A 57671-nucleotide genomic window follows, 5' to 3' on the forward strand; every position below is an offset into this window, starting at 1 on the left:
GTCACGTCCGCAGGACGGGCCGCGGCCGAGGCCTCGCTCTCGACCCGCGCTTGGGTGCCGCTCGATGAGGTGCCCGGTCTCGCGATCGAGACCGAGGGTCTCGTCGTTCCTGCGGGAGGCCGCGTCTACCTGGTGCGCGGCGTGATGCTCGAAGGCACCGACGGCACCGGCCGATTCTCCATCGAGCAGGCCGACGACGGCACTACGGCCGTGAACTGGGGCTGCCTCGGCGCCGGCGCGGCGCGGCAGGTGCGACGACCACTGATCGTCGCGCTGCCTCGAGCGCCACGAGACCTGGTCGTCGCCGTCTCGATGGCGCGCTGACGCCCGAGTCCCTCGTCGTGCACGGCACCGCCTCGATCAGCGCGGCTCGAGGATGTCGCGGTGCTCGGCGCTCATGCTGCCGAAGTGCACGTTGCCCCTGATCTCGGCCACGCTGGGGAACACCTCGGTCTGCATGCAGTGCACCGCCTTGCCCCACCGGCTCCACCCATTGCCGGGCGGCTCGTCGACGATCGGCGTGAGCCCGTGGTGACGCACGAACTGGGTCAGCATCTCGCCCCAGACCTGCTTCACGACGGCAGGGATGCTGCCCATTGCGATCTCGGAGCCGGCGACCACCTGGCTGGAGAAGCGCTCGATGGCGACGGTCTCGAACACACAGCGATCGTCGCGGTAGCCGAACGAGCTGCCCACGTCGAAGCGAAACGCGCGACGACCGGCGAGGAAATGACACTGGTTGTAGTAGACCGCGATGTCGGCCAGCTTGCGAGCGATGACCGCGACCAGCAGGCCACCGCCGGGCACCAGCGCCGCGAGGATGCTCGCGAGCGCACCAGCGGCCTGGCGGATCTGCTTGTCGTTGTCGTCTTCGAACTCGCGCTTGAGCGTCTGCACGGTGAAGCCGGTGCCATGCTTGGTCACGAGCCCGACGCAGTCGGTGTGCAGGTCGGGCATCATCCAGTCGCGCACGCGTTCGGGCACTGGCACCGGGATCGGAATGCCAGCGACCGGGATCGTCACATAGACGTTGAACGGCCTGATGCGCGCGACGCCGCGGAATCGCAGCGTACCGCTGCCGTTCCAGGTTCGATCGCTCCACTGCACCGAGGCGGTGTTGGCCGCCATGTAGCGCGGCATGTTGGCCATCAGGGAACCGCCGATGGCTGCGATTTGGCTCCGGTCACGCGGCGGCCTCACGCAGATGCGGAACCGGTTCATGTGTACATTGCCGTAGCCGTTGTGGATGGAGATGGATGTGAAGTCGCTCATGGTCGTCGGGGAGGGGGACCCGATCCCAGCGACTGCGAATCGCCGGACTCGAGAGAGCTACGCCCGAGCGCGCGCCGTGCTTCACGTGATCGGGTCGGCGCCGGCGGCGACACGATCACGTGAACCGAGCGGGGGTCGTGGGCATCACTGGAAAGCTGTCATGGCAGGCCAGGACTCGCGGTGAGCCGTCTCGGCGGCCTCGCGCGACTTCCCCTGCGACACGATGCGCCACCGCTCCCCCGCGATCCACCACGTCACCGTCGCGCTTGCCCTCGCCGCCTGCGGTCGCGACGACGCCCACGATGCCGACACGAGCACCGAGTCCTCCACCGGCTCGGCATCGACGGCTTCGACGAGCGTCTCCGCCACCGCAGATGCCACCGGCATCACGACCGACAGCTCGGCCGAAGCGAGCTCGGGCGTGACCGCCTCGACCACCGACGCGGGCGATGACACCACCACCACCGGCGAACCCGTCGGCCCTGGCGGCTGCGCTGGCGAGGGCGCGCCGCTCACCGATCTCGAGCGCGACATCGCGGAGCTCCCCGCCGACACCTGGTGGTCTGCGCCCGACACGAAGATGCGTGCGGTGTGCTCCGACGATCTGAGCGAGTACATGTGTGCATCCGTCATCGCGGCGTGGAGCGGCGGCGCGTGGGATCCCGTGCATCGGCAGATGCTGATCTTCGGCGGCGGCCACACCGACTCGGGGGACAACGCGCTCTACGCCTTCGACCTGGGCACGCTCGCGTGGTCGCGACTCACCGAGCACTCGTCGGTCGATCTGAAGGACGCGGATCCCCTGCCCGATGGGCAACCCGCGTCGCGCCACACCTACGACGGGCTGCAGTACCTCACGGGCGCGCAGCGCCTGTTCGCGTGGGGCGGATCGCAGTGGGAGAACGGCGGCATCACGAACATCACGTGGACGTTCGATCACGCCTCGGGCTGGCACGACACCGGCGTGCAACCGCCGATGCCGTTCACCTACGCCCACGGCACGGCCTACGACGCCGCCAGCGATCGCGTGATCATGCACCACGACTACGGCCTGCACGCCTTCGACCCCGCGAGCAACACATGGACCAAGCTCGAGGACTACGGCACGCCGCCCTACTGGCCGCGCTATTCGATCTCGGGTGACTACCGCGGCGTCGTCGACAGCTCGCGCGGGCTGGTGTGGTTCCTCGGTGCGCGGCTCTACCTGGTCTACGATCTCGCCACCGGTGAGCACGTCACTGACGACTGGATCACGCAGGGCGGCGGCGCGTTCACCAACGCCGATGCGGTCGCCGGTCACCCCGAGCAGGTGATCCAGACCGGCGGCGCCGTCGTGATCGAGGCCGCAGGGCCCGGCGTCGACTACGATCCCGCGGGCGACGCCCTGGTCGCGTGGGCCGGCGGTGCGCCGTGGCGCCTCGATCTCGCGAGTAAGACGTGGAGCGAGCTCTCGGCCGAGGGCGCCCCCGCAGCACCGCAATCATCGGGCGGCACGTACGGTCGCTGGCGCTACGTCCCCCGCGTCAACGCGTTCATCCTCGTCAACGACGTCGACCAGGACGTGGTGTTCTACAAGCACACCGCCGGCTGCGGTCCGTGATCCCGCGGGCGACCACCAACCGGTGCCGCGCAGGTCGTGGGTGTGGTGGAACCGCTGCGCGCGCGGGTAACCTGGGCGTCGCGGTCGGCGTCCGATCGCCTGCACCGTCATGTCGTCGCTCGCCATCCCGCTGTCCATCCTCGATCTCGCGCCGATCCGCGAGGGCGGCACCGTCGCCGATGCGCTGCACGAGAGCCTCGCGCTCGCCCGCGCCGCCGAGCGCCTGGGCTACCGGCGCCACTGGGTCGCGGAGCACCACGGCATGCCTGGCATCGCGAGCGCGGCGACGGCGGTCGTGATGGCCCACCTCGCGGCGGGCACGTCGACGATTCGCATCGGGGCCGGCGGCATCATGCTGCCGAATCACGCGCCGCTGGTGATCGCCGAGCAGTTCGGCACGCTCGCGGCGCTGCACCCTGGCCGCATCGACCTCGGCCTGGGGCGTGCGCCGGGCAGCGACGGGCGCACCGCTCGCGCGCTGCGTCGCGACCCCGCGCGCGCCGACGCGTTCGCCGATGACGTGCGCGAGCTGCAGCAGCTACTGGCGCGACCGAGCCCCACGCAAGCGATCGTCGCGACCCCGGGCGCCGGCAGCGACGTGCCGCTGTGGATCCTCGGCTCGAGTTTGTTCGGGGCCCAGCTCGCGGCCGCCTACGGGCTGCCGTTCGCGTTCGCCTCGCACTTCGCACCCGACGCCTTGATGGATGCGCTCGCGATCTACCGCCGTCGCTTCGTGCCCTCGGCGCAGCTCGAGCAGCCCTACGCCATGCTCGGCCTCAACGTCCTCGCCGCCGAGACCGACGCGGCCGCGCGCCGCTCGTTCACGACCGTGCAGCAGGCCTTCGCCAACCTCGTGCGCGGCCAACCCGGCAAGTTCCGACCGCCCGTCGCCGACATCGAGGGCCACTGGTCCGCGGCCGAGAAGCAGCATGCCGAGCACATGCTGCGTCACGCCGTCGTCGGCTCACCCAGCACCGTGCGCGATGGCCTCGCACGCTTCGTCGAGCAGACCCGCGCCAACGAGCTGATCATCACGACCACGACCTGGGATCCCGCGCAGCGTCTCGCGTCGTACGCGATCGTGGCGGAGCTCGCCGGACTCGAGGGCGCCGCCGCACTGCCGCCCGCATCGTGAGCGACCCCACCCAGGCGCGAGCTCGCCCCCGTCCTACTGCTCGAGCACGGCGGCCGCGAGCTCGATCTGCTCGTCGGTGAGGTGCCGGAAGCGGGCCGGCGGCATGAGCAGCGCCGAGTCCTTCGGGGCCCGGAGCCGATCGGCCGCGAGCTGCTTCTCGGCCGCCGACATCTGATCGAGGGTCTCGACGTTGAAGCGCGCGCGCGTGAGCGACTGATCGAGCCGCGAGTTGTGGCACTGGATGCACATCTGCGTGAGGATCTCCTCGCCGGTCGCGTCGGGCCGCGGCGTGATCGTCATGTCGGGCAGCGCTGCGTCGAGGAACACGTCGCTGATGTCGGGCAGCTGATCGGGCGAGGTGACGCCGTTGCGCACGTCGAGGTACGCGTCGGTCATGTCGGCGACCTTCTGCGCATCGGTCACGCGGAAGTCGTGATACGGCGGCGGGATCGCGCTGCCGCCGAGGTAGGCGGCATAGAGACCATCCCAGGTGTTGCTCTGGCCCGGCGGCACGTTCACGCCCGGCTGCATCGGGTTCGAGGCGGTGACCTCGTTGTTGATCATGTCGGTGATGAACTGATTGGGCTGCGCGATGAAGCCGTTGTTCTCGACGAAGTTCTCGAGCGCCGGTGGGCCGGCGAAGGTGCCCTGCGGGGCGCGGCAGCCGCTGGCGTAGTTGAGCGCGGGGATGCCGGCGTAGTCCTCACCGGAGTGCGCAGCGCGGAAGTCCGCGCACAGGAAGACGTTGCCCTGGGGCTCGTCGAACAACCAGTGCGTCCACGGGAACTGCAGCTCCTGCATGCGCAGGATCGATGCCGTGCCGGGACCATCGGGCTCGTGGCATTGCTTGCAATCGAAGATGGTGTTGGCGATGTCGACGTCCTCGTAGAGCGTGTACTTGGTGTAGTCGCTCTCGATCGCGGGCGTGAAGAGATCACCGGGTGAGCAGCCGCCGGGCTGGTCGTTGCAGGCCTGCTCGAACTTGAAGAGGAAGAAGCGCAGCTGATCGTTCGCGGTGGTGTCCTTGGCGACCAGCTCGACGAACTGCTCGCCGCGCGTGAAGCCGAGCGCGGCGTAGTGATCGTTGGGCAGCAGGTTGCCCTGGCGCGGCTGGCCGCCGCGCGGTCGGGTGAACATGATGGCGCGGGGATTGATCGGCGAGACCAGCCGCATCACCAGCGACGACGAGTGCGAGCTGAGCGCGAACGACGTGGTCGTCGGATCGGTCATGTCGAGACCAATGAAGTTCTGCAGCTCCACGAGGCTCGCGATCGTCGGCTGATCGTCGGTGGCGCAGAACGCCTGCGAGATCGGGTCGCCGTGCCCGCGGGCACACAGCGCATCGTGCTGGTCCTCGCCGTCGGGCAGACCATCGAAGGGATCGGTCGGATAGTCGTCGCCGCCACCGCCGGTGCTCTCCTCGCCGCCACCGCCCGAGCTCGAGTCGCCGCCGCCCTGCGTGGTGCCGGGGCCTCCACCGCTGCCGCTGCTGCCGTCGCTGCCCATGCCCACCGTTGCCGAGGGCAAGGTATCGCCCTCGCTGCCGCTGCTGCCGTCGGCGCCCATCGGGCTCGCACCCGCGTAGCAACCCGCCAGACATGAACCAATCCACAACCACGCTGAGCGTCGCATCGTCGCATCCCCCACGCAGGTCTTCACCCGCGTTGCCGTCGGTAACTCGGCGCCCGCGCGGATTACAGCTGGGGTGCGCAGCGCGTCGGTCTACGCACCGAGGTGCAGCACCCCGCAAAGAAGTCAGAGGCGGGCAAGGGGTGCTGCTACGCTCGCGACCTTCATGCTCCGCACGCTGACGCTGTCCCTCGTCGCTCTCACGGCATGTGCGAAGACCTCGACGCCGGGCTCCGACGGCGATGCGCCGACGCCGCCCGCCAAGCCGACCGATCGCGACAGCCCCGAGCCCGAGCTGCCGGCACCGCTGCCGCGCGATGATCGAGCCGCCGTCGCGGAGGCGCTGCGGCCCCACGGCGTCACGCTCGACGACAGCGACTGCATCGCGTGGCCGCCGAGCTTCCCCCGCGTGGTCGTGATCGGCTCGTTCGCCAACGATCGCGGCTGCCAGCACAGCGGCACGCTGGTGGACCGGCAGTGGTCCACCGACGAGGCCTCGGTCGCGGGCCTCGCGACCCGTGGCTTCGCGTCGGCGAGTCTCGACGACAAGCACACCATCGCCCGCGCGTGGGTCGACGAGGTCAACCACGCCTTCGGCCACGACTTCGTCACGGCCAGCGAGCCGGCGTTCTCACAGCCTGGCAGCCCCGCGTTCACGCCCGTGCACGTGCGCGACGACAAGCTCGCGGGCGTCGTCATCGAGGGCTGGGTTCGCCTGCCGTCCGGCATGGTCGACGAGACCGCGTACGCGTTCGAGAAGCACCGGATCACACGCGACGGCGCGCACAGCCATGAGTCCGATCGGCGCTTCGCGGTCGACGGCGCGGTGCTGCGCGGCGAGACGACGAAGCCGTAGCGGCACTGCGCCGGTCGGCTTCAGAAGCGCGCCGAGATCACCGAGTTCCCGCCGTCGCGCACGACCTCGTCGGCGTGGATCGTGATCAACGCGGTCCCCGGTGCCAACCCGAGCTTGCTGCTCAGATCGATCTCCGGCAGGGTGCTCTGAGCGAAGCCGTCGGTCCCCAGCTGACCGAGCAGACCCACCACCAGCTGCGCCTCGAGCAGCTCGGTGAGCGACTCCTCCATGCCGATGTGCGCGTCGTCGGCGGTGAGCTCGGTCTGCACCAGCTCGACCTCGCCGAGATCGATCGAGACGCCGGTCTCACCCGCGTTCAGGCTCATCTCCACCACCAGTGTGGTGAATGCGGTGAACTCGACGGGGTTGCCGTTGCTGGTGAAGCTGGCATCGATGCGGATGTCGCCGATCGTCGCCAGCAGCTTTCCGCCGGGTCCACAGTCGGAGATCGTCGGCGCGAGCATGCCGCTGACGTCGACCTTCAGGTCCTCCAGCAGCCCGCCGCCGGCGCCATCGCCAAGCGGGAACTCGAGCAGGCCGCCGCGCCAGCCCGCGAACAGCAGCTGGTTGAGCGTGTCGTCGGCGAGCACGATCTCGAGCGGCGCGCTGCGAGGCATCGAGAGCGCCTGCGGGCCGGCCCCGCAGCCGTCGCGATTGGGCACGCCGTCGTTCTCGTAGGGCGTGACGGCGAGCGTCGGGTAGCCACCGGCACGCAACACCACCGCACCGCCCTGCGGTGGCGAGGGCTCGGGGGGCGCGACGCCGTCGTGGAAGTCGGTGCTGGCGAAGTCGGCCACCAGCTCGACCGGGATCGACTTGCGCGCGTTGCCGAGGTTGGGAAAGTCGAAGGTCGTCGCCAGCGAGAGGTCCGACAGGCCACCGGCGAGCGCGGGGCCGAGGTTCGACTCGATCTGGTCCTCGAGTGCGCCCTCGAGGCTCGAGACCAGCGAGTCGTGGATGAAGATCTCGACCACCGACAGCAGGAAGTTGGTCCAGCCGTTGTTGGACCAGATGTCGACGTCGTCGGGATCGACCGTCGCGTCGACACCCGAGAGCGTCGCGACCAGGTGGTGCTCGGCGTCGACGTCGATCGAGAGCAGGCCGTCGACCTGCACCGCGGATACGCTCACGCCGCCGGTGCCGTCGCCACCGGCGAGCTCGCAACCGAAGTTGGTGCAGTCGAAGACGAGGTCGCCGACGATGTCCTGGATCGCCGCGCCGATGTGGATGCCACCGTCGGCGCCCTGCAACGAGACCTCGGCGCTGCCGAGATCGAGCGAGCTGAGGTAGACGTCGAAGCCCGCACTGCTGGTGATCGGCGTGGTTGGATCGGCGAACTGGTTGGTGTCGAACGACGCCAACGCGAGCTCGAGCGCGGTCGCGAGATCGTCGAGCGGCAGCGCGTGGTCGCCGTCATCGAGCGACTCCTGACCGAGCCAGAAGCCGAGCCCCTCGGGTACGGGTTGGTCGCCCGCGGTCATCGGCTCGCGGAAGCCGGTCGACCACAGGAACGACTGCACGCGACGGCGCGCGTTGCCGGCGCTATCGGTGGCCTCGAACACCAGGAGGTTGCCGCCGACCACCGCATCGACGGTGTGGCTGAAGCTGCCATCGGGCGCGACCTCGACCGGCTCGCCACCGAGCGTCAGGGAGGTGATGTCACCCAGGCCGCTGTGGACGTTTCCGGTCACCGTGACGCTCGACGACCCGACCGCGCCGGTCACGGTCGCGGCGCGGGGCGGGTACTCGACGTCGATCGCGGGGCGGCAGGCGTTGTCGACCAGCGGTGCGTGGGTGCAGGTATCGCCGTCACACTGATCGATCGTGCACGGATCGCCGTCGTCGCAGGTGGCCATGCAATCGCCCGCGGTCCCGTCGGCCTCGGCCGCGGTCGCACTGACCGTATTGCCGCCGCCGCTGCTGTCGCCCGCACTGCCACCGCCGTCGGCATGGCTGGTGTCGTGGCGGCAGGCACCGCACACCAACGAGGCGACCAGCGCGCCCATGCTCGGAAACCAACCCGCCGCCCGTCCACGCATCGCGATCCACCGTAGCACGCTCGACGCGCGCCATCGACCGCCAGGATTTGGTCTCGGCGACATCGGCTGATGTACTCTGATCGCTATGCCTAGCCCTGGGACTCGTGTGCCTGCAGCCGTGTCGATCGTGGTGCCGAACCGTCGCCTCTTGCCCCGCGCCACACTCGCTGCCATGGCGATGGCGCTCGGTGCCTGCGCCGATCCGTGCCTCGACGATGGTCTGGGACAGTCGGCGTGTCCGGTGCAGCAGACCGATGGCGCCAGCGGCAGCAGCACCGGCGAGACCGACTCGAACAGCAACACGATCTCCGACTCCGACTCCGCCAGCGCGACGCTGACCGCGGGCTCGGCCTCGATGAGCGCTTCGGCCAGCGACACCGACACCGACTCGGCGACCGCATCGGCATCGGCCAGCGCGACCGACTCGGCCAGCGCAACCGACTCGGCGTCGGACTCGGGCAGCGCGAGTGACAGCGAAGGTGGCACGCAGTGGTGCCCCGACGCCGACATGGACGGCTTCGGCGACCCCGAGGGCTGCGTGAACGCGATGGACCCCCCGCCCGGCACCGTCGACAACGACGACGACTGCGACGACGGCGACGCGGACACCTTCCCCGGCGCGGCCCCCAACGACGACGCGACCGCGTGCATGCACGATGGTGACGGCGACGACTGGGGCGACGACAACCCCGGGCCCGGCGTCGACGCGGGCACCGACTGCGACGACGAGGACGCCGAGACCTTCCCGGGTGCGGCCGAGGCCGAGGCCGATCCGACCCAGTGCAGCACCGACGCCGACGGCGACGGCTGGGGCGACGCGAACCCCAGCGGCACCGCGGTGCCGGGCGCCGACTGCTTCGACGGCAACGATGCGCTCAACCCCTCGACGATGGCGCTCACGGCATTCGTCAACCAGGGCTTCCAGCCGGTGGTCGCGACCGCGAGCACGCTCGACGCCGCACTCTCGACGGTGGCCCCGCTCGACACGCCATTCCAGTGGAATCCGGTGTCGGCGACGATCGACGAGACCGGCCTCATCATCCTCAACAACGACTCGCAGAACCGGCTCTACTCCGTCGAGTACCTCGGGGTCTGCGACGGCAGCGAGGCCGAGGGCACGACGACTGCGCTGCCGCAGTCCCACGGCATCGACGTCTTCTGCGGCCTCGGCTTCGGCGTCGACGGTCTGCTCTACGGCGTGCAGAACGCGACCGACGAGGTCGCCGAGTTCGATCCCACCACCGGTGCGGTGCTCAGCTCGGTGCCGCTGACGCTGGGCGGCACGCCGTTCGACGCCGGCTCGTGTGGCATGACCTTCGACTGCCACACCCAGCGCCTGCTCTACGCCCACGGCCCCAGCGGTGACATCTTCGCGCTCGACCCCGTCGCCGGCACGCTCGAGCTGGTCGCCGACACCGCCTTCACGTGGTCACCGACCGGCCTCGCCTACGATCCCGTCGATCGCGTGGTGTGGGTCGCCGGTGACACGACGATGTATCGCGTCGCGATCGACGGCAGCAACACCGTCGAAGAGATCGGCAACTTCGACTTCGGACCCGGCGGCGACGTGTCGGTCTCGAACATCGAGACGCTGCCGGTCTGCGTACCGTAGCGGCGGGTTGCGCCGAAGCTGGCGCCTCAGCGTCGATGCGCTACGGCGTCGTGCAGTGAGAGGCGCTGCAGTGATGGCAGCGCCCGCTGCTCGTCGCGTCGTCGACGAGCCGCATCGCTCGTCCATCGAACGCGTAGTGACGGGTGCGTTCGTGGTGATCGGGCACCATCGACGCACCCCCGCGCGTCGCCCACGACGCGGCGGTGTGCAGTTCGCGGATGCCATGATCGAAGCCGGCGACGTGGGAGCTGACGTCGACGAACCCGATGAACGTGCCGATGCGGTGGCCGCAGCTCCCGCGCATGACGTAGGCATCGTGGGGCACCTCCCACGGGCAAGTGCCGCCCTCGGCGTGCGGTACGACCACGTCGAGCTGGCCATCGCCGTCGAGGTCGATGAGCGGCGTCGTCGACAGCAGCCAGCGAACCGAAGATTCGCGGAACTCGCCTTGCTGATCGATGCCCGACGAGGTCACCAGGATCTCACGGGCCTGCGTAGGCGGCTTCACACAGGGTCCGGGGAGCGACGAGACGGGCTGGTGCCCGACCGGGAGCCACTGCACCGTGGCCTCGACCTCGCCGTTGCCGCGCGCGCCGATGTCGACGCCGACGCGGCGATCGTGGCCGATCCACGCGCAGGTGTGACGCGGCGCTTCGACACACGGGGTCACGCGCGTGAAGCCACCGGTCTCGAGGACCTCGCCCCACGTCGCCGCGACCTCGGTGTACGACGCATCCGCGACGTGATGGCGCAGGCGCAGATCGCCGCCCTCGCCGATCGACACCGACGCATCTGCGGGGTCGTAGATGGACGGGAACAGCAGTGCCGGTGGCCACTCGGCGGGACGAGCGAAGGTGTGCGTGCGATCCGGCGCGACCGCGCGCGATGCCGTGCCGGCTGTCTCGGCGACGGTGGGCACAGGACTCGCGTCCGGTGAGGCGTGGGCGGTCGTCGCGTCTGGCGGGCGCGCCGACGAGTTGGATGCGGCACAGGCGAATGAGGCGACCCACAACGCACCCGCCGCCATTGCCCGAGGACGTCTGTGCTCGGCAACCACGCCAGCGATTCTGCCACGACCGCGTCGGTCTCGCGGCTCGTACCGTCGTTGGCACAGCATGCTGCGCCCCGAATACGGGTGGCGGCGCCGAGGCCGATCCGTGGCCGGCGCTCGTGGCATGCTCGCCGCATCCGCGTGGACGACTCGGTTCCGACCAAGGTCTCCGGCCACCTGCGCAAGCGCTTCGGCCACAACGAAGGCGTGCAGTACTGGTTCCGCACCCCCGACGGGCAGACACGCACCTCGTCGGCGGGCTTCGCCAGTCGTCGGCCGCCACGCCGCGTCACGCCGGCGACGACGTTCCACTGCTTCTCGACCACCAAGCCGATCACCGCGCTCGCGCTGCTGCAGCTGGCGGCCGACGGCAAGGTCGATCTCGACGCGCCGGTGCGCGAGTCGTTGCCGGAGATTCCCTACGACAACGGCATGACCGCCCGTCAGCTGCTGTCGCACCAGGGCGGCCTGCCGAACCCGCTGCCGCTGGCGTGGGTGCACCGCGCCGAGGACCACGCGGGCTTCGACCGGCAGGCCTTCCTCGAGCGCGTGCTGAAAGAGAACCCGCGCGCCGAGCCGCCGGGCAAGAAGGCCCGCTACTCCAACATCGGGTACCTGCTGCTCGGTGCGATGATCGAGCGCGTCTCGGGCCAGCCCTACCCCGTGTTCGTGCGCCAGCGGATCCTCGACGTGGTGCGATCGCGCGACGTCACGGCCTTCCTCGACTTCGGGGCGCCGGTCGAGCGACACGCGGTGGGCTACACGCGCGTGGTCTCGGGCATCGGCCTCGCGCTGGCGTTCATGCGAGATCCCGCCAAGCTGCGCACACGCGAAGGCGGCTGGATCCGCTACCACCCCTTCCACCTCGACGGCGCCGCGTACGGTGGCCTCGAGGGCAACGTACGGGGCTGGGCGCCGCTACTCACCGCGATCGTCGATCGTGATCCCCGGCTGCTGCCACCCGAGTGGTACGCGACATGGTTCGCGCCGCAGTCGCTCGCCTCGGGTGCGCCGTCGGGCCACGCGTTGTCGTGGTTCACCGGCGACACCGCCGGCCATGCGCACCTGCGCCACGCCGGCGGTGGCTCGGGCTACGGCGCCGAGATCCGCATCTACCCCGAACTCGGGGCCGCCAGCGCGATCCTCTGCAACACCACGGTCGTCAGCGACACGCGCATGCTCGACGAGCTCGACGCGCTGTGGCTGCCGTGATCCACACCCACGACGATGGAAAAAGACCGCGGCCGCTCGATGCGACCGCGGTCCATGCCGTCGTGCACGAAGACGTGCACGCATGCGCATCAGTGACGACGGCGACGCAGCAGCGCGAGGCCGAACGCACCGAACGCAGCCCACAGCGGGCTACCACCGCCGGAGCTGTTGCAGACGCAGCCACCGCTGCCGTCGTCCTCGCCGCCGGTGCCCTCGTCGCTGCCACCGCCGGAGTCGTCGCTTCCGGCGGTCGCGCTCGCGGTCGCGGTCGCGCTCGCCGAGGCGTCGCCACCGCTGGTGTCCGCACCCGACGCGCTGGCGCTGGCGCTGCCGCTGTCGGCCGCGGTGGTGCCACCGTCGGAGCCGCTGCTCGTGCCGGGGTCGACCTCGACCGTGCAATCCGCCGCGCAACCGTCACCGGGATCGGTGTTCATGTCGTCGCACTCTTCGACGCCCTCTTGCACGAGGCCATCGCCACACACCGCCGTGGTGCACGTGCTGGTGCAGGCCGCGGTGTCGGCGTTCATCAGGCCGTCGTCGCACTCCTCGCCCTTGTCCATCAGGCCATTGCCGCAGACGTCGAGCAGACGGAACGTGATGCCCTCGATGCCGAGCTCGTCGCGCGCCGGGCCCGCGCCTCCGGCGTCGTCACCCGACCACGAGATGTAGTAGACGCCGCCGTCGGGGATCGGGGTCTCGGGCGTGATCACCTCGACCACGTCGGTCCCAACGAAGCCGTCGCGGTCGGCCGCCATCGGCGTGACGATGGGCTCGCCGATGGCGGTGTAGGCCATGTTGTCGGCCGAGTGCTCCAGCGACACGGTGCTGCTGCGACCGACGTCGTTGTTGACCCACAGGGTGTACTCGACCTGCACGTCGGTGATGTCGGCGCCGGTGTTGTTGACGAGGCGCAGCACCACGCGGCCGGGGGTGAAGGCGAGATCGGTGGGCTGGATGCCGAAGGCGATCGTGCCGGCGCCGTCGATGTCGAAGGCCCACACACCGGGATCGTCGACGTTGCCGGTGCTGATGCCGCGCGCGTAGTCGCTGCCTGCGCCGCCGGCCGTGCCGCCGAAGTCGAGCACGCTGCTACCGCTGAGCCGCACCGACCAGTCGTCGGAGTCGAGCTGTCCCGCGGCCGGCTCGGGATCGAAGCCGCTGCCGTCGAAGGCCGAGAGGTCGATCTGGACCACCGGCGCGAGATCGACATCGGCGAGTGCCGGCTGCGTCGCCAATGCGACACCGACACCAGCGAAGAGCGACAGACCACGGATACGACCCGAAGTAAGAACTGAAGTACGCATCCCCCGAGGGTAGACCGCTTCCAAGGTCACCGCAACGGCAGAAGACCGCGCGGGTCGACGCGGCGGGGCATGGGTCACGCCCGCCAGCGAGAACGTCAATCGCCAGGAGCGCGATCGATCGCACACCATCGACGGGAGGTTCGGAGGCCCCGCGCTCCGTACGACCCGCGCCGACAGCTCGCGCGCGCACCATAGGGACGAGCGATCTCGGCACGAACGTGCCGTCGAGCCCGCGCCGCGATCGCTGCGCCGTGCGTCCTCGCTACAGGGCGACCGCCAGCCCCCGCCAGGGGTGGAACACCGTGTGAATGCGCGTGCGTTAGAGTTCGGCATGCGCCTGCGCTTCGCCGTCACCGCCTTGGTCCTGCTCGGCTGCGATCCCACGCCCGCTGCACCGACCCCAGCTGCCGACAGCCGGGCGGGCGCTGCGAAGGCAGAGCCCACTGCGGACGCGCCGACGGACGCGAAGCAAGACGAGACCGCCGCGAACACCAAGCCCAAGGCCGCACCCACGCCGCTCACGAGGGAGGCGCGCGCCGAGTACCACCAACACCTCGAGCAGGGCCGCAAGCTCGCGAAGGCGCAGGATTGGGCCAAGGCGATCGTCGAGCTCGAAGCTGCGCTCGCGGTGATTCCCGGCGACGATCGTGCGCTGGGTGAGCTGTCGTGGGCGGCGTTCTCCTCGGGTGACCACGCCAAGGCGCGCTCCTCGGCGAAGGCGGCGGTGCTCGCCGCCAGCAACCCGAAGATCAAAGGCGCGTCGCTCTACAACCTCGGCCGTGCCGAGGAGGCACTCGGCGAGCTGGCCGCGGCGAAGTCCGCGTACGAGCAGTCGATCGCGGCGCGCCCGAACGAGGTCGTGCGCAAGCGACTCGCCGACCTCGCCACCCGCGTGCCCGCGATCGCCGAGCCGCTGCCGTGCACCAAGCCCAGCGACGCGACGAAGGTCTGCGAGTGTCTGCGAGCGACGCTGCCAGCGGACACCTTCGCACCCGAGAACCAGCCCGCGGCGTGCGAGCTCACGGCCACCGGCGTCGACGGCTTCTCGTTCGCGAGGTTCGCGACCTCGCCCATCGGTGAAGAGAACGTGGTGTTGATTGCGCGCGGGCCAGAGGGATGGGCCGTGGTCGCGCAGCTCGACTACGTCTACAACCCCGGCGCCTTCGGGATCTACGAGGAGTGGGAGCTCGCGGCTGCCAAAGAGCGCACGATTGGCACCCACGCCGTCGTCGAGTTCACCAGCCACAAGACGCGCTCCGACAGCGACATGGGCGTCGATGAAGCGGAATCGGAGACCACCGACAGGCTGATCGTGTGCGACCGCGGGGTCGGCAGGTCACTGCCGCGCTGTCCGCTCCAGATCGTGACCTCGTACGAGTACGAGCGCGACCGCATGGGCCTCGCCGAGGATGGCGACCTCGCGAAGGACATTCAGACGCCGGGGCTGCCCATCCACAAGACCAGCAAGATCGCCGTCACGATCGGCGAGGATGGCATCGCGAAGCTCCGGGCCGAGACCGGCAGCGTCGAACCAGAGCAGCTGGGCGATCGCAAGCTGTGGTGACGACGACGATGTGGCGGGGTCGTGGCGCCGCCGGCTCGCGCGCGGCTCACGGCGCGGGCAGCTCGGCGATCCGCCGATCGAGGCGCTCGAGACGGGCCGGGTCCGGCTCGGGCGCGGCGGCAGCGATCGCCCGCGCGCGCACGAGCAGGCGCCGACGCTCGTCCTGCTGCGACGCGAGCACGAGCACGTCGGACAGCGCCACCAGCGTACCGACCAGCTCGGGATACTCGAGTCCGTAGGCGCGCTCCTGCACCGCGATCGCACGCCGGAGCGCACGCTCGGCCGCCACGGGCTCGTGCAGCTCTGTCAGCGCCAGGCCGAGGTCGTGCAGCGGCATGATGAGCTCGGGGTGCTCGGGCCCGAAGTGGCGCTCGAAGATCGCGACCGCGCGCTCGAGCTGCGGCCGCGCGAGCTCGGGGTGGCCCTCCTGCGCGTGGGTCAGCGCGATGTGGGCCAGCACGCTGGCGACCTCGGGATGATCGGGGCCGTAGGCCGCCTCGAGGTTGGCCATGGCGCGCTCGTACCACAGCCGCGCGGTCGCGGGCTCGTCGCGGGCCCACCACACGTTGCCGATGTTGGACTGTAGATCGCCGACCGTCGGATGGTGCGGCCCGTACAGTCGCTCGAAGCTGGCGGCGGCCTCTTCGTAGAGCGGCATCGCAGCGTCGACATCGTCGCGCAGGAACGTGAGGTTGGCGAGCGCGGTCGTCACCAACGCCCGCTCGCGATCATCGGGCTGCAGCTGCGCGGCGGCCTCGCGGGCGCGCTCGAACGACGACGCCGCGCCGTCGAAGTCGCGCTGCTCCAGACGCATCGCGCCATGCGCGACGAACAGCTTCACGGTGAGCGCCGGCGCGGCGCCGTGGCGATCGAGCAACGCCGACGCCAGCGCGAACCACCGCTCACCCTCGGGAACCCGCGCATCGACGTAGCCGACCTGTCGCAGCAGATCGATCGCGATGGTCGCCGCCAGCCGATCGTCACCCCCGCGCAGCGCCGTCCACAGCGCCTCCTCGAGCGCGGCCTCGCCGTCGTCGCCACCATCCTTGGTCGCGAGCTGACCGTGGATGTGCAGCGTCTCGGCCAGCAGCGGCGGATAGCCGAGCGTGCGCGCCTGCGGGAGCATCGTCGCGAGCTGCTCGGCGGCGTCGCGGGGGTGACCCGAGATGTCGGCGGCGTGGACCTGCGCGAGCTGGGCCTGCAGCGACTCGATCGCCTGGCGTCGCTCGGGCTCGGTGGGCAGCGGCGTGCGCTGGCCGAGGGTGGCGGTCTCGCTGCAGGCGTCGAGCGCAGGCAATCGTCCGACCGCCGTCACCGACTCGCGCACGGTGATGACGTCCGCCGCGGCCATGCGCGCGACCAGGGCGTCGAACGACTGCTGCGCGCGCGCGAGGCACTGCATGCGCTCGTCGAGCACCTGCTCGGACTGCACGCCATCGATCGACGTGGCGCGGCACGCCTGGCCGTGCGCCTCGACCCACGCACCGGCGTAGCCTTCGAGCAGCGAAGTCGTGTGGCGCAGGGCGTCCGCGGCATACGGCGCGTCGACACCCTCGAACGCGTGACGCAACGCGTCGCGCGTGGCGTCGTTCCAGCTGGGGGCGAATGCCGCTGCGGCGCCCCTGCACGGTGTTGGCGATGCGGTCGCGCGCGCGGTGAACCACGCCGCGCCGCCGGTCGCACCGAGGGCGACGGCCGCGATCGCGAAGCGACGCCGCCGTGCTCTCGGATCGCGCGAGAGGCGGTCGAGCAGCGCCGACAGCGACGGGTGACGCTCGTCGACGCGCTTGGCGAGCCCCCGACGCAGCAGCGGCCACACCCACCGCGGCACGCGACCATCGGCCGGCGGGGGCTCGGGCTCGCGCTCGCACACCGCGATGACCAGGGCCGTCAGCGAGGCCGCGCGGAACGGACGCACGCCATAGAGCGCCTCGTAGAGCGCGACGCAGAACGCAAACTGGTCGGCGGCCGGGCCCGGCTCTCCACCGAGATGTTGCTCCGGCGCCATGTAGGCCGGCGTGCCCGCGCGTCCATCATGCACGCTGGTCTCGCCGCTGCCTCGAGCACCGGCGTCGGTGGGCGGGACCTCGTCGGTCGGCTCCATTCCCGACGAGCGATCGAGCACGCGGGCGAGCCCGAAGTCACCGACCCGCGCCCGTCCATCGCGCCCGATGAGCACGTTGTCGGGCTTGAAGTCGCCGTGCACGATGCCGGCGTCGTGGGCTGCGACCAGACCGCGCCCGGCGTCGAGGTACATCGCGACGATCTCCGACCACGTGCGCTCCGGCGCGCGCTGCCACTGCGTCAGCGTGCCGCCGTCGATCTGTTCCATCGCCACGAAGACGCGGCCACCGATGGTGCCGACGTCGTGCACCGTCACGACGTTGGGCGAGGTGAGCCGCGCCATGGCCTGGGCCTCGCGCAGCAGTCGGCGGCCGCCGGCCGCTCCCGCACCCCCGCGCGCATGCAACAGCTTGAGCGCGACGGCGCGGTCGAGCTCGGGGTCGAACGCCGAGTACACCACGCCCATCGCGCCGACACCGAGCGTGCCGTGCACGACGTAGCGACCGAGCTGGCCGTGCAGCTCACCCGACGCGGCAGGCCCACGCTCGCCGCGCGCGGTCGCGTGCTCGTCGCTGGCGTGCGTCTCCTCGAGACTTCGCGGATCGGATCGCACGTCATCACGCGCGTCCCCGCCCTCGCCGTCCGTGCCGCCCACGCGCATAGCATGCTACGCGAAGACGCGGCCAGCCGGGCACGCGTCCGCGCACGTGCCCGCGCCCGCGCACGTGCACGTGCTAGCCTCCCGCGCCCGATGGACCTCGTCGCACCGCAGCCCCGCGCGATGTGTCTGCGCTGCCGCCGGCCGCAGGTGGTCTGCTGGTGCCGGTTCATCACGCCGATCCCCACGCGCACGCGCGTGGTGTTGGTGCAGCACTCGCGCGAGCGCGACGTCGCGATCGGCACCGCACGCATGGCGAGTCTCTCGCTGCCGAACTCCGAGCTGCACGTCGGTGTCGACTTCACCGACGACCCCGCGCTCGCGCGCGCGCTCGGCGATCCCACGCGACCACCGATCCTGCTCTACCCCGGCCGCGACAGCATCGACGTGGTACAGCAACCGCCGACGGGGCCGGTCACGCTGGTGGTGGTCGACGGCACCTGGTCGCAGGCCAAGACGCTAATCCGCGACAACCCGCAGCTGGCGTCCCTGCCCCGCTACGGCTTCGTGCCGCCCAAGCCCAGCGAGTACCGCATCCGTCGCGAGCCGCAGGACGAGTTCGTCTCGACCATCGAAGCACTCGTGCACGTGCTCGGTGCGCTCGAGGGCGCACCGGCGCGGTTCGAGGCCTTGATGACGCCGTTTCGCGCGATGGTCGACATGCAGCTCGAGCACATCGGTCGGGTCCATGCTGGCCGTCGCAAGCTGCGGCGTCGACCCACGCGGCCGTCGCCGCGCGGCCCCGCGATCCTGCGCGAGCGCGCGACGGATCTACTGTGCATCGTCGGGGAGTCGAACGCGTGGCCCCACGGTCACGCGCTGCGCCCCCGCGGCAGCATCGGCGAGCTGGTGCACTGGGTCGCGTGGCGCCCCGCGACCGACGAGCGCTTCGAGGCGGTGCTCGCCCCCCGCGGACCGCTGGCGCCCAACACCCCCAGCTACCTCGAGCTGTCGCAAGCCGCGATCGAGGGCGGCGAGTCGGTCGAGTCCTTCGTCGCACGCTGGCGGGACTTCGTACGCGAGCACGACGTCGTGTGCAGCTGGGGCAGCCACGGCATGCGATTGCTGCGACCGACCGGCGGCATCTGGCCCGACCCCCACGTCGATCTTCGTCGCGTGCACGGCACCCTCACGCAGCGACGCGCGGGCAGCCTCGAACGCGACGCGACCGCGCTCGCACTGCCGGAGATCGCGTCGCCCGCCCACGGTCGCGCGGGGCGACGCCTCGCGCTACTGGCCGCGGTGGTGCGCCACTACGCCGAACGCTGCTGACGAGCTGGGGCGAACACGCTGCCGCGCGCGGCAACCGAATCGTGGCGGCGGGCGTCGCGTCCGCGAGCGCCCATCCCGAACGCCTTGACGCAACCGCCACGCCGTGGCTCGCTACGAAGCGAAGGCGCGCCAGGAGGTCTCCCGTCATGCACGAACCGTCGGACGGCCGGGAGCATCGATCGCGAATGAGACGGACGACGAAACTGCGGGCGAGCCCATGGCTCATGCGGATCCCGCTGCTGGCCGCGTGCGCCGGTCACCGCGAAGTCCCTTCCTCCGCACCACCCGAGGTCGTGCGGGTCGAACTGCCCGCGACCGTGTCGCTGCCCGACGAGCCTCATGCCTCTGCGACGACGGGCGCGGAGGCCGGAGCGACACCGGAACCATTCGTCGCTGTCCGCGATCCGCAGTGCAAGGTCGACGCGGACTGCATTCCGGTGGGCGAGGTCCATCCCTACATCTGCGGGGTCGAGCGCGAGCCCGAGATGATGTGGCCGGTCGACATGCTCGTTCGAGGGACGCTCGACTACAATGTCCCGGGTACCGGCTGCCTGTGCATCCAACGGCAGTGTGCGATTCGGGTGAACACTTGCGAGCTACTCATCGGCAGGAAGACCCCGAACTGGGACCTGCCGGTGCGTCGCTGGTGTAACGGCGACAAGCCGGGGCCGCGTCTCAATCGAGGCCTGGACCCACCGCAGGAGGCCCACCCGAAGGGCACTGGTCAAAGCGATGCGGGCTCCAAACGCTGAGATTCCCGCCATTCGGCCCCACGCGACCGCGACCGGCTCACATCAACACGCCGTCGTCGTCGGGCGTCGGCGGCTCGGGGGCATCGGAGTCGCCGAGTCGATTGCACAGCTCGATCTCGATGTTGGTCGCGATCGCGTTCAGCGGAAGGGCGGCGGGGGCCATCGAGAACGGGTCCTCGAGCATGGTCCCGACCTGGTCGATCACGCGGAACGCGAAGCAGACGAGCACCGCGATCGGGACTGCGAACCATCCAGCTTCCTCGACGATGCCCATCGGCAGTAGCACCGCGAACGCGGCGATGAGCAGCGACGCGACGAACTCGTAGGTCTGCGGGAACGGGGTCTTCTTGATGCGCTCGCAGCCGCCCTGGACGTCGAGCAGCGTGGCGATCGAGCTGTCGAGGGACTGCAGCGCGCGGGCGTCGAGGTGGCCGGCGCGGCACAGGCGTGCGAGGTCGCGGAGCTGGCGGTTCAGCAGCGCAGCGTTGACGTTGGGTTCGTCGGTCATTCGCCCGAGCTCGCTCGGCTCGACGTAGCTCGCGACCTCGGGGTCACGCGTGGCGTCCTGCTCGCGCAGGGAGCAGCGCAGCGCGTGCACGTAGGCGATGTGGCGACGCACGATGCGTTGCAGGATCGGTCGCAGTCGATCGGCGGGTCCCACCGGGTAGCCCAGCACCTGAATCCCGAACATGCGCGAGGTGTTGACCAGCTGACCCCACAACTTCCGGCCTTCCCACCAGCGGTCGTAACAGGAGTTGGTGCGGAAGCTGACGAAGATCCCGATCGCTGCACCGATGACCGTGAGCGGCACCGCCGGCAGATCGACCCATGTCGCGGTGAGCACATCCTCGAGGAACACCACGATGCCGGCGCACGCGGCATACAGCGCCAGGGCGCGCCACTGCCACACGACGAGCGTGGACACGGATCGGTGGTAGTCGACGAACATCGAAGGCGGCGGCGGGGATCCACGGCTGCACGCGTGGTGCCATGGCTGGCGTCGTGCAGGCGTGGGCAAGGACCCGCACCGACCGCGCGCATCAGCGCCCTGCATCCCATGGGCACGTGCGCCAGCGCCCGCACGGGCGCCGGTGGTGCCCGCGTTCGGCCGCCAGCTCGTCGGGCGCGTCAGCATCCGCGCCGCCGCATCGTCGAAGCCGCTGCAGTCCACCGTCGGTGGGCCGAGGTTCCGGCGGCTGGCATCCGCGGCGCGTGTGGGCCGAGGTGCACCGGGGCGCTCGGGCGGCAGCGTCTTCGATCGCGTCAGCGTCTTGTCGAATCCGTCGCGCGGGCCGCAGTTCGGGCGTCAACGTCCCGACATGGTCCATGCGGCCGAATTGCCACCGCGTCGAGATCGCATCGCTTTGTCACGCGGCACCACGGTTGCTCCTTCTACGGGGCAACCCGCCATGACCGCCGCCGACGTCACCGTTTCCACGCCTGTCTTCTTCGACCTCGAGGCGAACCTGTTCGGCCATGACCCGGATCGGGCCACCGACGTCGCCCATGCCTTCGTGCGACAGGCGGTGCGCCCCGGACGTCCGCTGCGGCGCGTCACCAGCTCGGACGTGCCGTGCCTGCCCGACGTCGGCGTCGGCGGCTACGCGCGCCACAGCGGCGAGACCACGGTGGTGCGCAGCAGTGGGCTCGCGCTGGTGCTGGCGCAGCGTGCCCGCGCGGCATGAAGGTCACATTCGATCGATGCCGCCCTTGGCGATGATCGCCCCGGCGACATCGAAGAACGACGCGACGCTGTCGCTGTGATCGCCGCGGATGTGCTTGCCGGCCTTGGTCAACGGGAACGCGGTGATGTCGGCCGCCGGCAGGTGCACGCCGGGTCCACGCTCGGCATCCTCGCGCCACTGGCCGCCGTAGACCGCGACCATGCACTCGCCGACGAATGCACCGATCGCCAGCGCCATGCGATCGCAATCATCGGCGGACCACAGCGCCCGGTTGGCTTCGATGTAGCGATCGACCGCGGCGACCCCGGCGTGATCGTACTCGAGTTCGATGCCGACCCGCGCCAGCGTGCGCACGAGACCGTCGGCGTGATCGCGGAGCTGTCGACGCACGGCATCCATCGAGGGTGACGGTACCGCGACGGCGTGCGCGAGGGGGCGCATCCGTCGATGCCGCCCTCGGTGCTCGGTGCCGAGGGGCGACGTGGCGTTGCGGCGGCGAGCAGCCCACGTTTCGGACGCGGCCCGCGAGGCCGCCCGCGGACCGCCGCGATTGCGCACGTTCGCGCGAGCGCGTGTAATCCCGGCGCAGCCGCGACGATGTCTCGTCGGTGGCCCCGACGATCTGAGCATGCTGCCCCTCGCCCTCGCACTCGCGACCCTCGCAGGCCCCAGCCCCGAGCTGCCTGCGCCGGAGGAGCCCGTGACCACGGCGACGAGCCTGCGATGGTCGGCGCCACCCTCGTGCCCCGATCGCGACGCGGTGCTCGGTCAGCTCGCGCCACGGGTGGACCTGGACACCCTCGCCGTCACGGTCGAGATCCACACCACCGACGCCGCGATGCTGCACGCCGAGGTCGCGATCACCGGCCCGCACGGCAGCACCACGCGCACGCTCGAGAGCCCGGCATGCCAGAGCATCGTCGATGCCGTGGTGCTGTTGGCAGAGGTGACCGCCGAGTCGCTGCCGAGTCGCAGCGCGCTGGCAGACACGCCGGCGACGGTACCCGAGCCAGTTCCGACGACCGAACCCGCGACGCAGACCGAGCCGCCACCGCACGACGTGCGCGACGATGCACCGCCCGCGGGGCAGCCGGGCCCCCGTAGGCCCGAGCCCGCGCGCGGGCGTCGGACGCAGGCGCGATTCGCCGCCGCCGCGGTGGTCGGGGGCAACCTCGTGCCCAATGTCGATGCGGGCGCGCGGCTGTCGATCGGCATCGCGCGTCGGCGCGTCCTCGCGGATGTCGGCGGGGCCTTCGTCGGGCGGGGACGCCTGCGCCCGAACGACGACGTGCGCCTGCAGTTCGATGCCTGGGCCGCGATCGCGCGGGTGTGCCCGGTCGTACCGCTGCCGACGCCCCGCCTCGCGCTGGCGATCTGCGGCGTTGCGGCGGCCGGCACCATGGTCGCGAGCGCACAGGGCCCCGGCCTGCTGTTCCCGCGAACCCGCGCCCAGCCGTGGCTGCGCCTCGCCGCCGGTCCCGAGCTCGGCGTGGTGCTCGGCCCACGCGTGCGGCTGGTCGCCGGCCTCGAGCTCGGCGGCCACGTCCTGCGCCCGGGCTTCACGCTCGGCGGCCTGGGCCGCATCTGGGCGCCCAGCGGCCTCTCCGCCCATGGCCTGCTCGGCATCGAGGTCCGCGTCCCGTGACGGGGCCACCGATTGCGAGATCGTTCGACGGATTCGCGGGTCATACCGCAAGAGCGAAGGAGAGCTTGCGCGCCGCCCCCCACGACGCGGACCCGACCCCGGGCCCGACGACCGCCTTCGAGGCGGCCTACGCCGAACACTTCGGGTTCGTGTGGCGGAGCCTGCGTGGGCTCGGCGTGCCGACGGCGTCGCTCGACGACGCGGCGCAGGATGTCTTCGTCGTGGTCCACGATCGACTGCACACGTTCGACTCCACGCGCCCGATGCGGGCGTGGCTGTTCGGCATCGTGCGCAACGTGGCGCGCCGTCATCACGAGCGCGGCGCGAGGCAGTCGCCGCTGCAGCTGGTGCAGTCGCCCGCGCCGCTCGAGGAGACCATGCAGTGGCGCGAGCGGGCGGCAGTGGTGGCCGCGATGCTCGAGCAGCTCGACGAGGGCCATCGCGCGGTGTTCTTGCTCGCGCAGCTCGAGGGCGCCACCGCGCCGGAGATCGCCGACGCGCTCGGCATCAATCTCAACACGGTCTACTCGCGACTGCGAACCGCACGCGCACGCTTCGAGCGCGCGGTCGCACGGCACGAACGACGGGATACGGAGTCGACACGATGACGCGGGAACACGACGCAGCCCGGCAGCAAGAGGTGTACTGGGAGGCCTTCGCCCGCTCGCTCACGCCCACCGCGGCCGATGCCGAGCGCGTGCGCGCGGGTCTGCTGCGTCGCCTCGCCCAGGTGCGCCCGGTCGCCCAGGAGCCGGCTGCTGCGTCGCCGCGCGAGGCTCCGCGCGCGGCCGCAGCGGTGGTGTTGTTCGCGAAGTCGGCGGCGATCTCCGTCGGTCTCGCGGTCACGGCCTTGGGTGGGCTGCACCTGGGCGCTCGCGCCTTGTCGCCGACGCCCGCCGAGCTGCCGACGCGCGTGGCGACGGCGACCGAAGTGCCTCGCGGTGACGCGCCGATACCGTCGCGTCGCGTCGTCGAGCCGCCGGCACCCGCGACCTCGCCCTCGCTCGCACCGGTGACACCGACGCTGGCCCCGCAGGCGACACCGACCACGCGAACGACCGCGCGCGCCCCCGGCAGTACGTCGGCGCCGTCGCGCGGCGGCGAGGCCGTTGCGGTAGCGATGGCACCGGCCGACGCACTGCAGCAAGAGCTCGCGCTCGTGCGCAGCGCTCGCGAGGCGATCGCCGCCGGGCGCCACGCCGACGCCGACGCGCCGCTGGCCCGTCACGCGCAGCAGTTTCCCGACGGTGCACTCGCGCCCGAGCGCGAGGCCTATCGAGCGATCGTCGCGTGTCGGCTCGGGCGTGGCGACGCCGGCAAGCGGGCACGCGCCTTCGCACAGGCACACCCGACGGCATCGCTGCTGGGCGAAGTGAACGCAGCGTGCGAGTGACCGACGCCCGTCACTTCGGATGACGGAAACGACGACGACGACCGAACCCACCATTGATGACGACGAAGCGAATGCTCCTGATCCCTGGCCTTCGGATGCCGAGCATCACCGTGCTGTGCGTGCTCGCGTGCGGCCTGCCCGACAAGAACCTCGGCCAACTCGCCGACGACGGGTCGACGGCGGGCGAGCCCACCGCGTCGGGCACCGACCCGACGACCACGACCACGGACACCGGCCCTGGCGACGACACCGGTGGCGACTTCGCCTGCGGCGATCCGGCCGCCCCGCCGCCGCGCTGCGTCGAGGATGCCGACCTCGACCAGGTGCGCCTCGCCTGCGACAACGCGCCGGACATCACGAATCCGGGCCAAGAGGACCTCGACGCCGACGGCATCGGCGACGTCGCCGATCTGTGCCAGACCATCACCAGCGACCCCAGTGCCGACAGCGACCGCGACGGCATCGGCAACGCGTGCGACAGCTGCCCGTCGACCGTCGACCACTACGAGGGTGCGGTCGACGTCACGCTGCCGGACGGGCTGCGATTTCGCAACGTGCCCGACCTCGGCGATCTCGACGGCGATGGCGTCGGTGATGCCTGCGACAACTGCGTGGCGGTGCCCAACTGCGGCGACTACGACGGCGCCGCACCCTGGCAGGTCGGCGATCCGATCGATCGCGACGACACCACGCAGTGCCAGGCCGACGCCGATCGCGATGGCGTCGGCGATGCCTGTCAGGGCCTGGTGGTCGGCGCACTCGCGGTCGCAGCGGTGGGGCTCGGGCCCGACGACGACTTCGATCAAGACGGCCTCGCCAACGGCGTCGACGCCTGTGCTCGCCTGCCGCTCGTCGTCGACGACGACACGCTCTGCGACGGCGACGGTGACTGCCCCTCGGGCTCGCAGTGCGAGCCACGCGTGGGCGAGAGTCAGGGTGTCTGCAATCATCCCGATCACGACGGCGATGGCATCGGCGACGCGTGCGACACCTGTGCGACCGCGAGCAACCCCGAACAGCTCGTCGACGGTGGGCTCCAGCAGGACGACCAAGACGGTGACTTCGTCGGCAACGCTTGCGAGGCCACGGCCGAGTGCGGCGTCCACCCCGACTCGCCGCCGAGCGGGTTCTATGCGCTCGCGGCCGAGGGCCTGTGCTGCGCTGCCCAGCTGCAGGCGCTCGGAGACGGCACGCTGGCGTTGGTCGCGACCGGCCGTCCGTTGAGCGATCCCGACGGTCGACCGATCAAGCTGGAGTGCAGCGACGCCGACGTGGCGGCGGGCCTGTGCCGTCGACTGCCGGCAAGCGTCGCGGCGCGACCCGGCGTGCTCGAGGCCCCGCCGGGGTGCGAAGCGCTGTTGGACGGCCAGCCGGCCTGGTCGGTCGCCCCGCTCTCGCTCGCCGAGGTCGCCAGCGTCGACGACTTCTGGGGCTTTCGCTGCGAGCTACCGCAGCTCGACCAGGACTTCGACGGCATCGGCGACGCATGCGACTTCTGCATGTTCGCGTTCGACCCCGACAACACGCCCTATGTCGACGCGCAGGGGGAGCTGTGGCCCCTCAACGGCAAGTACTGCAACGGCGCCTACTCGATCGAGAACACCTGCGGCGAGTGAGCTCGCCGCGGCGTCATGTCGTGGGCGCGCCGTTCTTGCCGGCGCCGGCCGATGACGCCGGGCACCACGTTCGTCGTCGCGATCAGCCCTTGCGGGTGGTGCGGATGAGCATCCATGCCATCAGCGCGAAGCAACCCACGCCGAGCAGATCGTAGCCGCCGGGTCCGAGCACACCGACCAGCGTCTCGTGCAGCGACAGGCTGCCGAGCGTGTCGCCCATGCGCGCGGCCGCGATCGCGTACAGCACCCCGGCGAGCGCACCGCCGGCGACCAGGCCGGTGGAGTAGAGATTGCCGGGGCCGAATTCCTCCTCGGCCTCGGCCAGCTTCTCGTCCTTGTCCTCGGCCGCGGCCGGCTTGGGCTTGCCGCGATCGGCGACGTAGCGCACCACGCCACCGGCGAAGATCGGCAGCGTGGTCGCCAGCGGCAGGTAGGCCCCGACCGCGAACGCCAGCGCCGAGACCCCGCACAGCTCGACGGTGATCGCCAGGAAGACGCCGACCAGCACGAACTGCCAGTCGAGGTTGAACGACAGCAGGCCCTTGATGAGCGTGGCCATCAGCGTGCCCTGCGGGGCGCTGAAGGTCTCACCGATCGCGTGCACGACCTTGCCGGTCTCGGGATCGACATGGGCATTGTCGAGCAGCTGCACGGTGGCGCCGATGACGAATGCGGCCGCGACCACGCCGATGAGGAGGCCGATCTGCTGTGCGCGCGGGGTGGCGCCGACGAGGTAGCCGGTCTTCAGGTCCTGTGACGTGGCCCCCGCGTTCGCGGCGGCGATGCAGACCATGCCGCCCACGCAGAGGGCCATCGGCTGGTAGACGTCGCCCGTCCAGCCCAGGCCCGCGAAGATGAGACACGTCGCCATCAACGTGGCGATGGTCATGCCGCTGATGGGGTTGTTCGAGCTGCCGATGAGGCCGACGATGCGGCTCGACACCGTCACGAAGAAGAAGCCGAACACCACCATCAAGACGCCCAGCAGCAGCTTGCTGCCGATGCCGTCGCCGGGGATGAACGGCAACAGCGCGACGATCACCGCCAGTCCGACGCTGCCGCCGACGACCACCGACATCGGTAGGTCGCGCTCGGTGCGACGGGCCGCCGGCGGCAGCTCGCCCTTGGCCTTCACCGAGCCGAGGCTGCCCCGCACCGCGCCGACGATGGTCGGCAGGGTCTTGAGCAGGGTGATGAAGCCGCCGGCCGCGACCGCGCCAGCGCCGATCTGGCGGATGTACGCGAAGTAGATCGCGACGTTGAGCTGCGCAAAGTCGTGGGTCGCCGGGTCATAGCCGAAGCGACCCGGCTCGTAGCCGATCTTCACGAGCTGCGTGGCGATGGTCTCGCCAGGCACCAGCGTGGCCAACAGCGGGATCATGCCGAGCCACGCGAGCACGCCGCCGGCGACCAGCATGCCGGTGCTGCGGGCGCCGAGGATGAAGCCCACGCCCATGTACTCGGGCGTGATGTCGCCGGCCACCGTCGCCGCCGGGAACACCTTGCTCTTCATCGAGCTGACCCACGTCGGGGTCTCGGCGATGACGCCCAGCACCTTCTGCGCGATCGCATAGACGAAGGCAAAGCCGAGGCCCTGATAGGCGATCGCGGCCAGGCGGCCGCCCTTCTCGCCCGCGATGAGCACGCCGGCGCAGGCGGTGCCCTCGGGGTACGGCAGCGTCTCGTGCTCGTTGACGATGAGCGCGCGCCGCAGCGGGATCATCATCAACACGCCCAGCACGCCGCCCAGCAGCGCGAGGGTGAAGATGGTCCAGTAGCTGAAGAACGGCTCGCCGATCGAGTTGCCGGTCTCGTCGCGGCTGAGGAACAGGAAGCCCGGCAGCGTGAACACCACGCCGGCCGCGACCGACTCGCCCGCGGAGCCGATGGTCTGCACGACGTTGTTCTCGAGGATGGTCGAGCCGCCCAGGCGCTTGAGCAGCGAGATCGAAAGCACCGCGATCGGGATCGACGCACTGACCGTGAGGCCGGCCTTGAGCGCCAGGTACACCGTCGAGGCGCCAAAGATGATGCCGAACAGCGCACCGATCACGATGGCCTTGGGCGTGAACTCGGCGACGTTGCTCTCGTCGGCGACGTAGGGCTGGAACTTGGGCATGCGCGGGCGCGATGGTAGCGGACCTCAGGCGGGCCGTGTCGCTGCTATGCCGGCCGCGCGGCTGCTACGATGCACGGGCATGCCCACCAAGAAGCCCTCCGAGGCCGCCGATGTGATGCTCGCCGGCTTCACCGTCGAGCAGTGGAAGCAGCACATGGACCAGGACGAGGACTGGACCGAGCGCATCGAGGGCGCCGACGCAGCCGCCGTGCGGGGCATCGTCGAAGCGCTCGCGCACGCGAACGCGGACGTGCGGCTGCTGGCGTGCAATCTGATCTACGCGCTCGGGGCCGACGGCCTCGGGGTGCAGGGCGATGCCGCAGTCACGCGGCTCGCCGAACTCGCGGCGAACGAGCCGAAGGTCAAGCTGCGAACGCGGGCGCGGCTGGTGCACGAGGCGGTCGCGCAGGCGCAGCAGCGCGCCGCGATCCACCGCGAGTTCCCTTGGCTCGGCGACAGCTCGGGTGACGCCGCCGCGCAGGCGCTCGCTGCCCTCGACGATGCGCGCGCACGCGTGCGCCTGCACGTGTATCTGTGGTGGGTCAACGCCGCCAAGCCGGCGGCGGCGTCGCGCACCGCGGCGGCGCAGAAGCTGACGGCGCTGGTCGAGCGCGAGAGCGAGCCCGAGCTGCGCCAGGCCGCTTCGCTCGCGCTCGCGCGGGTGCGAGGCTGAGCGGCCGCGGACGGGCCGGCGGGGCCGACTGCGCGCCGATCCGAACGAACACCGCACACGCTGCGGGGTGGCGGGACTTGCGGAGCCCGCGTCGAGCTGACATGCTCTCCCGGTTCGTCGCGGTGGATGTCGTCTTGGGTCGTGTTCGACCCCGCGCGGCGAGCGTCGTCTTGGTGCCCATGTCGATGGGCCTGCCCTTTGGATGGATGGAAAGGTTGGATTTGATGAAGCGCGCAGCATTGTTTTCCAGTGTGATCGCAGCTGCTCTCCTCGCGATGCCCCGCGAGGCCGAGGCCTGTGGCGGCACGTTCTGCGACACCGGGCCGAACGCGATGCCCGTGCCGCAGACCGGCGAGAACATCCTGTTCGCGATGGGTGAGGGCTACACCGAGGCCCACATCCAGATCCAGTACGACCCCAACACCGAAGCCGCGAAGTTCGCGTGGGTGGTGCCCATGACGGCGCTGCCGGAGTTCTCGGTCGGCTCGCAGACCCTGTTCACGAACGTGCTCGCCAGCACCGTGCCGGCCTACGGCTTCAACTACACGTTCGACAGCTGCGGCGACCAGGGCAACTCCAGCGGTCTCACGGGTGGCGACGGCGGCGGCGATCCAGGTGGCACGAGCGCGGGTGATGAAACCGGCGGCGAGACCGGCCCCGAGGTGATCCTGCACGAGACCGTCGGCGCGTTCGAGATCACCGTGCTGCAGGGTGGTACCGCCGAGGAGGTCATGACCTGGCTGGGCGACAACGGCTATCAGCAGGATGCGGCAGCCGAGCCGATCCTCGCCGAGTACCTGGCGGAGAACTACATCTTCGCTGCGTTCAAGCTCACCAACGGCGCCGAGATCGGCGAGATCCACCCCATCACGCTGCGCTTCGCCAACGACGAGGCCTGCGTGCCACTGCGGCTGACGCGGATCGCCGCCGAGGAGGACATGGAGGTCCGCACCTTCTTCCTCGCCAACGACCGCGTGGTGCCGCAGAACTACAAGCACGTGCTCGTGAACCCGCTCGAGCTCGACTGGCCCAACTTCGCCAGCAACTACAAGGAGATCATCACGCTCGCGGTCGATGCGTTCGGGGCCGACGGCAAGGCCTTCGTGACCGAGTACGCCGGCCCGTCGTCGGTCGTGAACCCGAGCGGGATCTTCGACGCGAGCTGGTCGCCCGCGGCGTTCGAGGGCCTCGATCCCATCGCGGTGGTCGACACGCTGTCGTCGCAGAACCTGATGTTCTGCGACGAGTTCAACGGCTGCGTCTTCATCCATCCGCTCATCGAGGGCCTGCTCGCCCAGTTCCTGCCGGTGCCCGACGGCCTCGGCCGTGACGAGTTCTACGGCTGCCTCAGCTGCAACGAGGCGATGATCGACACGATGGCGTGGGGCGACGGCTCCGGCTTCTCGACCGCGATGCAGGAGCGCATCGTCGCGCCGGGGCAGCACGCCGCCGATCTGCTGGCGGAGTTCCCCACGCTCACGCGCATGTACACGACCATCTCGCCCGCCGAGATGACCGAAGATCCGTTCTTCTGGCAGAACCCGGACCTCCCGCCGGTCGACCTCACGGCCTCGCTCGCGACGCGTCGCATCTTCTGCAACGGCGATGCGCTGTGGACCCTGCCCGATGGCAAGGAGGTGCTGGTGCCCGACGACGGCGCATGGCCGGACTTCGGCGACGAGATGCCCTACGTCGAAGAGATCGCGACGACGCCGGCCAACGGCGCACCGATCGCGATCGTCGACAACCGCACCTCGATCCAAGGCCAGCTCGACACGTACAACTGCGCGCTCGGCTATCCCGCGACCACCTGCGGTGACAATGCCGACACCTCGGGCGGCTCGGCCTCGGGCGGCTCGGCCTCGGGTGGCGATTCGAGCGGCAGCGACACCGCGGGCGAGAACGACGACAGCGGCTCGGGCTGCGGCTGCAACAGCGGTGGATCCACCTCGGGCGTGCTGCTGCTGCTCGGCGCGATCGCGCTACGACGCCGTCGCCGCGATCGGTAGCCCAGGACCTGCCCAGGCGGGCGCGTGCGAGTCCTCGCTCGCGCGTAGGCTTGCCCCACACGAGGGCATGGGTGGACCATCCAGCCATGCCCTCGCTTCGTTGGTTGGTCCCCATCACCGCGCTCGTCACGGCGTGCTTCGATCCCACCAAGTCGACCAACGACGACACCAGCGGTGGCGATGGCACCAGCGGCAGCGCCACCGATGGCAGCATCGAGACCTCCGCCTCGGCGTCGGCCTCGACCACCGCGTCGAGTGCGACCGACGCGACGACCGCGAGCAGCACCGACCCCATGACCACCGCGGACACGACGACCGCGGCCGACACCACGCAGGGCGACTCGACCGGGCCCGCCGAGCCCTTCTGTGGCGACGGCAACCTCGACGACGGCGAAGCGTGCGACGACGGCGACGCCATCGATGGCAACGGCTGCAACGCCGACTGCCTGCCCTCGGGACGGCTGCTGTGGTGCATCACCGACGGCGACTTCGATGAAGACGTCGGCGAGGGCATCACCACCGACAACGTCGGCAACATCCTCGCGACCGGCACGCTCTTCCGCGACGGCGCCGACGAGGACGTGTGGGTCGGCGCCTGGGCGCAAGACGGCACCGAGCAGTTCGTGCAGCTGTACGATCTCTCCGGCGGCGGCTACGAGCGCGGCGTCGACATCGCGTATGACGGCTCCAACGACGCCGCCTACGTGCTCGCCTCCGACGGTGGCGTGCGACTGCTGCGGATCCTGTCCGACGGCACGCTGTCGACCAACCAGGTGTTGACGGTCTCGGGCGCCAGCTCGCTCGAGCCGCACGTGCTCACGGTCGCGCCCGGCGGGATGTACTGGGCCGGGTCGGGCTTCTTCATGGGCGTGTCGCGTTCGGTGGCGGCGCGGCTGTCGAGCTTCGGCGGTGAGCTGTGGACGACCTCGGTCGCGCAGGGCCCCGCCAACTTCTCGCTCTACGTCGGCGCGGCCGCCGATCCGCTCGACGACGTCTATCTCGCCGGCGTGAGCGGCTCGCAGGGCTTCATCCACCACCGCAGCGCCAGCGACGGCACCAACGCGCTCGACGCCACCGGGCTCACCCCGCTGGCCGGCATCGCCGTCGCAGGCAACGGCGATCTCGTCGTGGTCGGCACCCGCTTCGTGAACGGCCAGGGCGACAACCTCGCGGCCACGCGACTGGCCCCCGACGGCACCACCGTGCTGTGGAGCGTCGACTGGAACGGCGACGCGAACCTCGACGATTTCGCCGCCGGCGTCGCCGTCGACGCCGACGATCGCATCGTCGCGGCCGGCACCCTGCGCAACAGCAACACCAACTGGGTCGGCTTCGCCGCGCGCCTCGAGGGCGACGGCGACACGCTCTGGACCACGACATTCGAGGCCGCGGTCGGCGGCATCTCGCAGGTCAGCGACCTCGCGCTCGACTCCGAGGGCACGCCGAGCGTGGTGGGTACGCAGTTCGGCGACGCCGGCGACGGCGACATCTTCGTGTGTCACCTGGCGATCTGAATCGAGCCGTCGGGCCGCACCGGCTCGGGCGATGGTTAAACCGGAGGGCAGGTGGGGGAACGTACCGTCCGTGAGGCGTTCGTCGACTCCGTGGCTCTTGCTCGTTGCCTGCAATTCGACCGGGGTCGGCCCCGTGGCGCTGAAGGAGCAGCCCAGCGGCACGACGGTGCGCGCCGTGAAGGTGAGCGGCAGGATGTCGACGATCCTTGGCCTCACATCATCGACCGAGACCATCACGAGCGACATCCCGAAGGACAGCGCGTCGGGCGTGTTCGAGGTGCGCGTCGAAGAGACACCACCCGAGATCCTGCAGATCGCCACCACGGCGACATGCCGCGTCGGCGATTTCACCATCGCCCAACCCTTGACGTGGAACGGCAGCATCGGCCACACCCCCGTCGGCGAGAGTCGCGAGTTCTCGGCGCAGTACCTGCCCTCCGCCGCCGCACCGGGGTTGCCCAGCGCCTGCGAGTTCTCCGCGTTCGCCGGCAGCATGCGTCCGGGCCCGAGCGTCGACATCACGCCGGTTCGGCTCGCGACCGCGTGCTGGCAGCCCGATGCGATCGTCGAGGGCTCGTGTCCGGCCGAGCGACTGCCGCGCACCGCGATCGACGAGCGCCTGCCGGCGTCGATCCCCGCGCTCGTCTCGAGCGGCGCGCGCATTCACGGCAGCGGCTACGCGGTACCGTTCTACTTCGTCGTCACGGCCAACACGAACCAGCTCGAACGCGCGAGCGTGAACGCCAGGATCTCGTGCATCGTCGACGGCAAGGTGATCGAAGCCTCGGCGGACGCGCTCACACAGATCGATCACCTCGCCGCCGGCGAATCGGTCCACGGACACGGCATTTCGTTCGCCCGCGCGCCGCTGCCGGCCAGACCCGAGTGGTGCACCGTCGAGTTCGAGCACACGTCGGCCGACGCTCCACGCGTGTCCATCGCGAGCTGGTGCATCCGCGACGGACACGCGACGGCTGGCGCATGCGCGTAGCGACGTGGGACGACGATCCGTTCGGCGACGCCGGCGACGGCGACATGTTCGTCTCGTCACTTGGCGGTCTGAATCGAGCCGTCGGGACCGACCGCGAGGTTCGGATCATCGCAGGCACAGGGCGCCCGCGTGCACGCGAGCACGCAGGCCGCCTGGGCGTCCGTCATCTCGCTGCGTACGGGCGAGTCGCCGCCCGCCGGCGGGCTCCCATCGGGCTGCGAGGCGTTCTTCTGGTAGCCGGGCCAGTCGTACAGCGGCAGCTCCTCCTCGTGCTTCGGTCGCGCGTCGGGGTCGGCCACGCTCAGCTCGTACATCGGGCAGTGGGCCCACGACACGGTGACCAGCCCGACCGCGAGCGCGCCGAGCACCATCACGCGCAGCCACTGCCGCACGAACGGGCCGAACTCGCGGCGCGGTCGCCAGGTGCCCTGGTCGGCCTCGGCCTCGAGCCGCGCGAGGAAGCGGCGGTGGGCCCCGTCGACGTCGCTCGAGTGTCGATCGAGCGCCGACTTGGCGCGGGAGATCAGCTCGGCTCGTGATTCATCGGCGTTCACGGCTCACACTCTTCCTTCTCGCGCGCGCAGCTTGGCGACCGCAGCATCGAAGCGATCGCGACCCAGGCGGAGACGCGAATACACGGTGTTGACGGAGATCTCGAGCAGCGTCGCGACCTCGGGTGCCGACAACGCCTCGAACTCCATCAGCACGAAGACCTCGCGCAGCTTGCTCGACATCCCATCCATCGCCCGCAGCGCGAGCGCCAGGGCCTCGTTGTTGGCGACGTCACGCTCGGGATCGTCGGCGGCCGCCGGCAGGGCATCGACGAGCTCGGGCCGTCGCACGCGGCGGCGGTTGCGGGCGACGCCGCGGGCGATGCCATACAGCCACGCCCGCGCCGGCCGCGAGGGGTCGAAGTCGGCGCGGCGGCGGTGCGCGATCACGAACACCTCCTGCGTCACGTCGTCGGCGTCGATCGGCGGCACACCGAGCCCGACCAGGGCCCGCAGCACGAACGGGTAGTGCTCGCGGAACGCCGAGGCGACGTCCAGCTCGCCGCTGCCGACCACGACGAGCGCCGCCGGGGCCGGCGCGGCCGGCGGGTCGTAGGCGCTCATCAGGCACGATTCTGCCACGACCTGGATTTGTCGCGGCCGCGCCCGATCCGTCAGTGGCGTCGGCAGTGGCGTCGGCAGTGGCGTCGGCAGTGGCCCTGGTTTCAGGCCCCAGGCGCCGTCGCGGGCACGAAGGCCAGCGCCACCGAGTTGATGCAGAAGCGCAGGCCCGTCGGCCGCGGCCCATCGGGGAACACGTGCCCGAGGTGGCAGTCGCAGCGCTGGCAGCGGATCTCGGTGCGCACCATGCCGTGGCTGGTGTCGCGGATCGACTTCACGTGCTCGGGGTCGAAGGGCTGAAAGAAGCTGGGCCAGCCAGTGCCGGACTCGAACTTGTTCTGCGAGCGGAACAGCGGCAGTCCGCACAGGCGGCACACGTAGACGCCGTCCTGCTTGTTGTCGAGCAGGCCACCGCAGAACGGGCGCTCGGTACCGTGGTCGATCATCACGCGGCGCTCGTCGGGCGTCAGACCCGCCGCCAGCGTCTCGCGCTCGTCGGCCGAGAGGGGAGTGACATCGTGACCGGTGGAGGATCGCTGCGCCATCTTGCGGCGCCAAGCCTGACACGGCCCCGCGGGCGCGGCAAAGCTACGCGACGCGACGCGCGTAGACCTCGAACGAGGTGCCGAGTCCGACGCGGTCCATCCACGTCGCCGGCAAGGCCGCGGCGTGACCGAGCACCTGCGAGAGCGCGACCGCAGGAGCCGAGCCACCCAGTGCGTGGCGTCGCAGCGCACGGGCCAGCGTCTGCGGCCCGAGGTTGGAGAAGCTGGTCCACCGCACCGGCTCGAGGCCGACCCGCCGCAGCAGCGTACGCAGCCCCTCGCGCGTGAAGAGGGCGAGGTGATCGGGCGGCGTGATCATCGGGAAGCGGCGACCCATCAGTCGCGCCGGCATGCCCGACATGCTCGGAGTCGACAGCGCAACGATGCCCGCAGGTTCGAGCCACTGCACCATCGTGCGCAGCGCCGCGTGAGGATCGGGGAGGTGCTCGATCACCTCCCACAGCGCGAGCGCCTGCCATGGTCGCGGCGGCTCGTATTGCTCGAGCCAGGTGGTGTGCACGACGTGCCCGCGCGCACGCGCAGCCGCGGCGGTGCGGGCCGGATCGACGCCCTCGATCTCGAGCCCGATGGCCTTGGCCGCGTCGAGGAAGTGACCGGGCCCGCAGCCGACCTCGATCACGCGATGGGCTCCGAGCTCGGCGACCACACGGGCGCGCGCGTCGGCCTCCGCCCGCATGCGCACGGCGGCGTCCTGCGCGGTCTCGTGGTAGTCGGGCTGCAGGTACGTCGCCTGCACGATGTCACGGGGGGGCAGCGGCGCGACGAAGAGCGTCCCGCAGTCGCGGCAACGCACGAGCGGGTGCCCGGCGACCTCGAAGGCCCACTGCGATCGTGCGCACGCGCAGGCCGGACACGGACGCAAACCCTCTGCCACGCGCGCGCTCACCGTCGACGGCGACGATAGCAGAGCGCGCGCGCGGCCGTCAGCTCGTGGATCTCAGCAGTCGCACGGGCACGGGCAATCGTCGCAGTCGCAGAGGTCGCCGCACGGGCAAGGGCTCGCTGCATCGGCGCCGACGACGGGTGCCGTGGCGCCGGGTGCGACGGCGCAGCCGCAGCCGCAGCCCGCGAGGTTGGTGGTGGTGGGGGTGGTGTTGCTGTCGTTCATGTCCCTGCCGACGCGCGCACCGACCCGGCATTACGACGGTGGCAGTGGATGATCGCAGCTGCAGTCGCCACAGCCACCATCGGCACAGCTGCCGCAGCACTGCGCGAGCGCGCGGCGCAGGCGTTCGCGCGCACGGAACAGGCGCACGCCGGCCGCGTTCGGCGTGATGCCGACCTCGGCCGCGACGTCCTTCACCGCGGCGCCTTCGAGGTCGACGCGGCGCAGCACCGTGGCTTGATCGTGGGGCAGCGCATGCGCGAGCGTCAGCAGACAGCTGCAGATCTCGGCGCGCTCGTCGGGTGCTGGCTCGGGCGCGCGCTCGAGCGCCCGCGCCAGCTCGTCGAGCCTGCGCGCGAAGGTGTCGTCGCGCCGGCGGTGATCGATCACCGCGTTGCGCAGCATCCGGTAGAACCACGCCACCACCGACTCGTGATCCCGCAGCTGATCGATGCGCTCGAGCGAGCGCACGAACGCCGTCTGCAGGAGATCCTCGGCCAGCGCCGGGTCGTGCACGCGGCGCTGCACGAACCCGAGGAACGCGCGCCAGCTCGGCAGCAGCGCGTCGATCGGCGAGGACTCGGGTTGATCGTGCATCGTGGGGCGGATCTCGTGGTTCATCGTAGCCTCCCAGGTCGGCGGTGCCAGCACCGCGCACGCGCGGCGTAGCGCGCCCGGTCGTACGCCGACGTGCGGCGCTGCGGCGTATTACCGCGCCGGGCGGTCACGCCGCGCGCGGTGACCAGCGCCACCACGCACCGAGCTGCACCGCCTCGGCCAGCGCCAGCGCCAGCGGCGACGCCACCGGCCCCCACAACAGCGCGCCGCCGCCCAGCGCCGCGGCGCGCAGCCCCAGGCCCACGAGGTCCCAGGACACGAGGCCGCCGGGGTCGCGTGCGACGCGGAGCTGACGGCCGATGGTGTTGGCCAGTCGCAGCGCAGCGAAGGGGGCCGACGCGAGCACGAGCAGATCGATGCGGTCGGCGACCTGCCAGCCGGCCGCGCGATCGATGATCGCGGCGCTCGGCGGCCACGCCAGCACGCCGGCCATCGCGACCACGCCGACGCCGGCGACGACGCCCCCCAGCAGCGCCCAGCGACGCAGGCTCGCGACCTCGGCGAGCCCCGCCACACCACCGACGCGCAGCGCGAGGATGGTCGCGCCCGCGGTCGGCACCGCGAGGATCGCGTTGACGAAGAAGTAGCCGTAGCTGAGCAACGCGAAGTCACCATCGCCTAGCACGTACAGGGACATCATCGAGTCGACCAGGCCGAGGTTCACGTAGACCAGCGTGTCGAGATAGAGCGCGAAGCCAGGCGCACGCGCCTTCGGCATCGCGCTGCCCGGCGCATCGTCGCTGCCGCGTCGCAGCGCCGACGGCAGCAGCACCAGCGCGGCCAGCAACAGGCCGCCGGCGAGCCCACCGATCGCGCCGCGGGCCAACGAGCCGCCGCTGCCCGCGACCCACAGCGTGCCGACCACCGTGCCCAGCGGCGGCAGCCAGTCGACCATCACGCCCAGCCGCTCGTGACCGTGGCGCTCCGAGAGCGCCCGCACTGCGCCGCCGTACGCCGCGATCACGACGCACAGCGCGAACACCAGGCTCTCGATCGACCACCACGCCGGCCGCGGGATCACGATCGCGAGGCTCGCGGTCGCAGCAAAGGCGACCGCGCTGCAGCTGGCCAGGCCGGTGCGCGCCAGCGCGGCCCCCGAGGGCCCCGGCGGCAGCGGGATCCACCGCGCCCGCAGCAAGGCGAGCGTGAAGCTGCGGGTCGCGTTCACCACCACCACGCCGCGGAAGAACAGGTCGGCGCCCTCGGTGGCCTGCAGCTGCCGTGCAATCACCAGCTCGCGGACCATGCCGAGCAGCAGCGTCGCGGCCGACAGCGCGGCCATCCATGCGAAGGTCCGCCGCGCCGCGCTCACGTGCCCCACTCGGCCGGCACGTCGGGCGACGACAGCTTGCCCTTGATGTGCAGCAGCGTCGCGGTCACGCGGGCGAAGGCTTCGCGCACCGGCGCCGCGATCGCCTCGCCGTCGACCAGCGACAACACCCGCAGCGCGGCCTCGAAGGTCGACATGCCGCGGGGGTCGTGCTGCGTGCGCACGGTCCAGAACGACGGCGGCCCCGGCGGCAACGCCACACACGGCAGCTCGCGCACGAGCGGTGCACGTCGCGACATCCGCGAGCACTGATGCCAGGTGCCGTCGAGCAGCACGATGCCGCGGGGCCGGCTCGCGAGCTGGCCACCGCTTGGGGCAACGTCGAGCTCGGGTGCGCCTTCGCGGGGGAACAGCACCGACCAGTCGATGGCGTCGTCGGCGATGGGCCCGGGGTCGAACGCGGGCTCGCGCATGCCGTAGGGCACGATCGTGACGCCCTCGACCATGCGCTCGAAGAGTCGTGCGGTGTTGGTCGGCTTGGGCGCCTCGCGGGCGTGCTGCACGATCGCGAAGCGCACGCTCGAGCGCACCCGCGGGAACGTGGCGCACAGGCAGGTCTCGGGCGTCAGGCTGCACCCCCGGCAACGGGGCTTCATGCGGCTGCGAGCGCTCACGGGGCCCGCACGATAGCACCGACCGCCGCCGACGGTCGCAGGGCGCCGACGTGACCGGCAGGCTGCTTCAGAGCGCGTAGATCTCGACGTCGTCGACCCAGACGCTCTCGATGCCGGCCCAGTTGTACAGATCGACCGCGAAGCTGCCGGTTGCGTCCTGCAGCTCGGGGGTCGTGTCGAGGATGTCGATGAACCAGTCGGTGGGCTCGGGGTCGGTCGCGAGCCACACCTTGCCGCGCAGCTGCGTGCCGCCCGGCAGCTGCAGGACTTGGTAGCGCATGCGGTACACCGTGCCCGGCTGCAGGCCGCCGGGGATCGGATCGAAGCTCGCCGACGACAGCGTCTCGATGCCCGCGACCTCGTGCCAGATGCCGAGCGACTGCAGATAGAAGCCCTCGAGGAACAGCGCGTAGCCCTGCCCGGGCGGATCGGTTTGGTCGAGCGAGCCGCCGTTCTGCCGCGCGTAGAGCCCGAAGCCCTGCGAGTTCCAGTCGGTGAACTCGATCGACGCGTACATCTCGGCGTCGCGCAGATCGAAGCCCGGCAGCACGATGCGTGCGGTCCCACCGGTGATGCCCGACAGCTCGCCACGACCGTTCTGGATCGTCGCCGACAGCACGTTGTCGCCGACGATCATCCACGGCGACGGCCATGGATCGCCGTCGTTGCCGTCGAATGACTCGGTGAAGATCGGCAGCTCGCCCATCATGCCGCCGCTGGTGCCGCCGTCGCTCGAGCTGCCGCCGCCCTCGGTGAGCCCGACGGTGTCGATGCCTCCGCTCGTGGCCATGCCGCCGTCGCTGCCAGCGCTCGTGCCCGTGACGACGTCGCCGCTCGTGCCCGTGACGACATCGCCACTCGTGCCCGTGACGACGTCGCCGCTCGTGCCCGTGACGACATCGCCACTCGTGCCCGTGACGACGTCGCCACTCGTGCCCGTGACGACATCGCCACTCGTGCCCGTGACGACGTCGCCGCTCGTGCCCGTGACGACGTCGCCACTCGTGCCCGTGACGACGTCGCCACTCGTGCCCGTGACGACGTCGCCACTCGTGCCCGTGACGACGTCGCCACTCGTGCCCGTCGCGACGTCGCCGCTCGTGCCCGTCGCGGTGCCGTCACCGCGGGAGGTCGTGTCGCTGCCCGAGCCGGCGCTGGTGTTGCCCTCGGTCGTGCCGCTGCCCTCGCCCCCGGTGCTGCTGCCCTCGCTGGCGCTGGTCGTGCTCGCGCCGTGGGTCTCGGACCCGGTGGTGTCCGCGGCCGTGGTGCCAGGCCCGGTGGTGCCAGGCCCGGTGGTGCCAGGCCCGGTGGTGCCAGGCCCGGTGGTCGAACCGGTGCCACCCGAGCTGTCGACACTGCCGGTCGACGCGCTCGCGGAGCTCGCGTCACCACCGCTGCTCGAGCCGGTGATCGATGGATCCTCGGTGACGTCCCCCGTGCAGGCCCCAGTGACCCACAGGGACGCCACGGCGATCGCTCGATACCAAGGTGCGTTCATGACCATGTCGCGATGCGCCTCCCTGCGCACGTCATTGCGGCCAGGGTATCACGGTCGGCAGGCCATTCGGCCACTCGGCACCGCCGCACCCGCAAGCGTTTGGATTGCACGTCGATGTCACCGCGCGGTGTCGCGCGGGTCCTGACGGGGCGACGCGAATGCCGACATGGCGGCGCGTCGATCGAAGTGGACAGGAGTTCCCCGATACGACGCGAGGCGGAGCTCCACATCGCCGTCGATCGCCGCGTCATCGCCCAGCGACCGCTCCGCCCGATCGAGTCGATCGAGTCGATCTTCGTCGACCTTGGTCGCATCATCCGAGCGCACGCTCGGAAGGTGCATCGTGATACACCGAAGATGGGCGACAACGCTTCGCCGATGTCGAGATGCCGACCTATCGCTTGATCGTCGAGGTCTCCCCGAACGCGATGCTGCTGGTCGACCGCGACCGTCGCATCGAGATGGTCAACCGCAGCGCCGAGCAGCTGTTCGGCTACTCGCGCGCGGAGCTGCTGGGGCAGGCGGTCGAGATGCTGATCCCGGAGCACCTCCGCGACGCCCACGCGGCCCACGTCCACGGGTTCTACGGGGCGCCGCAGTCCCGCGCGATGGGAGCCGGGCGCGATCTGCATGGTCTGCGCAAGGACGGCACGCAGGTACCGATCGAGATCGGGCTCGACCCGATCGAGACCCCGGAAGGGCTGTTCATGTTGGCGTCGATCATCGACATCACCGAGCGCAAGCGGGCCGATCGGGCCTTCCGCGCGGTGGTCGAGGCCTCGCCCAGCGCCATGCTGATGGTCGATGCGAGCGGCACGATCCGCCTGGTCAATCGTGGCATCGAGGAGCTGTTCGGCTACCCCCGCGAGGAGCTCATCGGTCGTGCGGTCGACGTGCTGCTGCCCGACGACGTTCGCGCGCGGCATCCCGAGCTCGTGGCGAGCTACTTCGCCACGCCGGAGTCGCGGCCCATGGGCGCAGGACGCGAGCTGTTCGGTCGTCGCAAGGACGGCAGCGTGGTCCCGATCGAGATCGGCCTGAGTCCGATCGACATCGAGGCCGGGCAGTTCACGCTCGCCGCGATCCACGACATCACCGAGCGCGCGCGTCGGGACCAGGAGCTGCGCAGGAGCAACGCCGACCTCGAGCGCTTCGCGTACATCGCCTCGCATGACCTGCAAGAGCCTCTGCGCATGGTCGCCAACTACACCGAGCTGCTCGGCCAGCGCTACCGCGGGCAGCTCGACGACAGGGCCGACAAGTACATCCACTACGCCACCGACGGTGCCAAGCGGATGCAGCAGCTGATCCGCGATCTGCTCGCGTACTCGCGCGTGGGTGCCGAGGGGAAGCCGATGGTCGCCGTCGAGGTCGGCACCGTGATGGAGCGCGTGCGGCGGAGCCTGGGCCCGACGATCCTCGAGCACGAGGCGACGCTGAAGGTCGGGCCACTACCCACCGTGCGGGCGGACCCGAGCCAGCTCGAGCAGCTGCTGCAGAACCTCGTCGCCAACGCGATCAAGTTCCACGACGACGCACCCCCGGTGGTCGAGGTCAGCGCTGCGCTCGAGCGCGGCCGGTGGTGCTTCGCCGTGCGCGACAACGGCATCGGCATCGACGCCGAGTACGCCACCCGCATCTTCGAGATGTTCCAACGCCTGCACGAGCGCGGACGCTACGAGGGCAGTGGTATCGGGCTCGCGATCGCCAAGCGCATCGTCGAGCGACACGGCGGTGAGCTGTGGTTCACCTCGACGCCCGGGATCGGCACGACGTTCTTCTTCACCCTCCAACCCACGTCGGGATCGCCCTCATCGCCATGAAGCCAGCCCGCATTCTGCTCGTCGAGGACAACCCCGGCGATCTCGAGCTCACGATCGACGCGTTGGCCGACAGCGACCTCGTGCTCGACGTCTCGTCCGCCATCGACGGTGCAGACGCACTCAACCTCCTTCGCCGACTCGTCGCCTCCGGCGAGGGCTTGCCCGATCTGGTCGTGCTCGATCTCAACCTCCCGAAGCTCGACGGGCGCGAGGTACTCGCGGCGATCCGTTCGACGCCCGAGCTGCGCACGCTGCCAGTGGTCGTGCTCTCCTCCTCGGACGCCGAACGTGATGTGCTCGAGAGCTACGCCGCCGGCGCCAACTGCTACGTCACCAAGCCGGTGGATCTCGCGGGCTTCCAGAGTGCTGTGCGTTCGATCGGCGGTTTCTGGTTGAGCGTCGTCCGACTACCGTGATCCGCTTCAGGGAAATCCTGGTGGTCGCTCGCTCGGGGTCGCCCTGGCCGCGGTGAGCGTGCTGGTCGTCACCTACGTCGCGCGATCCGTGGCATCCTGAAGGCGCGCCGCTCGCGTTGCACGGTCGCGGATGAACAAACACTGCCCCGAAGGGATGCGGGGAGCGAAGCAACGAGGTCGACGAAGTTCGTCGGAGCAGGCGCCCACTTCGTCGTGCCCAGGTTCTGCGCACGAGGCCACGATGCCAGGAGAGAAGACCCGAATCCTGCTGGTCGAGGACAACCCGGGTGATGCCGATCTCACCATCGAGCGACTGCACGAGGCCGGTGTCGCAGAGTTCGAGATCCGCTGCGTCTCGACCCTGCGCGAGACCATGCGCGCGCTCGCAGCCGAGCCCACCGATGCGGTGATCCTCGACCTCGACCTGCCCGACTCGCGGGGCATCGAGACCGTGTCTCGAGTGGTCGCGGCCGCTGGAACGGCGCCGGTGGTGGTGGTCTCGGGCTCGATCGACGAGAACCTGCATCGCGTCGCCCAGTCGGCCGGCGCGCACGACACGTACAGCAAGGACGAGATCCAGAGCCGACTGTTCCCACGCAGCCTGCTGCACGTGGTCGAGCGTCACCACGCCCGCGAGCGCCAGATGCAGATCGAGGCCCTGCTCGACACGACGCCCGACGCCATCCTGGTCTCCAACCGCGAGGGCATCGTGCGCTACGTGAACGAGGCGGCGTTGGGCCTGTTCTGCCGTCGCCGCGAGGACTTCATCGGCGAGCCGCTCGGCTTCTCCGTGCACGATGGCGAGTCGACCGAGATCCGCGTCGATACCGCTGGCGGCACGAAGTCGTGTGAGCTGCGCGTGGTTGCGTTCCAGTGGCAAGGTGAAGCGGCGTTCGTGGCGGTGATCCGCGACGTCACCCAGCGGAAGTACCTCGAGGCCCAGCTGCTCATGAACGATCGCCTGGTCTCGATGGGTACGCTCGCCGCCGGCGTTGCACACGAGATCAACAACCCGCTGGCGGCGGTGGTTGCCAACGTGACGGTTGCGATCGAGGAACTCTCGCACCTCATGCTGCGCCGCGACGTGATCGACGGCGTCATGGATGCCCTCCGCGACACCCGCGACGCCGCCGAGCAGATCCGTCAGATCGTGCGCGACCTGAAGGTCTACTCGCGCGCCGAGCCCGATGAGACCAGCTCGACCGCCTTCGAGGTCCACCACATGCTCGACGCGGTCGCACGTCTGGCGTGGCATGAGGTTCGGCAGCGCGCCCGCCTGGTCAAGGACTACGGCGGCAAGTTGGTGGTGGTCGGCAACGAGTCGCGCATGAGCCAGGTCTTCCTCAACCTCGTGATCAACGCCGCGCAGGCGATCCCGGCGGGTGCCCCGGAATTCCACGAGATCCGCATCCGCACCGCACGCGAAGGCGACGGCCGGGTCGTCGTCGAGGTTCGTGACACCGGCGCAGGCATTCCGCTCGAGGTGCGTCCGCGCCTGTTCACGCCGTTCGTCACGACCAAGCCGATCGGCTCGGGCACCGGCTTGGGCCTGGCGATCTGCCAGCGCATCGTCACCGCCGCGGGCGGAAGGATCGACTACGAGAGTCAGCTCGGGGTCGGCACGTCGTTCTTCGTACGCCTGCAGGCCGTCGACGACGCGGCGGCGAGGGCCGCCGACGTCGAGGGCCGCGGTCACGACGATGGCCCACCGCCGGCCGCGGCGCTGCGCCCCACGAAGCGCGGCCGCGTGCTCGCGATCGACGACGAGGCGTTGGTGCTCACGACCCTCGAGCGCGCGCTCGGTCGCGTGCACGAGGTCGTCTGCGAGAGCCGTGCAACCAACGCGCTGGCGCGGATCGAGGCCGGCGAGCGCTTCGACGTCATCCTGTGCGACATCATGATGCCCGAGATGACCGGGATCGAGTTCGCGACCGCGCTCGAGATCTCGGTGCCGGAGCAGGCGCAGCGCATCGTCTTCGTCACCGGCGGCGCCCTGCAGGCCGACGCGCAGAACTTCCTCGAACAGACCGAGTACATCCGCATCGAGAAGCCGTTCGATCTGTCGATGCTGCGAGCAGTGATGCAGCGGTTCTTGGCCGTTGGATTCGGCGACCAGGTCGTTGGCGACGCGTGAGCCGCGAGGCGCCGGGCCACAGAGGTCGCGGGTGAACGCCTTCGCGTTCGCACTTTGGGCGTCAGCCGTCGCCCGCGGCGTCGGGCAGGCAGTACGCCGTGTCGCCGACCGGCGTGCAGACGTCGGTACCGTCGCACGACGGCACCTCGAGATCGCAGCTCGGCGCGCAGACGGCGACGACCATGGGCTCGATCACCGCGCAGGTCCCCGTGCCCGCGCACTCGGGCTCGGAGCTACTGCCGCGGCACTGCTCGACACACACGCCCGTCGACGCCTCGGCGTCGAGCACCCAACAGAAGGCACCGAACGCACAGTCGTCGACGCCGCTTTGCGGCTGGCCCTCGACGTGACACGGCTCGCCGATGTCGCTGGCGTCGGGCTGCACGGGGCTGCAGCGCGCCCGGTTCCAGGTGTCGCCGCCGTCGTTCGCCCACGGCTGGCACTTCTCGTCCGCGGGGCAATCCTGCGCGAACACGTCGCACTCCACCAACGCGCCACCGAGATCCGGTGCGCCATAGATGAAGCCACCCGCGGTCATGTCGGTGTCGAGCTCGGAGGTCGACGAGTCGACGCCGCTGTCCGAGAGCGTGGAGGCCGAGCCCTCGGTCGCCGTCGGCGCGCTCGTGCTCGACATGCCCTGCGTCGCATCGCCAGCCGAGGTCTCCGTGCCGGCGGAATCGCCCCCCGAGTCGCCGCCCTGCGGTTCTCCGCAGGCGAACAACATCGTCGAGATCGCCACCACCGCGATCGCCGGTGCAGAGGCCACGACGACGCGGCCCACCGGTGCACGACAGAACGGACACACCAACTCGCGCATCGCCACGTGCCGCCGACACCCACCACACCGCTGCATGATCTCACCCATCACGTTGCCATCCCTTCGAGTCCATCCTCGGAGACACCGAGTTCGATTGTGTGACCCGGCCCCGAAGGGTCGCGGTCGCGTCCGGTGCGGGGCTCATCGATCTGCACCGGCCCGGCGGCCCGCAGCGCCGGATCGGTGTGCTCGCGAATCAAGCGGAAGAGGCCGTGCGCGAAGGCCTCTGGGCCCGCCGCCGCAACCTGTTCGACGCGCTCGCGCAGCCCCATGCGGTCGAGCTCGAGCGCGCGATGATGACAGTAGGGGTTGTTGCCGGGGCGCCCGAGCAACGGCTCGCTGGTCGCCGTGCAGCCGGCCATGCAAGTCGAGGCGTAGTAGCACTCGCGGCAGTAGCCCCACAGGTCGTCGAGCGTGCGGCGCTCCACGTAACGCATCGGCTCCGCGCCTTCCCACAGCGCGCGCAGCCCGTGCTCGCGCCAGCTGCCCCCGGTGTTGGTCGGCCCGCCCAGGCTCGGACAGCTCTTGATCGCGCCGTCGGCTTCGATGCCGATGCCGGTGAGGCCGGCCTGACAGCCACGATAGTGGGCGCCCTGGTTCTGCGACTGGCGCAGCTCGTGCTCGACCGGGCCGAAGTAGCCGAGGTTGTTGCCCGGCCAGATCCGGATGCCGCGTGCGCGTGCGCGCGGGATCATCTCGTCGAGCATCGCGAAGACCTCGAGCAGGTCGTAGGGCTGCAGCAACAGCTCGGGGTGATCCGCTGCGTTGCCGTGCGGCATCGTCAAGAACATCTGCCACGCGCGCACCCCCGCGTCGGCGAGCAGCTCGGCGAGCGCGGGCAGATCGTGGCGGCTCTTGGCGTTGATCTGGCTGTTCGCCCCCGTCGAGATGCCCGCGGCCTGGGCATGGCGGAGCGCCGCAAAGGCGCGGCGCCATCCGCCGGGCGTGCCGCGCAGCGCGTCGTGGCTGGCTTCGAGCCCGTCGATCGACACCGACACGAACTGCAGACCAGCCTCGACCAGCGCGTCCGCACGGGCGCGAGTGAGATTGAGCCCACCGGTGACCATCGATGCCTTCATGCCGGCCTGCCGAATCGCCCGGATCACGAGCAACACGTCGGCACGCAGGTAGGCCTCGCCGCCGATCAGGTCGACCTCACCGACACCGAGCTGGGCGAGCTCTTCGACGAGCTTCAACGCCTCGTCGGTGGTGAGCTCGTCGGGTCGAGCACGACCCGCGCGTGGCCCACACGCGACGCACTTCTGATCGCACGCGAGCGTGAACTCCCAGACCGCGAGCTTCGGCGTCGGTCGCTCGCCCGGCGCCAGCGGTCGAGCCCAACGCGTACCCGAACGCGGCAACGATGCGACGATGGGAAGCCGACGCCGCATCTGCTCGAACCCCATCGATGACGATGGTGAACGCGCCACCGGGATCACGCAAGCGTTTTGTTCGCTAAGTTGGCAAAGCTTGAGTTGGTTCGCAGTCCGCCGCGAACTTTCGAAAAGTTCATGCGATAGGCCTCACAAAGTCGGAGATCTTTTTGCGGATCGGCAGGCGACGCGGCCGGTCTATCCGTCCCGCGGCAGCGGGGGTCTGCCATCGGCCCTCGCAAGCTCGCGCCCGCGCATCGGGACCGACGGTGCGATCGCGAACGCGGGCCCGATGAACTCGACCGACCCGCGAAGCTGTGGTGTCGCCGTGGGGGCAGCGACCTCGCGCGCTCGCGAGGATGCGTGCACGCGAGGATCACATCGTGCCGTACGAGCAGTTCACCTTCGCTTGTGTCCGCGCGGACACAAGCGAAGGCGCACGTGCGGATCGCGGCACCGACGGACGAGCGCTGATAACCTCGGCGACGCTGATGCTCGGATCTCGCGCCGCCATTCTCCTCGTCGCGTTCTCCTTCGGCTGCCACTCCGACGGCGGCGGCACGGCCGTCGGCGACAGCACCGGCACCACCGCGGCGGGATCGACCTCCACCACCGCGGGCAGCAGCGACGCCGCCAGCGACAGCGGCGGCGGCACGCCCATCGATCCCGAGTCGCTCGGCCACAGCTGCGTGGTCGTGCGGGGCGGTGACACCTGGCTCGCGCGCAGCGGCGATGCGTTCGGCTTCTCCGCGACCGCGGCCGCCGACGCCACATCATTCCGCCTGCAGCCGTCGGACCTCGCGACCTACCTGCTCTACGACGCCGAGCGCGGCTACCTCGTGGCCGAGGACGGCCCCTTGCTGCGCCAGACCCAGCTCGAGTCGGACCTCACGCGGGTCGATGACGATTACGTCTCGGGCGCCGAGTGGATCGTCGAACCCGCCGCCGGTGCGACCGTGCACCTGCGCAACCGTCGAACCGATCGCCTGCTCGGCGCGAGCGGACTGGTCGACGACGAGGCCAGCGCGCTGGCGATTGCGCTCGATGCCGGCGACGGCTGCACCGACCACCCCGAGCTCACGCTCGACGCCACCGGCACCCCCACCAAGACCACCTTCGACGACGGCACCGTCTACGGCATCGTCGACACGCACTCGCACATCCTCTCGAACTTCGGCTTCGGCGGCGGCGGCATCTTCCACGGCGCGCCGTTCCACCGCTTGGGCATCGAGCATGCGCTCGCCGACTGTGCGCCATTCCACGGCGAGAACGGTCGCAAGGACTTCTTCGGCTACGCGTTCGACTCGGCGGGCGCCGACGGTGCCGACATCGCCTCGGTCATCCCCGATCTGATCGCCGGCTCGCTCTCGGTCGACGCCCACGCCACCGCCGGCTACCCCACGTTCACCGAGTGGCCCAGCGCGCCGACCCGGTCGACCCATCAGATGCAGTACTACAAGTGGCTCGAGCGCGCATGGCTGGGCGGGCTTCGGCTGGTCGTGCAGCACGCCACCACCAACTCGGCGATCTGCCACATGATCGCCGGCCAGGGCCTGCAGCCGGTGCGCTACTCGTGCGAAGACATGGTCGCCGTCGATCGCATCATCGACGAGACCTACGCGCTCGAGCGCTACATCGACGCGCAATCCGGCGGCAGCGGCAAGGGCTGGTTCCGCGTGGTCACGACCCCCGCCGACGCTCGCGAGGTGATCGCCGCCGGCAAGCTCGCCGTGGTGCTCGGCATCGAGACCTCGGATCTGTTCGACTGCCGGCTGGTGCCGCGCGAGGGCGGCCCGACCTGCGACGCCGACTTCCTGCGCGCACAGCTCGACGCCTACCGCGACCGCGGCGTGCGGGCGGTGTTCCCCGTGCACAAGTACGACAACGCGTTCGGCCCCGGCGATGGCGACCGCGCGTTCATCGAGCTCGGCAACTTCTTCAACTCCGGTCACTGGTCGAACTTCACGCAGGAGTGCCCGGCGGAGCGCCCGGCTCGCTTCGACAACGGTGACGTGCAGTTCGGCGGCCTCAACATGCCGCGCGAGCAGTTCGATGCGCCGCCGCCGAACGACTTCAGCAACTTCCCGGGCGCACCGCTGGCGACCGCCCTGCCCTACATCAACGCGATCTCGGCGCCTGCGCTGGTCGGCGACTACTGCCAGAACGCGAGCATGACGACGCTCGGCGAGACGCTCATGCGCGAGATGATGCTGCGCGGGATGATCATCGAGATCGATCACTTGCCGCAGTGGTCGTACCAGCGGGCCTTCGAGCTGCTCGAGGAGAACGACTACCCCGCGGTCGGCTCGCACGGCGGCACCTACGACGGCCGGCTCTACGAGCTCGGCGGCGTGTCGAAGACCGGCCTCGGCGAGTGCCGCGAAGACACCCCCGGCGCGATGACGCAGCGCCTGCGCGATCGCATCGAAGAGATCGTCGCGCATGGTGGCTATCCCGCCGAGGGCTTCGGCTTCGACCTCAACGGCTTCGCCGGCGCGCCCGGTGGGCGCTTCGAGGCCGGCGCCTGCGCGACGGCACAGGCCGATCCCGTCACCTACCCGTTCACGTCCTTCGCCGGCGACGTCGAGTTCACGCAGCCGATGCTCGGCGAGCGCGTCGTCGACTACGCCAACGAGGGCTTCGTACACATTGGGATGCTGCCCGAGATGCTCGAGGACGCCCGCCGCGACGCCACCTCCGACGACGACCTCGAGCCGCTGTTCCACTCCGCCGAGGGCTACCTCCGCATGTGGGAGCGGGCCGAGCAGCGCGCGGGCGAGCTGCAGTGAGCGACGCTGAGGCCGTCGCCCGCCGGGACATGACCGCCCGCGTCGGCGCAAAGCCAGCGCGGGGACCCACCTTCCCGACCGCCGATCGCGTGCGGGCGACTTGCGCCTAAACGATGGTTTGATCGCGAGGATCTGGTTTGTGGCCGAGCGGCCATCGACGCATGCGAGCCGCCGGAGATCGACGCTGCCCACGTCGTCGAGCATCGACCTCACGCGCGCACGCTACCATCGTCAACGCGCGGCGAGGTTTGCCCGCGCTCGGGACCCGCTCCGATCCACTGCGGGCATCACCAGGGGGTAGCGATGAGACCGATCGTTCCGACCGAAGCTCGCCTGTCCACGACCCAACCCGCTGCGAGGATCGCCACGATCCCGCGCCCGAGCCCCAACTCGCGACTGCGAGTGATGCTCGCCACCGACAAGGAGATGGCAGAGTCGCTGAAGAACCTGTCCGCGTTGCCGCGCGGCGAGGGCTTCGGCGTCACACCAGACACTGCGCGCGCGCTCGTGATCGCGACGCCGCGACCGGGCACCCGCACCGACGAAGGCGTGGAGCCGCCGGGCGGCTTCGTCGCCGAGGCGATCGTGCTCGACCACGCGCGGCCGTCATTGCTCGTTCGCAACGGCCGCATCTCACTGCCGACCTCGGCGCTGTGGCGCCAACGACTGCAGCCGCACTCCTTCGAACTCGAGCAGAGCGTTGCCGCGGTGGGCCGCATCGAGCTGCTCAACCACGACTCGCTCGACTGGATCGGCACCGGCTGGGCAGTCGGTGACCGCGCCATCGTCACCAATCGACACGTCGCGCTGCACTTCGCGCGCAAGAAGGGACGCGGCTTCGCCTTCGTGACCAACGCGCGTGGCAAGACCATCGGCGCGCGCGTCGACTTCCGCGAAGAGCACCGCACTCGCAAGGTCAACGAGGTCGGGGTGGAGAAGATCCTGTGGATCACCGCCGACAGCAGCAAGCAGCCCGATCTCGCACTGCTGTGGCTATCGAACTCCGCCCATCTCCCCGACCCGATCCCGCTGTCGACCCGCAAGCCGAAGAAGGGCGCCTACGTCGGCGTGGTCGGCTACCCGGCCCGCGACAGCCGCAACGACTCCGATCTGATGTCGGAGATCTTCGGCGACATCTACGGCGTCAAGCGCTTCGCGCCTGGCATGGTCACCTCGGTCTCGAAGGGCTTCTGGTTCGGACACGACGCGTCGACCCTGGGCGGCAACTCGGGCTCGCTGGTGCTCGACCTCGAGTCGGGCAAGGCTTTCGGCGTGCACTTCGGCGGCAAATTCCACGAGGAGAACTACGCCGTGAAGGCCGACACGCTCAAGCGCCTGATGAGTCGCGCGAAGGTGTCGAGCAAGGCCAAGGCGCCCACGGTCGAGGAGGAGGCCGTCAAGGACAGGCCGCGCGAGGCCTCGTGGTTCGAGGATGGGCGCGAAGGCTACGATCCGAAGTTTCTCGGCAACACCGCTGCGCATCGTGTGCCGCTGCCGCGGCTCGGCAAGTGGGCGAGCAAGGTCGTGAAGCGAACCGGCGCGCGCGGGGCCAACGCTCACGTCCTGCCGTACACCCACTTCTCGGTCGTGCTGTGCCGCACCCGCAAGCTGCCGCTGTACGCCGCCGTGAACATCGACGGCAACGAGCTCTTCAAGATCGTGCGCAAGGCCGACCGCTGGTACTTCGACCCGCGCGTCCCGCTCAAGTACCAGACCGGCAACGAGGCCTACAGCAACAACGCATTCGATCGCGGCCACATGGTCCGGCGGCAGGATCCCGTGTGGGGCACGCGCGCGACCGCGACCGTGGCCAATGGCGACACGTTCCACTACACCAACGCCGCGCCGCAGCACGATTCGATGAACCAGGAGACATGGTTGTCGCTCGAGGACTACGTGCTCGAGAATGCGGCCGCCTACGGCCTGCGGGTCACCGTCTTCAACGGCCCGGTCTTCGCCGACGACGACCCCAAGTACCGCAATATCCGCCTACCGCAGCGCTTCTGGAAGATCGCGGTGCTCGTCGACGAAGATACCGACCGCCTCTCGGCCACCGGCTACCTGCTCACGCAGGTCGACGAGGTTGCCGACACCACCGACGAGTTCGTCTACGGCCAGCACCGCACCTACCAGGTGCCCATCGCCCACATCGAGAATCTCACCGGTCTCGGCTTCGGCAAGCTCGCTGAGCACGATCCGCTGCGCGACGTCGAGATCGTCGAAGGTCGCGAGCAGGCGACGATGCGCCCGATCGAGCGCGGCGAAGACATCGTGTTCTCGCGGTGAGAACCAGCAACGCCCCGCGTCTACACCCTCACGGCTCCGGGCCCCTGTCTCGGGCCAACGGCTCACGCCATCGCGCCACCGCGGTGTATGAGCCCTGGGCCAGCTTCGCGAGATCGATCGTCACCTCGCCCGGGTGCCGCGCCACGTCGAGCACGCCCATCACCGACCCCTGGGTCGACAGGGCGATCGCGACCAGGCGGTGCACCTCGGGGATCTCCGTCACGACGATCTGGCACTCGTTCACGCCCGGCACCACCTCGACCGTCCCGAGCCCACGACTGCTCAGCTCCCATGAACGTCCGAGCCACTTGAGCAGGCCGTTGGGGTTGCGACCGAAGATGCGCAGCGCGCCGTCGAAGAGCGCGGAGTACAGACTGTTGTCGACGGAGCCGACCACGTAGCGCCGCCAGAAGTCGAGGTACTGCTCGGTGCCCGCGATCTCGAGGTGCGCGCAGTTGATCGACACGAGCGCATCGCTCGGGATCCATGCCAGCTTGCCGCTACGGCGGATGCGCTCGACCGCCTCGGGCGCAACCGCAGCCAGCACCGCGGCCCCGTGCGGCAGCCGTTCGAGGGCCGTCAGCACCCCGTGACAGACGGCTCCGCGAAATGCCAGCTTGGGCACGGCTCCGACAGTATCGCCCACAAACGCGACAACTTGAGCACCCCCTAACCCAAGAGGGGCCGCCGACGCAGCCGTGGTGCCGTACTCGAACGGGCGTCGGCATCGACCGATGACCCCTGGAGACGACGTTCCGAGTGGCCCTGCGCGAATGCATGCCGGCCTGGCGGCCGACGCAGTGTGGGTCGAGACCGCGCGATCGGTATGCTCGTGGGATGCCGCGGACACGCATCACTGCGCTCGCCTTCGTCGTCTCCGCGTCGGTGCCGAGCACGGCGCTCGCCGAGCAGCTCTGCGGCACGGTCGCGGAGTTCAATGCGGCGATGGCCGCGGCCGGCACGGCATCGACCGACGTCACGCTCGACTTCGACGTCGTCGGCGTGAACCCCAACGACTTCGCCGGCAGCAAGGGTTCGCTGGCGCAGCTGCGCAACAGTGGCTGCGCCGCGGGCCAGGACGCGGTGATCAAGGTCTACGGGCCGGAGGATCCGCCCAACGTGGCGCACCCCTCGGGCACGCTGAAGATGGAGTACGGCAACGCGTGCTGCGGCGGCACCTGTGGTGAGAACTGGGCCGACCCCAACGCGTCGGCCGTCGTGTTCGTCGACGGCAGCGAGAGCTGTCACGTGACCATGTGGATGCGGCCAACCGAGACCGGCTACTCGCTGACGTGCAACGTCGGGCAGTTCGACGGCCTCGGGGCCAACCCCGAGGGCAACGCCGTCGACGGCATCGCGCTGCTCGACTACCTGCTGCCCGATGGTGGCCACACCTGGGAGATCCCCAACGCGACCGCCAGCAACGACACGGTGTGCTGGGAGTCGGTGCCCTCGGGCATGCAGAGCATCACCGTGCCGGTCGTCGAGGATGTCACCGCCGCGCCGTCGTCGCCCGATGCGGTGTACCCCGACATCACCGATCTCGCGGTCGAGGCCGACGGCACCACCGCCTACTTGAAGTTCGTCGTCCCGCCCATCGACGGCAAGATCACCGGCGCACGCCTGCTGGTGCACTCGAGCACGGCCCCCTCGTCCGACGGCGACGGCGGCGAGGTGCACGTGGTCGCCGACACCGACTGGAGCGAGGCGGACATGACGTGGAACGATCGCCCGGGGTTCGAGGCGGCGTCGCTGGGCCGCATCGGACCCGCGGCCGCCGACGTGCCCCTGTCGCTCGACCTCGGCACCGCGATCGCCGGCGAAGGGCCGATCGCGTTCGCGATCGAGTCGCCACCCACCGATACCAACGGCACGCACTTCTGGTCGAAGGAGGGCGACCCTGCAGGCGCGGCCTCGCTGCAGCTCGACATCCTGGTCGTCGACGCCGATGGCGACGGCGTCAACGACGGCCCGGATTGCGACGACACCAATCCCGCCGTGAACCCCGGCGCGAGCGAGAGCTGCAACGGCATCGACGACGATTGCGACGGCGACACCGACGAGGGCTGCGACGGCGTCGACTCTGGCAGCAGCGACGGCGGCGGCGACGGTGCGACCACCACCGCGGGCAGCAGCGACGGCGACGGTGGCTCGCCGCTGTCGGCGGGGCCGGGCTTCGGCGACACCGACACCGGCTGTGGCTGCACCGCCGCCCACGATGACGGCCACGGTTGGTCGGTGCTGCCGCTGCTGCTCGCGGTCGGCGTCGTCAGGCCGCGTCGCCGCGGGCGCGCCAGCGCGAGACCACCCCGACGTCCTGCAGGTACGTGAGGTACTCGCGGACCGTGCAGCGCTCACCACCGCGGAGGCTGGTGAGCAGGTTGAACGGCGTGTGCAGCACGCCGAAGAGTGACCACCAGCCGGTCACGCCGGTGATCAGCATCGCGCCGGTCTTGCCAGCGTGGGCGTTGCTGGCGGTCGCGACGCGCGGACATGCGGTGGCACGCAGGCGCAGCAGCAGCATGCCGACACCGATCGGGAACGTCACCAGCTCGGTGTCGAGCCGCACCACGATGCCGTCACGGAGCACGCCGGTGTCGCGGATCTCGGCTGCGTGATGCAGCAACCACCCGCGAAAAGCGTCCTCGCGGGACTGCTCGAGCACCACGAACACCGCGCCCAGCAGGTAGACCAACGCGACGACCAACGCGATGGCGATGGCCGCAAGCGAGTGCACGGGATCGAATGCGAAGGCCGCATAGCCCGCGACGGCGACCACACCGAACATCAACAACGCGAAGTTGAAGTCGCCGTCGCGATCGACACTCACCATTACAACGCGAAGCTAGCAGCGTGGTGCTTCGCGCTCAAGCCAGCAGGCGCTCCCAAAAATTGCCGCATGACCCCCGATGTCCGAGTGGACAGTCGGCCGAACGGCCACCGCCTCCACTGTCCCTTGGAGCAGTCACTCACACGAAGGCGAGATGCTGCGGCTCCACGCCGTCCGGTCGGCGCAGCTGCACGAGGTCCTTCTGCACCGCGTCGAGCGCCTCGTTGACCTTGTGCTGTAGACACAGCGAGCCGCACATCTTCTGGGCATTGAAGCTCGGCGAAGCCAGGTGGTTCATCACCTCCCAGTAGCGGTCGCTGGCCCAGATGTCCTTGAAGCGGGTCTCGCAGATGTTGCCGATGTGGAACTTCTTATAGCGCTCGTTGAAGAGCATGCCGCACGGCGCGACCAGCCCCGAGCCCGACAATTGGATCATGAAGGGCGGGCCGTAGCAGCGCTGATACGAGCGCTTGCCCTTGGCCTCGATCTTCGACCACTTGACCACGACCTTGTACGTGTCGTCGGACAGGGCCTCGGCGGCACGCAGCTGCTCGTAGATGCGGTCGTAGGCGGCGTAGTCGACGCCGAGCTCGCCGTCCTCGGAGTCCGAGCAGTGCTTGAGCACGAGGTAGTCCGGCCGCAGCTCCTGCCCGAGACGCGCCAGCGGCAGGATCTGATCGCCGTACTGCGGCATCACCACCATCTGCATCCCGATCGTCACCGGCAGCGCGTCGCGCTGCTTGATCTCGACCATGTCGCGGATGTTCTGGCACACCTGATCGAACCACGACTCGCGCACGCCCATGATCTGGGCGTAGCGCTCGCGTTCGCCGGCGGAGATGTTCACGCGCAGGTACGTCAGGTGGGGCAGAATCTCCTCGAGGCGCATGCGCGTGAGCGCGAGCCCGTTGGTGCCGACCGCCATCGAGAGCCCGAGCTCGTGGCCGTAGCGGACCGCATCGGCGAACACCGGCGAGATGGTGCTCTCGCCGTCGGACACGAAGCTGATGCCGCGCACGCCGATCTCGGCGCAGTCCTCGAGGAAGCCGAAGATCACGTCGCGGGTGATGACCTTGCGGTCGTTCTCCTGCAGCATCGCGTAGCAGTACTCACACGCGAAGTTGCACGCGCGGGTCAGCGCCATGTCGATCGTGATCGGCGCGATGCGTTCGCCGCGGAGCCACGCGTCGACGCGGTCCTGGTGCCACGCGATCTTGGTGCCGTCGAGGATCAGATCGGTGTGTTCGGTGAGGCCGGTCATGGGATGCCTATGGGTTCGGGGCCACCACGGCGAGCCGCCGCAGCTTGTTTCGATCGCGCACCTCTTCGAGGTAGATCTCGAGGCGCGGATCGATGCGCTCGTGCAACGTTCGCTCGAGCACCATGCACAGCGCGGGCTTGTCGGGCCCGTCGAGCTCGCCGCACAGTCGCAGCACCAGACGAACGTCGAACTCGATCGACACCAGGCTGGCGTCGCCGGCCTCGCCACCGTGGGCCAGCGCGAAGTCCTCGAGCACCTCTTCGACCGCCTGACGACGCGCCGCGGCGCCCATCGCCGACCACGTCTCCCGCGGGCCTTCGTCGAACTCATTGGTGCGTTCGCGATAGTCGTTCAGCTCGCGGTAGCGCGAGAGGCACGCACGCACGAGCTTGGTCGGGCGCACAAAGGCCTCGCTGGACGCCCGCGGCGTGACGATGCCGGGCACCGGGGGCGCGCTGTCGCGTGCGCGCAGCTGGTGTTCGAGCCGGATGGCGCCGTGGTCCGCGGCCTCCAGCAATGGCAGCCCCTCGATGATGCGGCACAGCGACTCCATCATGCCGACGTCCTCGGGCGCGCTGGCACCGAAGAAGCCCGCCTCGTCGACGATGTGCGAGTCTGGATCGACTGCGAGTGTGAGCATCATGGCGTCGTCGGTGGCGGCAACCAGCCGACGACCGCTGCGCGTCGCGAGCTGACGCGCATGCCAGGGATCGGCGGCCGCAGACGCGAGCGCGTCCGCGTAGGGCGAGCCGTTCGACGGCGGCGCTGCGACCGGCGCCGGGCCGTGCGGATCGACGTTGCCGCGCCGGGGGCTGCGCGACGACGGGAGCGAGCGCGCGCCGCCGGTCTCGGCCAGCGCAGCAGCGTGCATCGAGCGCACGAGCACGGTACAGCCGCGGTCGTCCTCGACCAGGCTCGCTGCGCCGAAGCGCGCCGCCATGTCGAGCACCGCGCCGCGATCGATGCCCCGCAACGTGGCATCGTCGAGGTGGATCGCGAGCTGCTCGCGTCCGGCACAGGCGGCCGCGTCCCACAGATTGCGCAGGCTCGTGACGAGGTCGTCGTCGGGCACCCACAGCGCCAGCTCGGCGGCGGCGGGCCCGAAGCCCCGCAATCGATCGACGAGTCCCACGCGGTAGTCCTCGACCAACGCGAGGTAGTCGAGCACCTCCGACGTGGTTGTGTCATCGGCGGACGGCGCAGACGGCTGCAGGGACACTGTCATCGATGGAACTCCGCAATGGTCGCCGCGACACGCTCGAGTTCGGCGTCGCGCAGGAACTGGTGGATGGGGAGCGAGAGGATGCGAGACGCCTGTGACTCGGCGACCGGAAAGTCGCCGACGCGGTGCCCGAGCGCGCGCGCGGCCGGCTGCAGATGGATCGGCACCGGATAGTGAATCGAGCTACCGATGCCGCGGCTGGCGAGGAACTG

Annotated in this window: 49 protein-coding genes and 1 pseudogene (2 of these 50 cut by a window edge); 24 read left to right on the forward strand and 26 right to left on the reverse strand. The window is 70.3% G+C overall.

Annotated features, from left to right (window positions below):
- Positions 1-324, forward strand: the 3' portion of a protein-coding gene (locus IPH07_34505) for a hypothetical protein (GenBank protein MBK6922553.1). 24 nt of this gene lie to the left of the window's left edge; the window shows 324 of its 348 coding nt (coding positions 25-348); its start codon lies off the left edge, out of view; the stop codon is at positions 322-324.
- 36 nt (positions 325-360) lie between these two features.
- On the opposite strand, the gene IPH07_34510 is transcribed toward IPH07_34505, so the two are convergent.
- Together IPH07_34510 and IPH07_34515 are read right to left on the reverse strand one after the other, a co-directional pair.
- Positions 361-1149: a hypothetical protein gene (locus IPH07_34510; GenBank protein MBK6922554.1), complete on the reverse strand. Its 789-nt coding sequence runs from the start codon at positions 1147-1149 to the stop codon at positions 361-363.
- Positions 1150-1416: 267 nt separating this feature from the next.
- Positions 1417-1710: a hypothetical protein gene (locus IPH07_34515; GenBank protein ID MBK6922555.1), complete on the reverse strand. Its 294-nt coding sequence runs from the start codon at positions 1708-1710 to the stop codon at positions 1417-1419.
- Here IPH07_34515 and IPH07_34520 point away from each other — a divergent pair.
- Both IPH07_34520 and IPH07_34525 read left to right on the forward strand, forming a co-directional pair.
- On the forward strand, positions 1694-2872 hold the full coding sequence (locus tag IPH07_34520) for a hypothetical protein (GenBank protein ID MBK6922556.1): 1179 nt from the start codon (positions 1694-1696) through the stop codon (positions 2870-2872). The two genes, IPH07_34515 and IPH07_34520, sit on opposite strands and share 17 nt — an antisense overlap.
- A gap of 109 nt (positions 2873-2981) precedes the next feature.
- On the forward strand, positions 2982-4007 hold the full coding sequence (locus tag IPH07_34525) for an LLM class flavin-dependent oxidoreductase (GenBank protein MBK6922557.1): 1026 nt from the start codon (positions 2982-2984) through the stop codon (positions 4005-4007).
- A gap of 33 nt (positions 4008-4040) precedes the next feature.
- Here the strand turns inward: IPH07_34525 and IPH07_34530 are convergent, their stop codons facing one another.
- Positions 4041-5639 carry a hypothetical protein gene (locus IPH07_34530; protein ID MBK6922558.1) on the reverse strand — a complete coding sequence of 533 codons (1599 nt, stop codon included), beginning with the start codon at positions 5637-5639 and terminating at the stop codon, positions 4041-4043.
- Positions 5640-5802: 163 nt separating this feature from the next.
- On the opposite strand from IPH07_34530, the gene IPH07_34535 reads away from it, so the two are divergent.
- On the forward strand, positions 5803-6492 hold the full coding sequence (locus tag IPH07_34535) for a hypothetical protein (protein ID MBK6922559.1): 690 nt from the start codon (positions 5803-5805) through the stop codon (positions 6490-6492).
- Between the two features lie 20 nt (positions 6493-6512).
- On the opposite strand, the gene IPH07_34540 is transcribed toward IPH07_34535, so the two are convergent.
- Positions 6513-8531 (reverse strand): hypothetical protein, encoded by a 2019-nt coding sequence (locus IPH07_34540; GenBank protein ID MBK6922560.1) that lies wholly within the window; start codon positions 8529-8531, stop codon positions 6513-6515.
- 172 nt (positions 8532-8703) lie between these two features.
- Here IPH07_34540 and IPH07_34545 point away from each other — a divergent pair, with 172 nt between their 5' ends.
- Positions 8704-10143 (forward strand): hypothetical protein, encoded by a 1440-nt coding sequence (locus IPH07_34545; GenBank protein ID MBK6922561.1) that lies wholly within the window; start codon positions 8704-8706, stop codon positions 10141-10143.
- Between the two features lie 40 nt (positions 10144-10183).
- Here the strand turns inward: IPH07_34545 and IPH07_34550 are convergent, their stop codons facing one another.
- Entirely contained in the window at positions 10184-11062 is an 879-nt protein-coding gene (locus tag IPH07_34550; GenBank protein ID MBK6922562.1) for a hypothetical protein, read from the reverse strand.
- Positions 11063-11335: 273 nt separating this feature from the next.
- Between IPH07_34550 and IPH07_34555 the strand changes: the two genes are divergently transcribed.
- Entirely contained in the window at positions 11336-12406 is a 1071-nt protein-coding gene (locus tag IPH07_34555; protein ID MBK6922563.1) for a beta-lactamase family protein, read from the forward strand.
- 89 nt (positions 12407-12495) lie between these two features.
- Here IPH07_34555 and IPH07_34560 read toward each other — a convergent pair whose 3' ends face one another.
- Positions 12496-13641: a DUF4215 domain-containing protein gene (locus IPH07_34560; protein ID MBK6922564.1), complete on the reverse strand. Its 1146-nt coding sequence runs from the start codon at positions 13639-13641 to the stop codon at positions 12496-12498.
- Between the two features lie 361 nt (positions 13642-14002).
- Between IPH07_34560 and IPH07_34565 the strand changes: the two genes are divergently transcribed.
- Positions 14003-15274: a hypothetical protein gene (locus IPH07_34565; protein ID MBK6922565.1), complete on the forward strand. Its 1272-nt coding sequence runs from the start codon at positions 14003-14005 to the stop codon at positions 15272-15274.
- Between the two features lie 46 nt (positions 15275-15320).
- Here IPH07_34565 and IPH07_34570 read toward each other — a convergent pair whose 3' ends face one another.
- Entirely contained in the window at positions 15321-17993 is a 2673-nt protein-coding gene (locus IPH07_34570; GenBank protein ID MBK6922566.1) for a serine/threonine protein kinase, read from the reverse strand.
- Between the two features lie 96 nt (positions 17994-18089).
- Here IPH07_34570 and IPH07_34575 point away from each other — a divergent pair, with 96 nt between their 5' ends.
- Together IPH07_34575 and IPH07_34580 are read left to right on the forward strand one after the other, a co-directional pair.
- A complete protein-coding gene (locus IPH07_34575; GenBank protein MBK6922567.1) occupies positions 18090-19268 on the forward strand; it encodes a DTW domain-containing protein in 1179 nt (392 codons plus the stop codon).
- A gap of 224 nt (positions 19269-19492) precedes the next feature.
- Positions 19493-20020 carry a hypothetical protein gene (locus IPH07_34580; protein ID MBK6922568.1) on the forward strand — a complete coding sequence of 176 codons (528 nt, stop codon included), beginning with the start codon at positions 19493-19495 and terminating at the stop codon, positions 20018-20020.
- Positions 20021-20057: 37 nt separating this feature from the next.
- Here the strand turns inward: IPH07_34580 and IPH07_34585 are convergent, their stop codons facing one another.
- On the reverse strand, positions 20058-20945 hold the full coding sequence (locus IPH07_34585; GenBank protein ID MBK6922569.1) for a bestrophin family protein: 888 nt from the start codon (positions 20943-20945) through the stop codon (positions 20058-20060).
- A gap of 166 nt (positions 20946-21111) precedes the next feature.
- Here IPH07_34585 and IPH07_34590 point away from each other — a divergent pair, with 166 nt between their 5' ends.
- Entirely contained in the window at positions 21112-21705 is a 594-nt protein-coding gene (locus IPH07_34590) for a hypothetical protein (protein MBK6922570.1), read from the forward strand.
- A 3-nt stretch (positions 21706-21708) separates the two neighbouring features.
- Here the strand turns inward: IPH07_34590 and IPH07_34595 are convergent, their stop codons facing one another.
- On the reverse strand, positions 21709-22104 hold the full coding sequence (locus IPH07_34595) for a hypothetical protein (GenBank protein MBK6922571.1): 396 nt from the start codon (positions 22102-22104) through the stop codon (positions 21709-21711).
- A gap of 229 nt (positions 22105-22333) precedes the next feature.
- On the opposite strand from IPH07_34595, the gene IPH07_34600 reads away from it, so the two are divergent.
- From IPH07_34600 to IPH07_34615, 4 genes are all read left to right on the forward strand, one after another.
- Positions 22334-23350: a hypothetical protein gene (locus IPH07_34600; GenBank protein ID MBK6922572.1), complete on the forward strand. Its 1017-nt coding sequence runs from the start codon at positions 22334-22336 to the stop codon at positions 23348-23350.
- 65 nt (positions 23351-23415) lie between these two features.
- Positions 23416-23958, forward strand: coding sequence for a sigma-70 family RNA polymerase sigma factor (locus tag IPH07_34605; GenBank protein MBK6922573.1), 543 nt, complete (start codon positions 23416-23418; stop codon positions 23956-23958).
- Positions 23955-24743 (forward strand): hypothetical protein, encoded by a 789-nt coding sequence (locus tag IPH07_34610; GenBank protein MBK6922574.1) that lies wholly within the window; start codon positions 23955-23957, stop codon positions 24741-24743. Before IPH07_34605 ends, IPH07_34610 begins: the two co-directional genes overlap by 4 nt.
- Before the next feature lie 71 nt (positions 24744-24814).
- Complete coding sequence (locus IPH07_34615) at positions 24815-26359, forward strand: thrombospondin type 3 repeat-containing protein (protein ID MBK6922575.1); 1545 nt, start codon at positions 24815-24817, stop codon at positions 26357-26359.
- Positions 26360-26441: 82 nt separating this feature from the next.
- Here IPH07_34615 and IPH07_34620 read toward each other — a convergent pair whose 3' ends face one another.
- A complete protein-coding gene (locus IPH07_34620; protein MBK6922576.1) occupies positions 26442-28478 on the reverse strand; it encodes an oligopeptide transporter, OPT family in 2037 nt (678 codons plus the stop codon).
- Positions 28479-28557: 79 nt separating this feature from the next.
- On the opposite strand from IPH07_34620, the gene IPH07_34625 reads away from it, so the two are divergent.
- From IPH07_34625 to IPH07_34640, 4 genes and pseudogenes are all read left to right on the forward strand, one after another.
- A complete protein-coding gene (locus IPH07_34625; protein MBK6922577.1) occupies positions 28558-29151 on the forward strand; it encodes a hypothetical protein in 594 nt (197 codons plus the stop codon).
- Between the two features lie 224 nt (positions 29152-29375).
- A complete protein-coding gene (locus IPH07_34630) occupies positions 29376-31160 on the forward strand; it encodes a DUF2330 domain-containing protein (protein ID MBK6922578.1) in 1785 nt (594 codons plus the stop codon).
- Positions 31161-31246: 86 nt separating this feature from the next.
- A pseudogene (locus IPH07_34635) lies at positions 31247-31609 on the forward strand (hypothetical protein).
- A 1258-nt stretch (positions 31610-32867) separates the two neighbouring features.
- Entirely contained in the window at positions 32868-33665 is a 798-nt protein-coding gene (locus tag IPH07_34640) for a hypothetical protein (GenBank protein MBK6922579.1), read from the forward strand.
- Between the two features lie 56 nt (positions 33666-33721).
- On the opposite strand, the gene IPH07_34645 is transcribed toward IPH07_34640, so the two are convergent.
- The 9 genes from IPH07_34645 to IPH07_34685 all read right to left on the reverse strand — a co-directional run bounded on the left by IPH07_34645 (position 33722) and on the right by IPH07_34685 (position 40478).
- Complete coding sequence (locus tag IPH07_34645) at positions 33722-34219, reverse strand: hypothetical protein (GenBank protein MBK6922580.1); 498 nt, start codon at positions 34217-34219, stop codon at positions 33722-33724.
- A 3-nt stretch (positions 34220-34222) separates the two neighbouring features.
- Positions 34223-34780 carry a sigma-70 family RNA polymerase sigma factor gene (locus tag IPH07_34650; protein MBK6922581.1) on the reverse strand — a complete coding sequence of 186 codons (558 nt, stop codon included), beginning with the start codon at positions 34778-34780 and terminating at the stop codon, positions 34223-34225.
- A gap of 101 nt (positions 34781-34881) precedes the next feature.
- Positions 34882-35322, reverse strand: a complete 441-nt coding sequence (gene msrB / locus IPH07_34655; protein MBK6922582.1) for a peptide-methionine (R)-S-oxide reductase MsrB — start codon at positions 35320-35322, stop codon at positions 34882-34884.
- A 43-nt stretch (positions 35323-35365) separates the two neighbouring features.
- On the reverse strand, positions 35366-36079 hold the full coding sequence (locus tag IPH07_34660) for a class I SAM-dependent methyltransferase (GenBank protein ID MBK6922583.1): 714 nt from the start codon (positions 36077-36079) through the stop codon (positions 35366-35368).
- A gap of 201 nt (positions 36080-36280) precedes the next feature.
- The gene (locus IPH07_34665) at positions 36281-36451 is read right to left on the reverse strand and encodes a hypothetical protein (GenBank protein ID MBK6922584.1); all 171 of its coding nucleotides are present in this window, start codon (positions 36449-36451) and stop codon (positions 36281-36283) included.
- A gap of 30 nt (positions 36452-36481) precedes the next feature.
- Positions 36482-37069 carry a sigma-70 family RNA polymerase sigma factor gene (locus IPH07_34670; protein MBK6922585.1) on the reverse strand — a complete coding sequence of 196 codons (588 nt, stop codon included), beginning with the start codon at positions 37067-37069 and terminating at the stop codon, positions 36482-36484.
- A gap of 103 nt (positions 37070-37172) precedes the next feature.
- Positions 37173-38378 (reverse strand): hypothetical protein, encoded by a 1206-nt coding sequence (locus IPH07_34675; GenBank protein ID MBK6922586.1) that lies wholly within the window; start codon positions 38376-38378, stop codon positions 37173-37175.
- Entirely contained in the window at positions 38375-39010 is a 636-nt protein-coding gene (locus tag IPH07_34680; protein MBK6922587.1) for a DTW domain-containing protein, read from the reverse strand. The genes IPH07_34675 and IPH07_34680 overlap by 4 nt, the downstream gene beginning before the upstream one ends.
- Positions 39011-39077: 67 nt before the next feature.
- Positions 39078-40478, reverse strand: a complete 1401-nt coding sequence (locus IPH07_34685; protein MBK6922588.1) for a hypothetical protein — start codon at positions 40476-40478, stop codon at positions 39078-39080.
- A gap of 416 nt (positions 40479-40894) precedes the next feature.
- Between IPH07_34685 and IPH07_34690 the strand changes: the two genes are divergently transcribed.
- From IPH07_34690 to IPH07_34700, 3 genes are all read left to right on the forward strand, one after another.
- Positions 40895-42331: a PAS domain S-box protein gene (locus IPH07_34690; GenBank protein ID MBK6922589.1), complete on the forward strand. Its 1437-nt coding sequence runs from the start codon at positions 40895-40897 to the stop codon at positions 42329-42331.
- Complete coding sequence (locus IPH07_34695; GenBank protein MBK6922590.1) at positions 42328-42747, forward strand: response regulator; 420 nt, start codon at positions 42328-42330, stop codon at positions 42745-42747. The genes IPH07_34690 and IPH07_34695 overlap by 4 nt, the downstream gene beginning before the upstream one ends.
- A gap of 241 nt (positions 42748-42988) precedes the next feature.
- Positions 42989-44881, forward strand: coding sequence for a response regulator (locus tag IPH07_34700; protein ID MBK6922591.1), 1893 nt, complete (start codon positions 42989-42991; stop codon positions 44879-44881).
- Positions 44882-44942: 61 nt separating this feature from the next.
- Here the strand turns inward: IPH07_34700 and IPH07_34705 are convergent, their stop codons facing one another.
- Positions 44943-45746 carry a hypothetical protein gene (locus IPH07_34705; GenBank protein ID MBK6922592.1) on the reverse strand — a complete coding sequence of 268 codons (804 nt, stop codon included), beginning with the start codon at positions 45744-45746 and terminating at the stop codon, positions 44943-44945.
- Positions 45746-47059: a radical SAM protein gene (locus IPH07_34710; protein ID MBK6922593.1), complete on the reverse strand. Its 1314-nt coding sequence runs from the start codon at positions 47057-47059 to the stop codon at positions 45746-45748. The genes IPH07_34705 and IPH07_34710 overlap by 1 nt, the downstream gene beginning before the upstream one ends.
- A gap of 503 nt (positions 47060-47562) precedes the next feature.
- Here IPH07_34710 and IPH07_34715 point away from each other — a divergent pair.
- The gene (locus IPH07_34715; protein MBK6922594.1) at positions 47563-49860 is read left to right on the forward strand and encodes a membrane dipeptidase; all 2298 of its coding nucleotides are present in this window, start codon (positions 47563-47565) and stop codon (positions 49858-49860) included.
- A 405-nt stretch (positions 49861-50265) separates the two neighbouring features.
- Positions 50266-52146 carry a DNA/RNA non-specific endonuclease gene (locus IPH07_34720; GenBank protein ID MBK6922595.1) on the forward strand — a complete coding sequence of 627 codons (1881 nt, stop codon included), beginning with the start codon at positions 50266-50268 and terminating at the stop codon, positions 52144-52146.
- 28 nt (positions 52147-52174) lie between these two features.
- Here the strand turns inward: IPH07_34720 and IPH07_34725 are convergent, their stop codons facing one another.
- Positions 52175-52771, reverse strand: coding sequence for a hypothetical protein (locus IPH07_34725; protein MBK6922596.1), 597 nt, complete (start codon positions 52769-52771; stop codon positions 52175-52177).
- A gap of 1163 nt (positions 52772-53934) precedes the next feature.
- Between IPH07_34725 and IPH07_34730 the strand changes: the two genes are divergently transcribed.
- The gene (locus IPH07_34730; protein ID MBK6922597.1) at positions 53935-54477 is read left to right on the forward strand and encodes a putative metal-binding motif-containing protein; all 543 of its coding nucleotides are present in this window, start codon (positions 53935-53937) and stop codon (positions 54475-54477) included.
- Here IPH07_34730 and IPH07_34735 read toward each other — a convergent pair.
- The 4 genes from IPH07_34735 to IPH07_34750 form a co-directional block, all read right to left on the reverse strand.
- Positions 54416-54979, reverse strand: a complete 564-nt coding sequence (locus tag IPH07_34735; GenBank protein MBK6922598.1) for a hypothetical protein — start codon at positions 54977-54979, stop codon at positions 54416-54418. The two genes, IPH07_34730 and IPH07_34735, sit on opposite strands and share 62 nt — an antisense overlap.
- A 136-nt stretch (positions 54980-55115) precedes the next feature.
- Positions 55116-56237, reverse strand: coding sequence for a radical SAM protein (locus IPH07_34740; GenBank protein MBK6922599.1), 1122 nt, complete (start codon positions 56235-56237; stop codon positions 55116-55118).
- 7 nt (positions 56238-56244) lie between these two features.
- Entirely contained in the window at positions 56245-57462 is a 1218-nt protein-coding gene (locus tag IPH07_34745; GenBank protein ID MBK6922600.1) for a hypothetical protein, read from the reverse strand.
- Positions 57459-57671, reverse strand: the 3' end of a protein-coding gene (locus tag IPH07_34750; GenBank protein MBK6922601.1) for a DegT/DnrJ/EryC1/StrS family aminotransferase. It continues 909 nt past the right edge of the window; 213 of the gene's 1122 nt are visible here — the last part of the coding sequence; its start codon lies beyond the right edge, outside the window — the gene reads right to left on this strand; the stop codon is at positions 57459-57461. Before IPH07_34750 ends, IPH07_34745 begins: the two co-directional genes overlap by 4 nt.

The sequence above is a fragment of the Deltaproteobacteria bacterium genome (genome assembly GCA_016709225.1).
Taxonomy (GTDB): Bacteria; Myxococcota_A; Polyangia; order Nannocystales; family Nannocystaceae; genus Xiheibacterium; species Xiheibacterium phototrophicum.

Bases quoted from the DNA above. Each gene is read 5' to 3' on its own strand.
- IPH07_34700 (MBK6922591.1), top strand. From the start codon at position 42,989: ATGCCAGGAGAGAAGACCCGAATCCTGCTGGTCGAGGACAACCCGGGT.
- IPH07_34600 (MBK6922572.1), top strand. From the start codon at position 22,334: ATGCTGCCCCTCGCCCTCGCACTCGCGACCCTCGCAGGCCCCAGCCCC.
- IPH07_34740 (MBK6922599.1), bottom strand. From the start codon at position 56,237: ATGACCGGCCTCACCGAACACACCGATCTGATCCTCGACGGCACCAAG.
- IPH07_34690 (MBK6922589.1), top strand. From the start codon at position 40,895: ATGCCGACCTATCGCTTGATCGTCGAGGTCTCCCCGAACGCGATGCTG.
- IPH07_34535 (MBK6922559.1), top strand. From the start codon at position 5,803: ATGCTCCGCACGCTGACGCTGTCCCTCGTCGCTCTCACGGCATGTGCG.
- IPH07_34720 (MBK6922595.1), top strand. From the start codon at position 50,266: ATGCTCGCCACCGACAAGGAGATGGCAGAGTCGCTGAAGAACCTGTCC.
- IPH07_34630 (MBK6922578.1), top strand. From the start codon at position 29,376: ATGAAGCGCGCAGCATTGTTTTCCAGTGTGATCGCAGCTGCTCTCCTC.
- IPH07_34705 (MBK6922592.1), bottom strand. From the start codon at position 45,746: ATGGGTGAGATCATGCAGCGGTGTGGTGGGTGTCGGCGGCACGTGGCG.
- IPH07_34525 (MBK6922557.1), top strand. From the start codon at position 2,982: ATGTCGTCGCTCGCCATCCCGCTGTCCATCCTCGATCTCGCGCCGATC.
- IPH07_34580 (MBK6922568.1), top strand. From the start codon at position 19,493: ATGCGGATCCCGCTGCTGGCCGCGTGCGCCGGTCACCGCGAAGTCCCT.
- IPH07_34735 (MBK6922598.1), bottom strand. From the start codon at position 54,979: ATGGTGAGTGTCGATCGCGACGGCGACTTCAACTTCGCGTTGTTGATG.
- IPH07_34595 (MBK6922571.1), bottom strand. From the start codon at position 22,104: ATGGATGCCGTGCGTCGACAGCTCCGCGATCACGCCGACGGTCTCGTG.
- IPH07_34695 (MBK6922590.1), top strand. From the start codon at position 42,328: ATGAAGCCAGCCCGCATTCTGCTCGTCGAGGACAACCCCGGCGATCTC.
- IPH07_34575 (MBK6922567.1), top strand. From the start codon at position 18,090: ATGGACCTCGTCGCACCGCAGCCCCGCGCGATGTGTCTGCGCTGCCGC.
- IPH07_34650 (MBK6922581.1), bottom strand. From the start codon at position 34,780: ATGAGCGCCTACGACCCGCCGGCCGCGCCGGCCCCGGCGGCGCTCGTC.
- msrB (MBK6922582.1), bottom strand. From the start codon at position 35,322: ATGGCGCAGCGATCCTCCACCGGTCACGATGTCACTCCCCTCTCGGCC.
- IPH07_34545 (MBK6922561.1), top strand. From the start codon at position 8,704: ATGGCGATGGCGCTCGGTGCCTGCGCCGATCCGTGCCTCGACGATGGT.
- IPH07_34625 (MBK6922577.1), top strand. From the start codon at position 28,558: ATGCCCACCAAGAAGCCCTCCGAGGCCGCCGATGTGATGCTCGCCGGC.
- IPH07_34610 (MBK6922574.1), top strand. From the start codon at position 23,955: ATGACGCGGGAACACGACGCAGCCCGGCAGCAAGAGGTGTACTGGGAG.
- IPH07_34615 (MBK6922575.1), top strand. From the start codon at position 24,815: ATGCTCCTGATCCCTGGCCTTCGGATGCCGAGCATCACCGTGCTGTGC.
- IPH07_34540 (MBK6922560.1), bottom strand. From the start codon at position 8,531: ATGCGTGGACGGGCGGCGGGTTGGTTTCCGAGCATGGGCGCGCTGGTC.
- IPH07_34665 (MBK6922584.1), bottom strand. From the start codon at position 36,451: ATGAACGACAGCAACACCACCCCCACCACCACCAACCTCGCGGGCTGC.
- IPH07_34510 (MBK6922554.1), bottom strand. From the start codon at position 1,149: ATGGCCAACATGCCGCGCTACATGGCGGCCAACACCGCCTCGGTGCAG.
- IPH07_34620 (MBK6922576.1), bottom strand. From the start codon at position 28,478: ATGCCCAAGTTCCAGCCCTACGTCGCCGACGAGAGCAACGTCGCCGAG.
- IPH07_34670 (MBK6922585.1), bottom strand. From the start codon at position 37,069: ATGAACCACGAGATCCGCCCCACGATGCACGATCAACCCGAGTCCTCG.
- IPH07_34640 (MBK6922579.1), top strand. From the start codon at position 32,868: ATGTCGACGATCCTTGGCCTCACATCATCGACCGAGACCATCACGAGC.
- IPH07_34715 (MBK6922594.1), top strand. From the start codon at position 47,563: ATGCTCGGATCTCGCGCCGCCATTCTCCTCGTCGCGTTCTCCTTCGGC.
- IPH07_34530 (MBK6922558.1), bottom strand. From the start codon at position 5,639: ATGCGACGCTCAGCGTGGTTGTGGATTGGTTCATGTCTGGCGGGTTGC.
- IPH07_34745 (MBK6922600.1), bottom strand. From the start codon at position 57,462: ATGACAGTGTCCCTGCAGCCGTCTGCGCCGTCCGCCGATGACACAACC.